The sequence below is a fragment of the Pseudomonas sp. MONT-RG-20F-20-E-7-02 genome (genome assembly GCF_022662395.1).
Classification (GTDB): Bacteria; Pseudomonadota; Gammaproteobacteria; order Pseudomonadales; family Pseudomonadaceae; genus Aquipseudomonas.
This window is the reverse complement of record NZ_JAKNQN010000007.1, coordinates 57,524-113,801: the sequence shown is the minus strand read 5'-3', so window position 1 is coordinate 113,801 and position 56,278 is coordinate 57,524. Positions and strand designations below refer to the sequence as shown.

General features: G+C 60.3%; 59 protein-coding genes and 1 tRNA gene (2 of these 60 cut by a window edge). 36 read left to right on the top strand and 24 right to left on the bottom strand.

Features of this window, described 5'->3' with window-relative positions:
* From thiO to pilV, 5 genes are all read right to left on the bottom strand, one after another.
* Window positions 1–795: the 5' portion of a glycine oxidase ThiO gene (gene thiO, locus L8I05_RS20610; RefSeq protein ID WP_242171297.1), read on the bottom strand. Its footprint begins 315 nt before the window's first position; the window shows 795 of its 1,110 coding nt (coding positions 1–795); the start codon lies at window positions 793–795; its stop codon lies beyond the left edge, outside the window.
* A 62-nt stretch (window positions 796–857) separates the two neighbouring features.
* Window positions 858–1,259: a type IV pilin protein gene (locus tag L8I05_RS20605; protein ID WP_177016560.1), complete on the bottom strand. Its 402-nt coding sequence runs from the start codon at window positions 1,257–1,259 to the stop codon at window positions 858–860.
* Between the two features lie 11 nt (window positions 1,260–1,270).
* A complete protein-coding gene (locus L8I05_RS20600) occupies window positions 1,271–1,801 on the bottom strand; it encodes a PilX N-terminal domain-containing pilus assembly protein (protein ID WP_242171296.1) in 531 nt (176 codons plus the stop codon).
* 7 nt (window positions 1,802–1,808) lie between these two features.
* The gene (locus L8I05_RS20595; RefSeq protein ID WP_242171295.1) at window positions 1,809–2,516 is read right to left on the bottom strand and encodes a prepilin-type N-terminal cleavage/methylation domain-containing protein; all 708 of its coding nucleotides are present in this window, start codon (window positions 2,514–2,516) and stop codon (window positions 1,809–1,811) included.
* Entirely contained in the window at window positions 2,513–3,013 is a 501-nt protein-coding gene (gene pilV, locus L8I05_RS20590; protein ID WP_242171294.1) for a type IV pilus modification protein PilV, read from the bottom strand. The genes L8I05_RS20595 and pilV overlap by 4 nt, the downstream gene beginning before the upstream one ends.
* 206 nt (window positions 3,014–3,219) lie before the next feature.
* Between pilV and L8I05_RS20585 the strand changes: the two genes are divergently transcribed.
* Window positions 3,220–3,750, top strand: coding sequence for a GspH/FimT family protein (locus tag L8I05_RS20585; protein WP_242171292.1), 531 nt, complete (start codon window positions 3,220–3,222; stop codon window positions 3,748–3,750).
* Between the two features lie 4 nt (window positions 3,751–3,754).
* Here the strand turns inward: L8I05_RS20585 and ispH are convergent, their stop codons facing one another.
* From ispH to murJ, 6 genes are all read right to left on the bottom strand, one after another.
* The gene (gene ispH / locus L8I05_RS20580) at window positions 3,755–4,702 is read right to left on the bottom strand and encodes a 4-hydroxy-3-methylbut-2-enyl diphosphate reductase (protein WP_083360219.1); all 948 of its coding nucleotides are present in this window, start codon (window positions 4,700–4,702) and stop codon (window positions 3,755–3,757) included.
* A 183-nt stretch (window positions 4,703–4,885) separates the two neighbouring features.
* Window positions 4,886–5,323 (bottom strand): FKBP-type peptidyl-prolyl cis-trans isomerase, encoded by a 438-nt coding sequence (fkpB, locus tag L8I05_RS20575; RefSeq protein WP_010213263.1) that lies wholly within the window; start codon window positions 5,321–5,323, stop codon window positions 4,886–4,888.
* A gap of 7 nt (window positions 5,324–5,330) precedes the next feature.
* Entirely contained in the window at window positions 5,331–5,840 is a 510-nt protein-coding gene (lspA, locus tag L8I05_RS20570) for a signal peptidase II (RefSeq protein ID WP_106578588.1), read from the bottom strand.
* The gene (gene ileS / locus L8I05_RS20565; protein WP_242171289.1) at window positions 5,833–8,664 is read right to left on the bottom strand and encodes an isoleucine--tRNA ligase; all 2,832 of its coding nucleotides are present in this window, start codon (window positions 8,662–8,664) and stop codon (window positions 5,833–5,835) included. Before ileS ends, lspA begins: the two co-directional genes overlap by 8 nt.
* A gap of 14 nt (window positions 8,665–8,678) precedes the next feature.
* Window positions 8,679–9,617, bottom strand: a complete 939-nt coding sequence (ribF, locus tag L8I05_RS20560) for a bifunctional riboflavin kinase/FAD synthetase (protein WP_064450635.1) — start codon at window positions 9,615–9,617, stop codon at window positions 8,679–8,681.
* Window positions 9,618–9,736: 119 nt separating this feature from the next.
* Window positions 9,737–11,275: a murein biosynthesis integral membrane protein MurJ gene (murJ, locus tag L8I05_RS20555; protein ID WP_242171287.1), complete on the bottom strand. Its 1,539-nt coding sequence runs from the start codon at window positions 11,273–11,275 to the stop codon at window positions 9,737–9,739.
* Between the two features lie 253 nt (window positions 11,276–11,528).
* Here murJ and rpsT point away from each other — a divergent pair, with 253 nt between their 5' ends.
* Window positions 11,529–11,807 carry a 30S ribosomal protein S20 gene (gene rpsT, locus L8I05_RS20550; protein ID WP_003171647.1) on the top strand — a complete coding sequence of 93 codons (279 nt, stop codon included), beginning with the start codon at window positions 11,529–11,531 and terminating at the stop codon, window positions 11,805–11,807.
* Between the two features lie 278 nt (window positions 11,808–12,085).
* Here the strand turns inward: rpsT and L8I05_RS20545 are convergent, their stop codons facing one another.
* Window positions 12,086–12,571, bottom strand: coding sequence for a peptidylprolyl isomerase (locus tag L8I05_RS20545; protein ID WP_003188398.1), 486 nt, complete (start codon window positions 12,569–12,571; stop codon window positions 12,086–12,088).
* Here L8I05_RS20545 and L8I05_RS20540 point away from each other — a divergent pair.
* From L8I05_RS20540 to L8I05_RS20530, 3 genes are all read left to right on the top strand, one after another.
* Window positions 12,570–12,860, top strand: coding sequence for a DUF3565 domain-containing protein (locus L8I05_RS20540; protein ID WP_347341233.1), 291 nt, complete (start codon window positions 12,570–12,572; stop codon window positions 12,858–12,860). The genes L8I05_RS20545 and L8I05_RS20540 overlap by 2 nt on opposite strands.
* A gap of 79 nt (window positions 12,861–12,939) precedes the next feature.
* Window positions 12,940–15,039: a phosphate acetyltransferase gene (pta, locus tag L8I05_RS20535; RefSeq protein ID WP_197625309.1), complete on the top strand. Its 2,100-nt coding sequence runs from the start codon at window positions 12,940–12,942 to the stop codon at window positions 15,037–15,039.
* Window positions 15,040–15,936 (top strand): acyltransferase, encoded by an 897-nt coding sequence (locus L8I05_RS20530; RefSeq protein WP_242171282.1) that lies wholly within the window; start codon window positions 15,040–15,042, stop codon window positions 15,934–15,936. It begins immediately after the preceding gene.
* A 160-nt stretch (window positions 15,937–16,096) separates the two neighbouring features.
* On the opposite strand, the gene cysN is transcribed toward L8I05_RS20530, so the two are convergent.
* From cysN to L8I05_RS20515, 3 genes are all read right to left on the bottom strand, one after another.
* Window positions 16,097–17,995 (bottom strand): sulfate adenylyltransferase subunit CysN, encoded by a 1,899-nt coding sequence (cysN, locus tag L8I05_RS20525; RefSeq protein WP_242171279.1) that lies wholly within the window; start codon window positions 17,993–17,995, stop codon window positions 16,097–16,099.
* Window positions 17,996–18,004: 9 nt separating this feature from the next.
* On the bottom strand, window positions 18,005–18,922 hold the full coding sequence (gene cysD / locus L8I05_RS20520) for a sulfate adenylyltransferase subunit CysD (RefSeq protein ID WP_017137614.1): 918 nt from the start codon (window positions 18,920–18,922) through the stop codon (window positions 18,005–18,007).
* Between the two features lie 271 nt (window positions 18,923–19,193).
* Window positions 19,194–19,952, bottom strand: a complete 759-nt coding sequence (locus L8I05_RS20515; RefSeq protein ID WP_242171277.1) for a Nif3-like dinuclear metal center hexameric protein — start codon at window positions 19,950–19,952, stop codon at window positions 19,194–19,196.
* 102 nt (window positions 19,953–20,054) lie between these two features.
* Here L8I05_RS20515 and algW point away from each other — a divergent pair, with 102 nt between their 5' ends.
* The 3 genes from algW to L8I05_RS20500 all read left to right on the top strand — a co-directional run bounded on the left by algW (window position 20,055) and on the right by L8I05_RS20500 (window position 24,146).
* Complete coding sequence (algW, locus tag L8I05_RS20510; RefSeq protein ID WP_177016570.1) at window positions 20,055–21,209, top strand: Do family serine endopeptidase AlgW; 1,155 nt, start codon at window positions 20,055–20,057, stop codon at window positions 21,207–21,209.
* Between the two features lie 108 nt (window positions 21,210–21,317).
* Complete coding sequence (locus L8I05_RS20505) at window positions 21,318–23,414, top strand: TonB-dependent siderophore receptor (RefSeq protein WP_277931847.1); 2,097 nt, start codon at window positions 21,318–21,320, stop codon at window positions 23,412–23,414.
* Window positions 23,415–23,426: 12 nt separating this feature from the next.
* Entirely contained in the window at window positions 23,427–24,146 is a 720-nt protein-coding gene (locus L8I05_RS20500) for a DUF4198 domain-containing protein (protein WP_242171272.1), read from the top strand.
* Between the two features lie 123 nt (window positions 24,147–24,269).
* On the opposite strand, the gene hemH is transcribed toward L8I05_RS20500, so the two are convergent.
* Window positions 24,270–25,295 (bottom strand): ferrochelatase, encoded by a 1,026-nt coding sequence (hemH, locus tag L8I05_RS20495; protein WP_242171270.1) that lies wholly within the window; start codon window positions 25,293–25,295, stop codon window positions 24,270–24,272.
* Window positions 25,296–25,309: 14 nt separating this feature from the next.
* Complete coding sequence (locus tag L8I05_RS20490; protein WP_159954087.1) at window positions 25,310–26,209, bottom strand: TIGR01777 family oxidoreductase; 900 nt, start codon at window positions 26,207–26,209, stop codon at window positions 25,310–25,312.
* Between the two features lie 212 nt (window positions 26,210–26,421).
* Between L8I05_RS20490 and L8I05_RS20485 the strand changes: the two genes are divergently transcribed.
* The 12 genes from L8I05_RS20485 to L8I05_RS20430 all read left to right on the top strand — a co-directional run bounded on the left by L8I05_RS20485 (window position 26,422) and on the right by L8I05_RS20430 (window position 36,415).
* The gene (locus tag L8I05_RS20485) at window positions 26,422–27,408 is read left to right on the top strand and encodes an NAD(P)/FAD-dependent oxidoreductase (protein WP_159954086.1); all 987 of its coding nucleotides are present in this window, start codon (window positions 26,422–26,424) and stop codon (window positions 27,406–27,408) included.
* Window positions 27,405–27,620, top strand: a complete 216-nt coding sequence (locus tag L8I05_RS20480) for a TIGR02450 family Trp-rich protein (RefSeq protein ID WP_159954085.1) — start codon at window positions 27,405–27,407, stop codon at window positions 27,618–27,620. The genes L8I05_RS20485 and L8I05_RS20480 overlap by 4 nt, the downstream gene beginning before the upstream one ends.
* Before the next feature lie 113 nt (window positions 27,621–27,733).
* On the top strand, window positions 27,734–28,693 hold the full coding sequence (locus L8I05_RS20475; RefSeq protein WP_242171268.1) for a DUF523 and DUF1722 domain-containing protein: 960 nt from the start codon (window positions 27,734–27,736) through the stop codon (window positions 28,691–28,693).
* Between the two features lie 3 nt (window positions 28,694–28,696).
* Window positions 28,697–29,626, top strand: coding sequence for a MerR family transcriptional regulator (locus tag L8I05_RS20470; protein WP_242171267.1), 930 nt, complete (start codon window positions 28,697–28,699; stop codon window positions 29,624–29,626).
* Window positions 29,627–31,069 (top strand): deoxyribodipyrimidine photo-lyase, encoded by a 1,443-nt coding sequence (gene phrB / locus L8I05_RS20465; protein ID WP_242171266.1) that lies wholly within the window; start codon window positions 29,627–29,629, stop codon window positions 31,067–31,069.
* On the top strand, window positions 31,062–31,484 hold the full coding sequence (locus L8I05_RS20460; RefSeq protein WP_242171265.1) for a nuclear transport factor 2 family protein: 423 nt from the start codon (window positions 31,062–31,064) through the stop codon (window positions 31,482–31,484). Before phrB ends, L8I05_RS20460 begins: the two co-directional genes overlap by 8 nt.
* A complete protein-coding gene (locus L8I05_RS20455) occupies window positions 31,481–32,263 on the top strand; it encodes an SDR family NAD(P)-dependent oxidoreductase (protein WP_242171264.1) in 783 nt (260 codons plus the stop codon). Before L8I05_RS20460 ends, L8I05_RS20455 begins: the two co-directional genes overlap by 4 nt.
* The gene (locus L8I05_RS20450; protein WP_242171263.1) at window positions 32,260–33,507 is read left to right on the top strand and encodes an FAD-dependent oxidoreductase; all 1,248 of its coding nucleotides are present in this window, start codon (window positions 32,260–32,262) and stop codon (window positions 33,505–33,507) included. Before L8I05_RS20455 ends, L8I05_RS20450 begins: the two co-directional genes overlap by 4 nt.
* Window positions 33,504–34,313: a DUF1365 domain-containing protein gene (locus L8I05_RS20445; RefSeq protein WP_242171262.1), complete on the top strand. Its 810-nt coding sequence runs from the start codon at window positions 33,504–33,506 to the stop codon at window positions 34,311–34,313. The genes L8I05_RS20450 and L8I05_RS20445 overlap by 4 nt, the downstream gene beginning before the upstream one ends.
* Window positions 34,300–35,571, top strand: coding sequence for a cyclopropane-fatty-acyl-phospholipid synthase family protein (locus L8I05_RS20440; protein WP_177016579.1), 1,272 nt, complete (start codon window positions 34,300–34,302; stop codon window positions 35,569–35,571). The genes L8I05_RS20445 and L8I05_RS20440 overlap by 14 nt, the downstream gene beginning before the upstream one ends.
* On the top strand, window positions 35,564–36,055 hold the full coding sequence (locus tag L8I05_RS20435; protein ID WP_242171261.1) for a DUF2878 domain-containing protein: 492 nt from the start codon (window positions 35,564–35,566) through the stop codon (window positions 36,053–36,055). The genes L8I05_RS20440 and L8I05_RS20435 overlap by 8 nt, the downstream gene beginning before the upstream one ends.
* Window positions 36,056–36,109: 54 nt before the next feature.
* Complete coding sequence (locus L8I05_RS20430) at window positions 36,110–36,415, top strand: YkgJ family cysteine cluster protein (RefSeq protein WP_016977069.1); 306 nt, start codon at window positions 36,110–36,112, stop codon at window positions 36,413–36,415.
* A gap of 134 nt (window positions 36,416–36,549) precedes the next feature.
* Here the strand turns inward: L8I05_RS20430 and L8I05_RS20425 are convergent, their stop codons facing one another.
* From L8I05_RS20425 to hemA, 6 genes are all read right to left on the bottom strand, one after another.
* Window positions 36,550–37,068 (bottom strand): acyloxyacyl hydrolase, encoded by a 519-nt coding sequence (locus L8I05_RS20425; RefSeq protein ID WP_159954075.1) that lies wholly within the window; start codon window positions 37,066–37,068, stop codon window positions 36,550–36,552.
* 111 nt (window positions 37,069–37,179) lie between these two features.
* Window positions 37,180–37,974 (bottom strand): glutamate racemase, encoded by a 795-nt coding sequence (gene murI / locus L8I05_RS20420; protein WP_242171260.1) that lies wholly within the window; start codon window positions 37,972–37,974, stop codon window positions 37,180–37,182.
* Window positions 37,967–38,722, bottom strand: a complete 756-nt coding sequence (gene moeB / locus L8I05_RS20415; RefSeq protein WP_242171258.1) for a molybdopterin-synthase adenylyltransferase MoeB — start codon at window positions 38,720–38,722, stop codon at window positions 37,967–37,969. The genes murI and moeB overlap by 8 nt, the downstream gene beginning before the upstream one ends.
* Window positions 38,716–39,546: a peptide chain release factor N(5)-glutamine methyltransferase gene (gene prmC / locus L8I05_RS20410; RefSeq protein ID WP_242171256.1), complete on the bottom strand. Its 831-nt coding sequence runs from the start codon at window positions 39,544–39,546 to the stop codon at window positions 38,716–38,718. Before prmC ends, moeB begins: the two co-directional genes overlap by 7 nt.
* Window positions 39,547–40,629, bottom strand: a complete 1,083-nt coding sequence (gene prfA, locus L8I05_RS20405; RefSeq protein ID WP_159954071.1) for a peptide chain release factor 1 — start codon at window positions 40,627–40,629, stop codon at window positions 39,547–39,549. It lies immediately after the preceding gene.
* The gene (gene hemA, locus L8I05_RS20400) at window positions 40,626–41,915 is read right to left on the bottom strand and encodes a glutamyl-tRNA reductase (RefSeq protein WP_177016584.1); all 1,290 of its coding nucleotides are present in this window, start codon (window positions 41,913–41,915) and stop codon (window positions 40,626–40,628) included. Before hemA ends, prfA begins: the two co-directional genes overlap by 4 nt.
* A gap of 182 nt (window positions 41,916–42,097) precedes the next feature.
* On the opposite strand from hemA, the gene L8I05_RS20395 reads away from it, so the two are divergent.
* From L8I05_RS20395 to hrpT, 16 genes are all read left to right on the top strand, one after another.
* Window positions 42,098–43,822, top strand: a complete 1,725-nt coding sequence (locus L8I05_RS20395) for a tetratricopeptide repeat protein (protein ID WP_159954069.1) — start codon at window positions 42,098–42,100, stop codon at window positions 43,820–43,822.
* A 4-nt stretch (window positions 43,823–43,826) separates the two neighbouring features.
* The gene (gene lolB / locus L8I05_RS20390) at window positions 43,827–44,444 is read left to right on the top strand and encodes a lipoprotein insertase outer membrane protein LolB (protein WP_177016585.1); all 618 of its coding nucleotides are present in this window, start codon (window positions 43,827–43,829) and stop codon (window positions 44,442–44,444) included.
* A gap of 2 nt (window positions 44,445–44,446) precedes the next feature.
* Window positions 44,447–45,295 (top strand): 4-(cytidine 5'-diphospho)-2-C-methyl-D-erythritol kinase, encoded by an 849-nt coding sequence (ispE, locus tag L8I05_RS20385; RefSeq protein ID WP_242171253.1) that lies wholly within the window; start codon window positions 44,447–44,449, stop codon window positions 45,293–45,295.
* A gap of 37 nt (window positions 45,296–45,332) precedes the next feature.
* Window positions 45,333–45,407 (top strand) — tRNA-Gln (locus L8I05_RS20380).
* A gap of 46 nt (window positions 45,408–45,453) precedes the next feature.
* Entirely contained in the window at window positions 45,454–46,395 is a 942-nt protein-coding gene (locus L8I05_RS20375) for a ribose-phosphate pyrophosphokinase (RefSeq protein ID WP_003208392.1), read from the top strand.
* Between the two features lie 139 nt (window positions 46,396–46,534).
* A complete protein-coding gene (locus L8I05_RS20370; RefSeq protein WP_177016587.1) occupies window positions 46,535–47,134 on the top strand; it encodes a 50S ribosomal protein L25/general stress protein Ctc in 600 nt (199 codons plus the stop codon).
* 168 nt (window positions 47,135–47,302) lie between these two features.
* A complete protein-coding gene (gene pth, locus L8I05_RS20365) occupies window positions 47,303–47,887 on the top strand; it encodes an aminoacyl-tRNA hydrolase (protein ID WP_242171250.1) in 585 nt (194 codons plus the stop codon).
* Window positions 47,888–47,908: 21 nt separating this feature from the next.
* Window positions 47,909–49,009, top strand: a complete 1,101-nt coding sequence (gene ychF / locus L8I05_RS20360; protein ID WP_101266309.1) for a redox-regulated ATPase YchF — start codon at window positions 47,909–47,911, stop codon at window positions 49,007–49,009.
* Between the two features lie 302 nt (window positions 49,010–49,311).
* Complete coding sequence (locus L8I05_RS20355) at window positions 49,312–50,226, top strand: sigma 54-interacting transcriptional regulator (protein ID WP_242171248.1); 915 nt, start codon at window positions 49,312–49,314, stop codon at window positions 50,224–50,226.
* A 563-nt stretch (window positions 50,227–50,789) separates the two neighbouring features.
* Entirely contained in the window at window positions 50,790–51,155 is a 366-nt protein-coding gene (locus L8I05_RS20350; RefSeq protein WP_242171246.1) for a hypothetical protein, read from the top strand.
* A 4-nt stretch (window positions 51,156–51,159) separates the two neighbouring features.
* Window positions 51,160–51,945, top strand: a complete 786-nt coding sequence (sctJ, locus tag L8I05_RS20345) for a type III secretion inner membrane ring lipoprotein SctJ (RefSeq protein WP_242171244.1) — start codon at window positions 51,160–51,162, stop codon at window positions 51,943–51,945.
* Complete coding sequence (locus tag L8I05_RS20340) at window positions 51,938–52,519, top strand: type III secretion protein (protein WP_242171242.1); 582 nt, start codon at window positions 51,938–51,940, stop codon at window positions 52,517–52,519. The genes sctJ and L8I05_RS20340 overlap by 8 nt, the downstream gene beginning before the upstream one ends.
* Entirely contained in the window at window positions 52,497–53,081 is a 585-nt protein-coding gene (gene sctL / locus L8I05_RS20335) for a type III secretion system stator protein SctL (protein ID WP_242171239.1), read from the top strand. The genes L8I05_RS20340 and sctL overlap by 23 nt, the downstream gene beginning before the upstream one ends.
* A 107-nt stretch (window positions 53,082–53,188) precedes the next feature.
* Window positions 53,189–53,425: a hypothetical protein gene (locus L8I05_RS20330; protein ID WP_242171237.1), complete on the top strand. Its 237-nt coding sequence runs from the start codon at window positions 53,189–53,191 to the stop codon at window positions 53,423–53,425.
* A gap of 203 nt (window positions 53,426–53,628) precedes the next feature.
* Window positions 53,629–55,764, top strand: coding sequence for a type III secretion system outer membrane ring subunit SctC (gene sctC, locus L8I05_RS20325; RefSeq protein ID WP_242171236.1), 2,136 nt, complete (start codon window positions 53,629–53,631; stop codon window positions 55,762–55,764).
* Window positions 55,761–55,964, top strand: coding sequence for an HrpT family type III secretion system protein (gene hrpT, locus L8I05_RS20320; RefSeq protein WP_242171235.1), 204 nt, complete (start codon window positions 55,761–55,763; stop codon window positions 55,962–55,964). Before sctC ends, hrpT begins: the two co-directional genes overlap by 4 nt.
* A gap of 71 nt (window positions 55,965–56,035) precedes the next feature.
* On the opposite strand, the gene sctU is transcribed toward hrpT, so the two are convergent.
* Window positions 56,036–56,278, bottom strand: partial view of a type III secretion system export apparatus subunit SctU gene (gene sctU, locus L8I05_RS20315; protein ID WP_242171234.1) — the final stretch only. The gene runs 855 nt beyond the window's last position; only the last 243 of its 1,098 coding nucleotides appear in the window; the start codon falls outside the window, past its right edge; its stop codon occupies window positions 56,036–56,038.

Here is a 56,278-nt window from a genome sequence, read left to right as displayed (position 1 = left end):
ATGTTCAAGCGTGCTGCCGATCAGAATGTGCCCATCACGCCGCGGGATCGCATAGCGCCCCTTGGCCAGGACCATGCTCGACAAGAAATCTGACGCGCACTTGTACAAAATCATCTGGCCTTTGACCGGCTCTACGGGAAGTGCCAAGCCCAGTTTGCCCAGTAGTTCTCCGCTCCAGGCACCGGCCGCCAGCACGACCTGACCCCCAAGGATCGGCCCCGCAGCCGTGTTCACGCCCACGACGTTTTCGCCCTCGAGGACAAAACCGTTCACCTCACACTGCTCATGGATAGTCACGCCGGGTAACGCCGACAGCGCCGCCTTGAGGGATTTGACCAGGCGCGGGTTGCGCACATTGGCCACGTCCGCCATGTAGACCGCCTGGGAATACCCACCGCCCAACACCGGCACCGCGTCGTGGGCAGCCGACACATCCACTTTGCTCAACGGCCGGCCTTCACGGGCAGCCCAGGCCAGTGCTTCGGCCTCGTCGTCCAGGTCCAGCCAGTACAGACCCGTGGTATGCACCTCTGGATCAACGCCCGTGGCGGCGAACAACCGCTGCGCCAGTTGCGGATAAAAATCCTGGGACCAATGCGCCAGAGCCGTAACCGCCGGGCTGTAGCGCCACGGGTACAGCGGCGACACAATGCCGCCGCCCGCCCAGGAAGACTCCTGCCCAAGCCCCGCGCGCTCCAACAGCGTGACTGCCTGCCCCTGGGTGGCCAGGTTGTACGCCGTCAACAACCCGATTACTCCGCCACCGACAATCACCACTTGCTGTTGCTTAGCCATCATTTGATCCAGCCGATAAAAAGGGAAAAGCGCACTCGGCGCCCACTCATCCAGCACTCTCATCATTGCCCCCAGCACGCCTTGCGCGACATGTCAGGCGCCGCGCCCGGATTGCTGCGCACGCCGGAACTGCTCAAGCTGAACTCACCGCAAGGGTCGCCTGCCATGACTGAGCCGACTGCGGGCGCGGCCACCAGGTGAAATTCCTGAGGGTTTAATACTGCGCTGATTCTATAGCGTTCATTGCCCACACTGACGCCGCTTGCATCAATAAAAGTGCCGTTGCGCGTGTAAAAGCGCTCCAGGTAGTGGACTTGCTCAGACAACAACGCAACGATCTCTGCGCGGTAGGCTTTTTTTACATAGCCGGTATAGCCGGGGTAGGCGACTGCGGCCAGTAACGCGACGATCGCAACAGCGATCAGTAACTCGATCAGGGTAAAACCTTGGCAATCCTTGCCCATTGATACGCTCCTTATTGAAGTTGACGCCATAAAACTCGACGAAATCTCGGACCTTGCGCTTCGTTGACCTGCGCATATACCGTCTCCAGCACCGTGCGCGATTGACCACTGAGCCCGACAGCCGTCACGCGGAACAACGCGGCAGGCGTTTGCGCGGGCAGACCAACCACGCCCTCTCCCTGCCCCAGCGATTGAACGCCATACAGCCCGCCCTTCAGGGCAGCCCAATTAACGGCTGAAACAGGGTTCGCCCCGGCACCCACCACCGAAAACGCCTCCTGCGGGGGCGCGCAGGCCCTGATCGACTGGCAGAGCGGCAGCACCGACCCTGTGCGTTGCACGATCAATTCACCCAGCCTCAGCCCACTTTCAGCAGTCTGAAATGATTGATTACGATGCCAGATGCCACCGGCAATCTTTTGCTGGGATACAGCCCCTTGCATCGATGCCAGGCCGATCAGTGATAACACCAGCAGAAACACCAGGCTGATCACCAGGACCATGCCGGTCTGACGCAGGTAAAAACCGTGATAGCTGAGCATAATCACCCTACCCCAGCCGATTGCGCAGCGCGGCCACGACGCTGTAGACCTGGTCCTGAACACGCCCGGCCGGGTCTCGCAGCGTCATGTGGATGCGCACGCTGCGTATCAACGATTCGTCCGCCGGGCTGGCGTCATAGCGCACCACCCGCGTTGCGCCGGGCTTGGCCGCTAGACCAAAACTGATGTCGAACGCCTGAACGTTATCCACCAGCACCGTCCTGGCCGGCGCTGCGGGTGTACTGACCTTCAACTGCCCGGCTTCAAAGGTGTACGTGAGCTGGCGTAGCGCAAACCGGATCTGCCCAGGCGCCGGTGGTGGCGAGCTGCCCGCATACGCCTGGGCTGTACCGGTGCAATCGGAGAGCACCGTCCAGTCGGGCTTGCCGCCCTCGCCTCCCGAATCGGCGGTGACCAGCGTCAGTGACCTGGCGCTCCCTGCGGTACTCCATCTGACCGGCCACTCAAACGCGGCCGGTGCGTTATCGATATAGGCCGTCGCCAGGCAGCCAAACATGCCCGCCTGGCGCACATCCTGAATGATCTTGCCCAGCACAAACCGCGCATCATCCTGCAGCAACATGGCGGCCTGCTGGCTGGCATGGGTGGCCCGTGCGCTGATGACGACCTGGCTGACCCCGAGTATCAGCACCAACCCGATAGCCAGCGCCAGCAACAACTCCACCAGGCTGAAACCCCGCGCACAGCGACTCATTGCGCCACCTCCCGCGCGCCGGCAATGCGGCTGGTGAGGGTGAAGGTTTCCCGCGCGCCGCGGCTTTTCGCTGCCCTGGCATCATCCCAACTGATACTCACGGTGACCTCGCTGCCGCTGACCACCACAGAGCCTTTGGCGCTCGCACCGGCAAAGCCGATGATATTGGCTTCGAAATCATGCAGGTCCAGGTCACGGACGCTGGCGGTAGCCGTACTGGGCGGCCCACCTTCGTTTCGGCCCCCTTCGTTTCGGCCCCCTGAGTAATCGGCACCCGAGTTGGCCCGAACGCGGTCGAGCATGTCGTAGGCAATGAAGCTGGCCTGGCTGATCATCCTTGAGCTGTCGGTGTAGGTGAGTGCATTGAGCTGGATAACCGCCGCGCCCAGCAGGCCAACGGCAAGAATCAGCACAGCCACCAGTACCTCGATCAGTGTCATGCCGGATTGGCGCCGGGGCAAAGCACGGGCAGCGTTTGTGTTGGGGCAAACAAGCATTACCGTCGTCATCCGTGTCGAAGGCCGAAAAAAAGCAGGAGAAACCTGCTGTGCGGCCCAAGACTAGCGTCGGTTTTGGGCTGGCGCTGCTCTCGGAACAAAGGGAAATACTTTGGACATAAAGGCCATCACTGCACACCCGGAGAGAGGCGCTATACCTAGGCCTATCACCTGAAACACTGACTACGTCCACGGAGGGACGGCACATGAGACAATGCGGCTTCACCCTGATTGAACTGCTGCTGAGCCTGCTTCTGAGTGGCATCCTGGCGAACCTGGCAGTGCCGGGTTTCAGGGGTTTGCTTGAGTCGCAGCAACGACAAACCGCTGCGCAGTCGCTGGCCAGCGGGCTGCGCTACGCCCGCACCGAGGCGATTGCGCGCAATCGTGCGGTGGTCATTCATGCACGGCAGGAGGACTGGAGCCTGGGCTGGCGAGTGATCGTGGACGAAAGCGGACGCGGCCACTCGGACGACAACAACCCCGTGCTGTTGGAACGACAGGACAGCGGAAAAATACCGATTGTCGGGAATGGGCCGGTCAAGAGCCAGGTGCGCTTCAGCGGCTTGGGCGAACCGATATTTTCAGCCGGAGGTTTCCGCGCAGGCACCGTGCATGTGTGCGACACGGGCCAGGCGCAAAGCCTGTTTCAGGTAGTACTTGCCCCCAGCGGGCGCATCAGCCTGCGCAGCGACACCACCGAGCAGGCGCTGTGCCGGAAGGACTCCGGCACCTAGGCACTCAGAGCAGCGAGCGAACCCGCAGCTCCTTGGGCATCGAGAACGTGATGTTCTCTTCACGACCGGCCAACTCATCGGCGCCCGTGGCACCCCAGGCCTGCAGTTGCTGGATCACGCCGCGCACCAGCACTTCAGGAGCCGAAGCGCCCGCGGTGATGCCGATACGCTCGACGCCGTCGAACCAGCTGCGCTGCATATCTTCAGCGCCGTCGATCAGGTACGCGGGCGTGGCCATGCGTTCAGCCAGCTCGCGCAGGCGGTTGGAGTTGGAGCTGTTGGGGCTGCCGACGACCAGTACCACATCGCATTCGTCCGCCAGTTGCTTGACCGCGTCCTGGCGGTTTTGCGTGGCGTAGCAGATGTCGTCTTTGCGCGGGCCACCGATGGCCGGGAATCGCGTGCGCAGGGCATCGATTACGCGGCTGGTGTCGTCCATCGACAAGGTGGTCTGCGTGACAAAGGCCAGGCGCTCTGGGTTTTGCACTTGCAGGTTGGCGACGTCTTTTTCGTCTTCCACCAGGTAGATCGCGCCACCATTACTGGCGTCGTACTGGCCCATGGTGCCTTCGACTTCCGGGTGACCGGCGTGGCCGATCAGGATGCATTCACGGCCGTCGCGGCTGTAACGCGCGACTTCGATGTGCACCTTGGTGACCAGCGGGCAGGTGGCATCGAATACTTTCAGGCCACGGCCGGCAGCTTCGGTGCGCACGGCCTGGGAAACCCCGTGGGCGCTGAAGATGACGATGACGTCGTCCGGCACCTGATCGAGTTCTTCGACAAAGATGGCACCGCGCGCGCGCAGGTCTTCAACCACAAATTTGTTATGGACGACTTCATGGCGCACGTAAATCGGCGGCCCGAAGACTTCCAGGGCGCGGTTGACGATTTCGATCGCCCGGTCCACACCAGCGCAGAAGCCACGGGGGTTGGCGAGTTTGATTTGCATGCTGTGCCTCGTGTCTTGCAGGGCAAGAAATTGGATCGACTCAACTCTACAGGAGTGAGCCTCTGTGGGAGCCGGGCTTGCCCGCGATGCAGACGACTGGGTGTATCAGGTACACCGAGGTGATGCTATCGCAGGCAAGCCAGCGCCCACATAAACCAGCCCCACAGGAGCCAGCGTCGTTGATCAGAGCGCTTTAACGTCGATGATTTCGACGTCAAACGTCAAGGTTTTACCGGCCAACGGGTGGTTGAAGTCGATGGTCACTTGCGCGTCATCGAAGGTTTTCACCACGCCGGGCAGCTCGGTATTCGCCGCATCGTTGAAAATCACCAACAGGCCTTCCGACAGGTCCATGTCCTGGAACTGCGAACGCGGGATGATCTGTACGTTTTGCGGGTTGGGCTGGCCAAAAGCATTTTCCGGCAAAATCTGCAGGGTGCGCTTGTCACCGGCCTTGAAACCGAACAGTGCCGCTTCGAAACCCGGCAGCAGGTTGCCATCGCCGACCTTGAAGGTCGCCGGGGCTTTGTCGAAGGTGCTGTCGACCGTGTCGCCGTTCTCCAGGCGCAGTGCGAAGTGCAAAGTGACTTCCGTGTTCTGGCCGATGCGTTGCTCAGCCAATACCTGATCAGTCATTGACGGTCTCTCCGGTTTTCTTGCTTTTGAACATGTCCAACGCCAGCATGATTGCACCGACGGTGATGGCGCTGTCGGCAAAGTTGAACGCCGGGAAGTACCAGCGGTTCTGCCAATGCACCAGGATAAAGTCGATCACATGGCCCAAGGCAATGCGGTCGTAAAGGTTACCCAGGGCGCCGCCCAGCACCAAGGCCAGGGCGATGGCGAGCCAGGTGTCATCGCGGCCCAGGCGTTTGAGCCAGACCACCAGCACGGCACTGACCACCACGGCGATCAGCGCGAACAGCCAGCGCTGCCAGCCGGAGCTGTCGGCGAGGAAGCTGAAGGCCGCGCCGGTGTTGTAAGCCAAGGTCCAGCTGAAGTAGTCAGGAATGACCACAATCTGCTGGTACATCTGTAAGGCGCCTTCGAAATGAGCCTTGCTGAGCTGGTCAATGACCAGCACCAGCACGCTCAGCACGAGCCAGCCCAGACGTCCGAAACGGCTGGTGTTAGGCATAGTGGCGAACCTCGCCGGCACCGCTGATGTTGTCCACGCAACGACCGCAGATTTCCGGATGCTCAGGGTTCACGCCAACGTCTTCACGGCAGTGCCAGCAACGGGCGCACTTAGGGAAGGCCGACTTGACCACTTGCAGCTTGAGGCCCGGTACTTCGGTGGCCACGGCGTCCGCAGGCGCCTGGGCAAACGGTGCCAGGCTGGCGGTCGAGGTGATCAGCACGAAGCGCAATTCGTTGCTCAGCTTGGCCAGGTCGGCGCTCAGGCCTTCCTCGGCAAACAGGGTGACTTCGGCTTGCAGGTTGCCACCGACGGCCTTGGCCGCACGCTGAACTTCCAGCTCCTTGTTCACCGCCACTTTGACGGCCATCACGCCTTCCCAGTACTCGCGGCCCAGTTCGAAGTCGGCCGGCAGTTCGGTCAGGCCTTCGTACCAGGTGTTGAGCATGACCGATTCGTTACGCTCGCCCGGCAGGTATTCCCACAGTTCATCGGCGGTGAAGGCCAGGATCGGCGCGATCCAGCGCACCAGCGCTTCAGAGATGTGGTACAGCGCGGTCTGCGCCGAACGGCGTGCCTTGCTGTTGGCGCCGGTGGTGTACTGGCGATCCTTGATGATGTCGAGGTAGAAACCACCCAGCTCCTGCACGCAGAAGTTGTGGATCTTCGAGTAGACGTTCCAGAAACGGTATTCACCGTAGTGTTCCTGCAACTCACGCTGCAGCAACAGGGTACGGTCCACGGCCCAGCGGTCCAGGGCGAGCATGTCCTCGGCCGGCAGGATGTCGGTGGCCGGGTTGAAACCGGTCAGGTTCGACAGCAGGAAGCGTGCGGTATTACGGATACGGCGGTAGGCATCGGCGCTACGGGCCAGGATCTGGTCCGACACGGCGATTTCGCCCGAGTAATCGGTCGACGCTACCCACAGACGCATGATGTCGGCGCCCAAGGTGTCGTTGATCTTTTTCGGCTCGATCACGTTTTTCAGCGACTTGGACATCTTGCGGCCCGTCTCGTCGACGGTGAAGCCGTGGGTCAGCAGTTCGCGGTACGGCGCGTGGTTGTCGATGGCGCAGCCGGTGAGCAAGGAGGAGTGGAACCAGCCACGGTGTTGGTCCGAGCCTTCCAGGTACAGGTCGGCACGCGGGCCGGTTTCGTGACCCATCGGGTGCGAACCGCGCAGCACGTGCCAGTGGGTGGTGCCGGAGTCGAACCACACGTCGAGGGTGTCGCTGATCTTGTCGTACAGCGGCGCTTCGTCGCCCAGCAGCTCGGCGGCGTCCAGCTTGAACCAGGCTTCGATGCCTTCCTGCTCAACACGCTGGGCCACGACTTCCATCAGTTCGACGGTGCGTGGGTGCAGCTCACCGCTTTCCTTGTTCAGGAAGAACGGGATTGGCACGCCCCAGTTACGCTGACGGGAGATGCACCAGTCCGGGCGGTTGGCGATCATCGAGTGCAGGCGCGCCTGGCCCCAGGCCGGGACGAACTTGGTGTCTTCGATGGCTTTGAGCGAGCGCACACGCAGGGTGTCGCCGCTGGTCGGCTCTTTGTCCATGCCGATAAACCACTGCGCAGTGGCGCGGTAGATCAACGGGGTCTTGTGGCGCCAGCAGTGCATGTAGCTGTGCTTGATGGTTTCGGTGTGCAGCAGCGAACCGACTTCTCGCAGCTTATCGATGATTGGCTCGTTAGCCTTGAAGATGAACTGGCCGCCGAAGAACTCCAGCGACGGCGCGTACACGCCATTGCTCTGCACCGGGTTGAGGATGTCGTCGTTGACCATGCCGTAGGCTTTGCAGGTCACAAAGTCGTCAACGCCGTAGGCCGGTGCGGAGTGAACCACACCAGTACCCGAACCCAGTTCGACGTAGTCGGCCAGGTACACCGGCGACAGACGGTCATAGAACGGGTGACGGAAGTTGATCAGCTCCAGCGCGGTGCCGGTGGTGGTGGCGATCACCGAACCTTGCAGTTCGTAGCGTGCCAGGCAGGCTTCGACCATTTCCTCGGCCAGCACCAGCAGGCGGTCACCGACGTCCACCAGGGCATAGGTGAATTCCGGGTGCACGTTCAGCGCCTGGTTGGCCGGGATGGTCCACGGTGTGGTGGTCCAGATCACGATGGCGGCCGGCTTGGCCAGCGATGCCAGGCCAAAGGCTTCGGCCAGCTTGGCGTCGTCGGCAGCCGGGAAGGCCACGTCGATGGTCGAGGACTTTTTGTCTTCGTACTCGACTTCCGCTTCGGCCAGGGCCGAACCGCAGTCGAAGCACCAGTTCACAGGCTTGAGGCCCTTGAACACGAAGCCACCCTTGACGATTTCGGCCAAGGCGCGGATCTCTCCGGCCTCGTTCTTGAAGTTCATGGTCTTGTACGGGTTGTCCCACTCGCCCAACACGCCCAGGCGGATGAATTCGGACTTCTGCCCTTCGATCTGCTCGGTGGCGTAGGCACGGCACAGTTCGCGGGTTTTATCCGCGCCAAGGTTCTTGCCGTAAGTCACTTCGACTTTGTGTTCGATCGGCAGGCCGTGGCAGTCCCAACCCGGAACATAAGGCGCGTCGAAACCCGCCAGGGTTTTCGAGCGCAGGATCATGTCCTTGAGAATTTTGTTCAGCGCATGACCGATGTGAATCGTGCCGTTGGCATAAGGAGGGCCGTCGTGCAGGACGAATTTCGGACGATCCTTGCCAATTTCGCGCAACTTTCCGTACAGGCCAATACTGTCCCAGCGCTGCAGGATCTGCGGTTCGCGCTGTGGCAGGCCGGCCTTCATTGGGAAGGCGGTGTCCGGAAGGTTTAGCGTGGCTTTATAGTCGGTCATTTAAGGCTCTTCGGTTAGCGATGGGCGCTAGGTGCGGCTAGTGCACGGGCGGCGGCGACATCCGCATTGATCGCCGTTTTCAACGCCTCAAGGGAGGCGAAACGCTGCTCTTCACGCAGCTTCTGGTGGAAAACCACCGTCAAACGCCGGTCATACAAATCACCGGCAAAATCCAAAAGGTGAACTTCCAGGTGGGCCTTGCCATCACCTGCAACCGTGGGCCTGACGCCTATGTTGGCGACTCCCGGCCACGATTGGCCGTCGATGTCGACGCTCACCAGGTAAACCCCGGTCAGTGGCACACGACGGCGCTTGAGTTGCACGTTGGCGGTTGGCGTACCGAGTTGGCGCGCCAGCTTCTGACCGTGCAATACCCGCCCGGCAATGCGGAACGGGCGACCGAGCAAGCGCTCGGCCAAGGCGAAGTCGGCAGCGGCCAGGGCGTTACGCACCTGGGTACTGCTCACGCGCAGGCCGTCCAGTTCGACGGTTTGCGCGGCTTCGACGGTAAAACCTTGATTCACGCCGGCGTGCTGCAGAAAGTCAAAATCCCCGACGCGGTCGCAACCGAAACGGAAGTCGTCGCCGACCTCCAGGTGCTGTACGCCCAGGCCATCCACCAGAATACGGTCGACGAACTCGGCGGCGCTGAGGCTTTGCAAACGCTGGTTGAAGGCCAGGCAAAGCACACGGTCTACGCCCTCTTCCGCCAGCAACTGCAGCTTGTCGCGCAAACGCGCCAAACGTGCCGGCGCCGTTTCAGGGGTAAAGAATTCCCGTGGCTGCGGCTCAAAAATCACCACGCAGCTGGGCACGCCCAACTCGACCGCGCGTTCACGCAGCCGGCCCAGGATAGCCTGGTGGCCACGGTGAACACCGTCAAAGTTGCCAATAGTGGCGACGCAGCCCCGATGCTCGGGGCGCAGGTTGTGGAGACCTCGAACCAGCTGCATAACGCGCTTCTTGCTCATAAAGTGGTCGATTATAACCACACCCAGCCCCGGACGACAGGCAACAGCGCAGGCCAAATGGATCGAATCGATAAAACAACCGTTTTATCGCGGCAAACTCTCTATCCCAACGACTTGCGATTGAAATCCCGCAGTCGGAAACCCTGCAGCAGCAACATCCCGAAGTACACCACCACGCCTGCGACCACCAACACACCCAGGCGCATGAAGCGCTCCAGCATATGGCCCTGGTCCCAGGCCGGCATAAAGTGCATCAAGCCGAGCAGGACCGCCGACATGGCCGCAACCGCCACCAGCAACTTGAGGGCAAACATGCCCCAGCCCGGCTGCGGTTGGTACATCTGCTGCTTGCGCAGCTGATAAAACAGTAGGCCGGCATTGATGCAGGCGCCGGCGCTGATCGCCAACGCCAGGCCAGCGTGGGCGAGCGGGCCGATAAACACCAGGTTGAGCAGTTGCGTGACGATCAGCGTGAAAATCGCGATTTTGACCGGCGTGCGGATGTTCTGCTGGGCGTAAAAGCCTGGGGCCAGCACTTTGATTACGATAATACCGAGCAGCCCGACGGAATAAGCGACCAGCGCGTGCTGGGTCATCAGTGCGTCATGCGCGTCAAACTGGCCGTATTGGAACAGCGAGACGGTCAACGGCTCGGCCAGAATCCCCAAGGCCAGGGAGCACGGCAGCACCAGCATGAAGCACAGGCGCAGGCCCCAGTCGAGAATGCGCGAGTATTCCTGACGGTCTTTGCTGGCGTAGGTGCGCGCCAGGGTCGGCAGCAGAATCGTGCCCAACGCTACGCCAAGTACGCCGGACGGCAGCTCCATCAGACGGTCGGCGTAATACATCCACGATACCGAGCCTGAAACCAGCAGCGAGGCGAAGGCGGTGTTGATGATCAGCGAAATCTGGCTGACCGAAACGCCAAGGATCGCCGGCAGCATATTGCGCATCACGCGCCAGACGCCGGTGTCCTTGAGGTTCAGGCGCGGCAGCACGAGCATGCCGATCTTTTTCAGGTGTGGCAGCTGGTACAGCAATTGCGCCAGGCCACCGGCCAGCACGGCCCAGCCCAGGGCCATCACCGGCGGATCGAAGTACGGCGTGAGGAACAGCGCGAAAATAATCATGCTGACGTTCAGCAATGTCGGCACGAAGGCCGGCACCGAGAAGCGGTTCCAAGTGTTGAGGATCGCACCGGCCAGGGACGACAGGGAAATCAGCAATATATAAGGAAAGGTCACCCGCAGCAGGTCAGTGGTCAGCGCGAATTTTTCCGGGGTATTGGCGAAACCGGGAGCCGTGGCCCAGATCACCCAGGGCGCAGCGAGCATGCCGGCGATGGTCACCAGCATCAGTACCAGGGTCAGCAGGCCGGAAACATAGGCAATAAAGGTGCGGGTGGCTTCTTCGCCCTGCTGGGTCTTGTATTCGGCCAGGATCGGCACGAACGCTTGGGAAAATGCGCCTTCGGCAAAGATTCGCCGCAGCAGATTGGGCAATTTAAAGGCAATAAAGAACGCATCAGTGGCCATGCTGGCGCCAAAAATGCGCGCCAGCAGGGTGTCACGCACGAACCCCAAAACCCGGGAGATCATCGTGATAGAGCTGACGGCAGCCAACGATTTGAGCAGATTCATTGAAAGAGTTTGCGCCTATAGATAAAGAGCAGGCGAACAAAGCGCCCACTTATGCGATACTGCGCGCCTGCAACAGCACAGAGCCAAAGCTCGCGAGTTTACAGGTCAAGCGCCGGAAATAAATCACCCGCCTCTTCAGATCGACCACTCAGCAGTTCGCATCAGCCGCCCTTGACAACCCATCAAGTCATCGGCATGATTCGCGGCCTATTTTGTTTGCTATTTCCTAAAAAGTCTTTCGAGGAGCTCGACGGTGGCCAACACACCTTCCGCCAAAAAACGTGCAAAACAGGCTGAGAAGCGTCGCAGCCACAACGCCAGCCTGCGTTCCATGGTTCGTACCTACATCAAGAATGTAGTTAAAGCCATCGACACCAAAGACGCTGAAAAAGCCCAAGCTGCTTACGTTCTGGCCGTGCCAGTTATCGACCGTATGGCCGATAAAGGCATCATCCACAAGAACAAGGCCGCTCGTCATAAGAGCCGCCTGAATGGCCACATCAAGGCTCTGAACGTCGCTGCAGCAGCCTAAGTGGTAACAACTGCCGCGTAACCCAGGTTGCGTAACAGTTAAGAAATGCCCCGTACCGAAAGGTGCGGGGCATTTTTGTTTGCCTACAGAATCACCACAGCTCTCCTTGTGGGAGCGGGCTTGCCCGCGATGACAGTGTGTCAGTCACCGAATACCTGGCTGATACACCGCTATCGCGGGCAAGCCCGCTCCCACATTTGGGCTGCGGTGCATTTTCAAGGCAAAAAAAACGCCCCGAACCAGTCGGGGCGTTTTGCTACCTATTGATCAAACCACAATCAATGGTGATGACCGCCTTCACCGTGGACGTGGCCGTGGGCCACTTCTTCCTGGGAAGCATCGCGGATGGCAACGATCTTCACTTGGAAGTTCAAGCGCTGGCCAGCCAGGGGGTGGTTACCGTCGACAGTCACGTCGTCGCCGTCCAGGTCGCGGATGGTGACGATCTGCATTTGGCCGTCCGGCGCGGAAGCGTGGAACTGCATGCCCACTTCCAGCTCGTCAACGCCTTCGAACATGCTGCGGCTCAAGGTGCTGACCAGTTCGGCGGAGTATTCGCCGTAAGCATCTTCAGGTTCTACGGCGACGGTCAGTTCGTCACCGACGTTCTTGCCTTCCAGAGCCTTCTCCAGGCCCGGGATGATGTTACCTGCGCCTTGCAGGTAGACCAGCGGCGCGCCGCCGGCGGAGCTGTCGATGACCTCACCAGCGTCGTTGGTCAGGGTATAGTCGATGGAGACAGCCTTGTTAGCGGCGATCGTCATGGGGCGAGACCTTTTGCATAAGAATGAAGAACGGACAAGTCTAAACAAGGATTTGCCCGAAAGCGAACACAACCCGGACAGACGGGGCCGATCAACGGCATCCTTCATCATCGGCTTTCGGCAGGACGACGACCTTCACTGGGTTGCCGAACTGTCCTGCGGCCACACCCAACACCTGCGCCACCAGCCGCCCTGGCAGTCCCGCGGCTGGGTACTCGACCCCGCGCAACGCCTTGAAAAAATAGGCCAACCCTTTGCGTGCGGCTGGTGTGCGCAACAGCGCGAATAACGATAACCTTGGCGTCTGATTCCCGGTAGGTGCTCAGCCATAGAGCGCCACCGAAGCCATGCACCTCCAGAGAATTCGCATGCAGACTTTTTTTATCGCGCCCACCGATTTTGGTGTGGGTCTGACCTCCATCAGCCTTGGGCTGGTGCGTACTCTTGAACGGGCCGGGCTGAAAGTCGGCTTCTTCAAACCGATTGCCCAGCCGCACCCGGGCGACACCGGCCCCGAACGCTCCACCGAACTGGTGGCGCGCACCCACGGCCTGAAACCGCCACAACCGCTGGGCCTGGCCCATGTTGAGCGCATGCTCGGCGACGGCCAGCTCGACGAGCTGCTCGAAGAAATCATCACCCTGTACCAGCAAGCCGCTGTGGGCAAGGACGTGCTGATCGTCGAAGGCATGGTGCCGACCCGCAGCGCCAGCTATGCGGCGCGGGTCAACCTGCACCTTGCCAAGAGCCTCGATGCCGAAGTGATCCTGGTGTCGGCGCCGGAAAACGAAGTGCTGACCGAGCTCTCCGGCCGCGTGGAATTGCAGGCCCAACTGTTCGGCGGCCCCAAAGACCCGAAAGTGCTGGGCGTAATCCTCAATAAAGTGCGCACCGACGAAAGCATGGAAGCCTTCTCGGCGCGCCTCAAAGAGCATTCGCCCCTGTTGCGCAGCGGTGACTTCCGCCTGCTCGGCTGCATCCCCTACCAGCCCGAACTCAACGCGCCGCGCACCCGCGACGTGGCTGACCTGATGGGCGCACAGATCCTCAACGCCGGCGATTATGAAAGCCGACGCATGACCAAGATCATTATCTGTGCCCGCACCATGCGTAACACCGTGGAGCTGCTCAAACCCGGCGTGCTGGTGGTTACCCCAGGCGACCGCGACGACATCATCCTCGCGGTCAGCCTGGCCGCAATCAACGGTGTACCGCTGGCCGGGCTGTTGCTGACCAGCGACACGCTGCCCGACCCACGCATCATGGATCTGTGCCGCGGCGCGTTCCAGGCCGGGCTGCCAGTACTGTCGGTGAGCACCGGCTCCTACGACACCGCCAATCAGCTCAACAGCCTGAACAAAGAGATCCCGATTGATGACCGCGAACGCGCGGAAATCATCACTGACTTTGTCGCCAGCCACCTCGATGCGCGCTGGCTGCACCAACGCTGCGGCACGCCACGGGAGATGCGCCTGTCGCCCGCCGTATTCCGTTATCAACTGATCCAGCGCGCCCAAGCCGCCAACAAACGCATTGTGTTGCCCGAAGGCAGCGAGCCATTGACCGTGCAAGCGGCCGCCATCTGCCAGGCACGCGGCATTGCCCGTTGCGTGCTGCTGGCCAAACCGGCGGACGTGGAAGCCGTCGCCCGCGCCCAGGGCATCGAGTTGCCCGAAGGCCTGGAAATTCTCGACCCGGACCTGATTCGCCAGCGTTATGTCGAACCGATGGTCGCCCTGCGCAAGAGCAAGAGCCTCAACGCGCCGATGGCCGAGCAGCAACTGGAAGACACCGTGGTGATCGCCACCATGATGCTCGCGCTGGACGAAGTGGACGGCCTGGTCTCCGGCGTCATTCACTCCACTGCCAACACCATCCGCCCTGCCCTGCAACTGATCAAAACGGCGCCGGGCTGCACCCTGGTGTCGTCGGTGTTCTTCATGTTGTTCCCCGAGCAGGTGCTGGTATACGGCGACTGCGTGATGAACCCGCACCCGAGCGCGGCCGAACTCGCGGAAATCGCCCTGCAAAGCGCCGACTCGGCTGCCGCGTTCGGCATTACCCCGCGCGTGGCGATGATCAGCTATTCCAGCGGTGACTCGGCCAGTGGCGAAGAAGTGGAAAAAGTTCGTGAAGCCACCCTGCTCGCCCACGAACAGCAAAGCTCGCTGCTGATCGACGGGCCGTTGCAGTACGACGCCGCCGCCAACGAAACCGTCGCACGGCAGCTGGCGCCCAACAGCCTGGTCGCCGGCAAAGCCACGGTGTTTGTGTTCCCGGACCTGAACACCGGCAACACTACGCACAAAGCCGTGCAACGCAGCGCCGATTGCGTAAGCCTGGGCCCGATGCTGCAAGGCCTGCGCAAACCGGTGAACGACCTGCCGCGCGGCGCCCAGGTCGACGACATCGTTTACACCATCGCACTGACTGCGATTCAAGCCGCCAACCGACCTATGGATATCTAAATGCTGGATTTTCTACCTGCCGCCGTGCGCGGGGTGATCGCGTCCTTGTTGTTGGCGCTGAACACGATCCTGCTGTGCTCGTTTCTGTTTATCGTCGCGCTGTTCAAGGCGCTGCCGTTTGCCAAGCGCTTCAGTGAATGGCTGATGAACCACACCCATGAAGCCTGGGTCACCAACAACAAGGGCTGGATGAACCTGGTACGCCGCACGCGCTGGCACCTGACTGGTCTTGAGGGGTTGGACTATCAGCACTCATACCTGGTGACCAGTAACCACCAGAGTTGGGTGGACATCATGGTGCTGCAGTACGTGCTCAATCGACGCATTCGCCCGCTGAAGTTCTTTCTCAAGCAGGAGTTGATCTGGGTGCCGGTGATCGGCCTGGCGTGGTGGGCGTTGGGCTTCCCTTTCATGAAGCGCTACACCAAGGCCTACTTGGAGAAGCACCCGGAGAAGAAAGGCAAAGACCTGGAAACCACGCGCAAGACCTGTGCGAAGTTTCGCGACAACCCGGTGGGCATATTCAATTTTGCCGAAGGCACACGGTTTACGCCGGGCAAGCATGCCCAGCAGAAATCCCCATTTCGCTATTTGCTCAAGCCCAAGGCCGGCGGGATCGCGTTTGTACTGGATGCCATGGGTGAGCAGTTGAAATCACTGGTGAACGTGACGATTCACTACCCTGCCGGGCGCCCGGGGTATTGGGATTTGCTCTGTGGGAATGTGAAGGACGTGGTGGTGCACTTTGAAGAGGTGCAGATTCCGGCCGGGTTTATCGGCAAGAATTATGAACAGGATGGGGAGTATCGGTTGGCGTTTCAGGGCTGGATCAACCAGCTGTGGGAAGACAAGGATGCGTTGCTGGACAAGCTGCACACAGATTTCCCTGCCAGATGATCGTTCCCACGCTCCGCGTGGGGAATGCTTCCGGTGACGCTCCGCGTCACGACTTCAGGAGCGGACGCAGAGCGTCCAGAGCGGCATTCCCACGCAGAGCATGGGAACGATCAGCCCGCCACCGAGTAATCGGTGGCGGGCTTTTTTATGGCGGCGAGGTTTAGATCGCGCCGCGCTGGCGCAACAGTTCCAGCACTTGCTTGACGCTGTCTTCCAGCGACAGGGCCTGGGTGTCGATCACCAGATCGGCATTCAACGGCACGTCGTACGGGAAGGATTCGCCCGGGATGTTATCCCCGCCGGCAGCGTACAAGCCTTGCGGGTCACGCTCGGCGCACACCAGCGGCGAGGCTTGCACGTAAACGGTGAGCAGGCGGTCGGCACCGATCAGCGCCTTGGCCTGTTCGCGGCCTTCGGCATCCGGGGCGACGAACGCAGCCAGGGTCAGCAGGCCGGCTTCGTTGAACTGGCGCGCCACGTGAGCGGCACGACGCCAGTTCTCGGTACGCCCGGCGCGGTCCTGCGGCAAGCCCTTGTTCAGGTCGTGACGCAGGTTCTGGCCATCCAGCACAAATACCGCACGGCCCATGTCGAACAGCTTGCGTTCAACCGCGTAGGCCAAGGTGCTTTTGCCCGCCCCCGACAGGCCGCTGAACAACACGGTGGCCGGCTGCTGGCCAAAGCGCAGAGCACGCTCTTCGGTGGCGACATGAGCAAGGCTGCCGTGCTGCGCTGAACCGCCATGATTGACCGGCGGCGCAATGATCATGCCCGCAGCCACGGTGCCGTTGGTCAACCGGTCGATGACGATAAACGCACCGGTGGTGCGGTTGCTGTCGTAGCCGTCCAGCGCGATGGCGGCGTCGAGGCTGACCTTGACCCTGCCGATCTCGTTCAATTGCAGCGAACTCGCCGGGCCTTCGGCCAGGGTGTTCACGTCCACGCGGTGCACGATGCTGGTGATGGAACCCGGTACGTAGCTGGTGGCGCGCTTGATGTCGTATTTCTTGCCCGGCAGCATCGGTTCTTCGGCCATCCACACCAGCATGGCGTCGAAGGCGTCGGTCACTTGCGGCACGTTGTCGGCATGCACCAGCAGGTCGCCACGGGAGATGTCGATCTCGTCTTCCATGGTCAGGGTCACAGCCTGGCCTGGGCCGGCGTGTTCCAGCTCACCTTCAAAGGTGACGATGGATTTGACGCGGCTGCTCTTGCCCGACGGCAGCACCACGACTTCGTCGCCCTTGTGCACGATGCCGCTGGCCAGGGTGCCGGCGAAACCACGGAAGTTCAGGTTCGGACGGTTGACGTACTGCACCGGGAAACGCAGGTCGGTGTAGTTGCGGTCGTTGGCGATCTCGACGCTTTCGAGAATTTCCATCAGCGACTGGCCGGTGTACCAAGGCGAACGCTCGCTCTTGTTCACCACGTTGTCGCCCTTGAGCGCCGACATCGGTACGAACGCCATGGTGCTCGGCTTGAACGCGATGCCCTCGGCGAACTTCAGGTAATCGGCCTTGATCTGCTCGAACACGCTTTGGTCAAAACCATTGATGTCCATCTTGTTGACGGCCACCACGATGTGCTTGATACCCAGCAGCGAAGCAATAAAGCTGTGGCGACGGGTCTGGGTCTGCACGCCGTAGCGGGCGTCGATCAGGATAATCGCCAGGTCACAGGTAGAGGCACCGGTGGCCATGTTGCGGGTGTACTGCTCATGGCCGGGGGTGTCGGCGATGATGAATTTGCGCTTGGCGGTGGAGAAGTAGCGGTAGGCAACATCGATGGTGATGCCCTGCTCGCGCTCAGCCTGCAGGCCGTCGACCAGCAAGGCCAGGTCGATGTCGTCACCAGTGGTGCCGGACTTCTTCGAATCGCGGGTGATGGCTTCCAGGTGATCTTCGTAGATCATCTTGGAGTCGTGCAGCAGGCGCCCGATCAGGGTGCTCTTGCCGTCGTCGACGTTGCCGCAGGTCAGGAAGCGCAACATTTCCTTGCGCTCGTGCTGGCCCAGGTAGGCGAGGATGTCCTCGCTGATCAAATCAGATACGTGCGACATGACAGCCCCTTAGAAATAGCCTTGACGTTTTTTATCTTCCATCGAGCCTGCACCATCGTGGTCGATGACGCGGCCCTGGCGCTCGGAAGTTCGCGTCAGGAGCATTTCCTGAATGATGTCCGTCAGCGTCTCGGCTTCGGACTCCACCGCGCCCGTCAACGGGTAGCAGCCAAGGGTACGGAAACGTACTTTCTTTTTGACGATTCGGGCTTTGTCTTCGTCGGACAAGTGCTCGAGGATGCGGTCGTCGTCGATCATGATCAACGTGCCGTTCTTTTCGATCACATCGCGCTCGGCGGCAAAATACAGCGGCACAATAGGGATGCCTTCGAGGTAGATGTACTGCCAGATGTCCAGCTCGGTCCAGTTGGACAGAGGGAACACACGGATCGACTCACCCTTGTTGACGTTGCCGTTGTAGACGTTCCACAGCTCCGGGCGCTGGTTTTTCGGGTCCCAGCGGTGCTTGCTGTCGCGGAACGAGTACACACGCTCTTTGGCGCGGGATTTCTCTTCATCGCGACGGGCACCGCCAAAGGCTGCGTCGAAACCATGCTTGTCCAGGGCCTGCTTGAGGCCTTCGGTTTTCATGATGTCGGTGTGCTTGGCACTGCCGTGGGTGAACGGGTTGATGCCCTGCGCCACGCCATCCGGGTTGACGTGGGTGATCAGGTCCAGGCCCAGCTCTTCGACCATTTTGTCGCGGAACTTGTACATCTCCTGGAATTTCCAGCGGGTGTCGACGTGCATCACCGGGAACGGCAGCTTGCCCGGGAAGAAAGCCTTGCGCGCCAGATGCAGCATCACGGCGGAGTCTTTACCGATCGAGTAGAGCATCACCGGGTTGTCGAACTCGGCGGCGACCTCGCGGATGATGTGGATGCTTTCCGCCTCCAGCTGTTTCAGATGCGTCAGTTTGTCGACCATGGCTACTCACGGAAAAACGATCTTATGGACGGCCAGCGGGCCGTGTTCGAGCGAGGCATGCTAGCACAGCACCTGCTTCTATTCAGGGAGCTGGCTAGATCGAAACGGTATATGAATATGCCACTGGGTTTGGCGTGAAACTCGCCCAGCGGTGGGAGCTGGCTTGTGTGGGAGCTGGCTTGCCTGCGATGGCATCCACCCGGTGTGCCAGATGTACCGAGTTGCTCGCATCGCAGGCAAGCCAGCTCCCACATTGGGCCTGCGGCGAGGCCTAGATCGGGTTCGGGCAATCGATGAAAAGGTGTTCCAGGGCAAACCGTCGGGCCAGGTAATCGCCCAACGCCTGGACACCGTAGCGCTCAGTGGCGTGGTGCCCGGCGGCGATGAAACTGATGTCGTTTTCCCGCGCGCTGTGGAAGCTTTGCTCGGAGGCTTCGCCGCTCAAGTACAGGTCGACGCCGGCCGCAATCGCGTCGTCGATGTAGCCCTGGCCACCGCCGGTGCACCAGCCGACACGGCGGATCATTTCGCTGCCTTCGATCAGCAGTGGCTCGCGGCCCATTACGTCCTGCACACGGCGGGCAAAGTCGCGAGGCGACAACGGCTCGGCGAGGGAGCCGACCAGGCCGACGATTTTCGGGTTGCTCGGGTCCAGCGGGCCTTCGACGGTGATGTCCAGTTGGCGGGCCAGTTGCACGTTATTGCCCACCTCGGCGTGCAGGTCCAGCGGCAGGTGATAGGCGAGCAAACTGATGTCGTGTTTAAGCAGGGTTTTCAGGCGGCGCTGCTTCATGCCGGTTATGCACGGGTTTTCGCCTTTCCAGAAATAACCGTGGTGCACCAGCACCAAGTCGGCCTGGGCCTCGACGGCGGCGTCCAGCAGGGCTTGGCTGGCGGTCACGCCGCTGACGATGCGCATCACCTGCGGGCGACCCTCGACCTGCAGGCCATTGGGGCAATAATCGGCAATTTTTGCACTGCCGAGGTAGCGGTCCGCTTCCTCGACGAGGGTGGTAAGGGGGACGGCCATAAAAGACTCCTAAATATCCCGTTCCGAGGCGCTCGCAGCCTCGTATAATGCGCGACATTATGGGCGCTCTCCCGCCCCCTGCAACCTGTCAGGACTTACTTGATGCTCAAGGCACTGCGTTTTTTTGGATGGCCATTGTTGGCTGGCGTGCTGATCGCGATGCTGATTATTCAGCGTTATCCCCAGTGGGTGGGCTTACCCAGCCTGGATGTGAACCTGCAACAAGCCCCGCAAAGCAGCTCGGTGGTGCAAGGTCCGGTGACCTACGCCGACGCCGTGGTCATCGCCGCGCCCGCGGTGGTCAACCTGTACACCACCAAAGTCATCAACAAACCGGCGCACCCGTTGTTTGAAGACCCGCAATTTCGCCGCTATTTCGGCGACAACGGGCCCAAGCAGCGCCGCATGGAATCAAGCCTTGGTTCCGGGGTGATCATGAGCCCGGAAGGCTACATCCTCACCAACAACCACGTGACCACCGGCGCCGACCAGATTGTGGTGGCCTTGCGCGACGGCCGCGAAACCCTGGCCCGGGTGGTCGGCAGCGATCCGGAAACCGACCTCGCGGTGCTGAAAATCGATTTGAAGAGCCTGCCGTCGATCACCATCGGCCGCTCCGAAGGGCTGCGCGTCGGTGATGTGGCGCTGGCCATCGGCAACCCGTTCGGCGTCGGCCAGACGGTGACCATGGGCATCATCAGCGCCACCGGGCGTAACCAGTTGGGGCTCAACAGCTACGAAGACTTTATCCAGACCGACGCGGCGATCAACCCGGGCAACTCCGGCGGCGCGTTGGTGGATGCCAATGGCAACCTGACCGGCATCAACACCGCGATTTTCTCCAAGTCCGGCGGCTCCCAGGGCATCGGTTTTGCGATCCCGGTGAAGCTGGCGATGGAAGTGATGAAGTCGATCATCGAGCACGGCCAGGTGATTCGCGGCTGGCTGGGCATTGAAGTACAGCCGCTGACTAAAGAGTTGGCTGAGTCGTTCGGCCTGACCGGACGCCCAGGCATCGTGGTCGCCGGTATCTTCCGCGACGGTCCGGCGCAGAAAGCCGGCCTGCAGTTGGGCGATGTGATCCTCAGCATCGATGGCGAACCGGCCGGTGATGGCCGCAAGTCGATGAACCAGGTGGCGCGGATCAAGCCGACCGACAAGGTGGCGATCCAGGTGATGCGCAACGGTAAAGAGATCAAGCTGCTGGCGGAAATCGGCTTGCGCCCACCACCGGCGCCGGTGAAAGAAGAGGAATAACAGTGTTGGGAGCCCGTTCGCGGGCTCCTGTAACCTAATATTTCAAAAGAAATCCATTCTCATTAGTCATGTTATATTGTTTCAATATAGACATTGGAACGCTCTATCATGCCGTCTCGAAGAATTGCCCCCATGGCTGGCCTGGCCCTGGGTTTGCTGCTCGACCCCGCCTACGCTGAAGACAACACCGTAGAACTGGACACCATCAGCGTCACCTCCGACGCTTATGAATCCGCCACCGGCCCGGTCACAGGCTACCGCGCCACCCGCTCGGCCAGCGCGACCAAGACTGACACCGCTCTGCGCGACATCCCGCAATCCATCAGCGTAATTCCCGCCACAGTACTCAAGGACCTGGGCAGCACCAGCGTGGAGCGCGCGCTCGAATTTGCTGGCGGCGTGTCCAAGCAAAACAATTTCGGCGGCCTGACGCTTTACGAATACAGCGTGCGCGGCTTCACCACCTCTGAGTTCTACCAGGACGGTTTCAGCGCCAACCGTGGCTACCCGAGCACGCCGGACGCCGCCAACATCGAGCGCATTGAAGTGCTCAAAGGCCCCGCTGCCAGCCTGTACGGGCGCGGCGATCCGGGCGGCACAGTGAATATCGTCACCAAGAAACCCCAACCGCAAGCCTTCACCACCGTGCAAACCAGCGCCGGCAGTTGGGACCGCTATCGCACCGCGCTGGACGTAAACACCCCGCTGGACAGCGAAGGCCGCGTGCTGTCGCGGGTCAACCTGGCAGTGGAAGACAACCACAGCTTTCGCGATCACGTGGATGCCCAGCGCGTCTTCGTCGCGCCATCGTTCAGTTGGCAGTTGAGCCCGGACACGCGCCTGTTAGTGGAAAGCGAATTCGTACGCCACAGCTCAACCTTCGACCGCGGCATTGTCGCGCCGCGCGGTATGTCGCGCTCCACCTTCCTCGGCGAGCCCAACGACGGCAACATCCGCAACCACAACAACCGCCTCCAGGCGGCCCTTGAACATCACCTCAACGACGCCTGGCAACTGCGCCTCGCCAGCCACTACAAACAGGGCAGCCTGTGGGGCGACGCCTCGGAAAGCCGCGCGCTGAACGTCGACGGCCATACCGTCAACCGCCGCTACCGCGAACGCTCCAGCGGTTGGCACGACAGCATTACCCAGCTGGAACTGCGCGGGTTGTTCGACATCGGCAGTTGGCAGCACGAACTGTTGATCGGCACCGAGTACGAGGACTACCGCAAAAAGGAACGCGTGACGGCCATCGGCGGCAGCCTCTACCCCATCGACATCTATAAGCCGGTCTATGGCCAGGCCAAACCCAACGGCGCACGCACCGGCACCGACTTCTTCGAACAGACGAAAAGCCAGGCGCTGAACCTGCAGGACCAGATCGTCTTCACCGACCGCCTGCGCGGTATGCTTGGCGCGCGCTTTGAACACGTCGAACAAAGCACCGATGACTTCGCCCGCAACCACGCCAAAAGCCGGCAAACCCACGACGCCCTTACCCAGCGCGCCGGTTTGCTCTACCAGCTCACCCCGCAAGTCGGGGTGTTCGCCAACGCCTCAACCTCGTTCAAGCCCAACAACGGCCTGGACGCCGGCGGCAAATCCTTCAAGCCGGAAGAAGGCGTGGGCTATGAAGTGGGGATCAAGAGCGAGCTGTTCGACGACCGCTTGAGCACCACCCTCGCCGCCTTCCATATCGACAAGCAAAACGTCCTGGCCCTGGACCCGGCCACCGACACCAACCGCGCCATGGGCAAGGCACGCAGCCAGGGTTTCGACCTGCAACTGACCGGGCAATTGACTGACGCCGTAAGGGTCATCGGCGCCTTCGCCTACATCGATGCCGAAGTGACCAAGGGTGACAAAGCCATCCCCACCGGCAGCCGCATTCTTGGCGTGGCCAAGCGCAGCGGCAGTCTGTTGGGTGTGTATGAGTTTCAGGATGGCCTGTTTCGCGGTTCGGACCTGGGTGCGGCGTTCACCTACGTTGGCGATCGCTCCGGCGAAGCCGGCAGTCGGTTTGAGTTGCCCGCTTACCACACCGTCGACCTGCTGGCGCATTACAAGGCCAGCGACAACGTCACCGTGGGCCTGAACCTCAACAACGTATTTGACGAAAAGTACTACGAGCGCTCCTACAGCAATTACTGGGTCACACCCGGCGAGCCGCGCAACGTCACCGTCAGCCTGACCCTCAATCTATAAAAGGATGCCCCCATGCAAGCCCTGAAATCCCTGGCCGTGCTCGGCCTGCTGTTTGCCAGCCACGTCTCTGCCCACGGCCTGTGGACCGAACAACGGCGCGGCAATATCGAAGTGATCTACGGCCACGGTGCCGAGGACAACGCCTTCAAGGCGCAAAAAATCAGCGGCGCCTGGGCGTATGACGCCAGCGCCAGGATGATTCCGGTCACCGTGGAGCGCCTGGCCGACCACGCACGCCTCAAGCCGCTCAAAGCGCCCGCCGTGTTAGCCGTGGCCCTGGACAACGGCATGTGGTCGCAAACGCCGGACAAGCAGTGGATTAACCAGGGCCGCAGCCACGTACCGGGAGCCATTCAATCAACGCAGACGTTCAAGTACAGCCTGGCGATTTACCAGCCGGGGGCGAAGTTGCCGAAGCTGGATCAAATCAAGCTGCTGATCCTGCCGGAAGTCGACCCGCTGACCGTAGGGCCGGGCCATTCACTGCCGGTGCGGGTGCTGCTGGATGGCAAGCCGGCGGCGGGGATCAAGTTGGTGGGCGATTATCGCAATGCGCCAAACACCTTGAGCACCGAGACCGACAAGGATGGCCGCGCCCAGGTGCTGGTGAGGAATGAAGGGTTGAATGTGATTGCGGCGCAGGTGGAGATCCCGCTCAAAGACAATGCCGATGTAGCGACGCGGGGGTTGTTCAGCTCGCTGACATTCCTGGGTGAGCCACACCACGAATAAACACTACAAAACACCGTGGGAGTCGGGCTTGCCCGCGATGCAGGCACCCTGGTGTATCAGGCACACCAAGGTGATGCTATCGCAGGCAAGCCAGCTCCCACCTTTAGTCCTCGTTTGGCTTGGTCAGAGTGACAACGGCGCGCGCTCGCACAGTGTATTCAGCGCCGCCGCCCACTGCGGATCATCATTAAGACACGGCACCAGCACCAACTCCTCGCCGCCCGCTTCACGGAACTGCTCCAGCCCGCGATCACCAATCTCTTCCAGCGTCTCGATGCAGTCCGCCACAAATGCCGGGCACATCACCAGCAGCTTTTTCACGCCTTGCTGGGCCAAGGCCTCAAGGCGCGCCTCGGTGTAGGGTTCGATCCACTTGGCGCGGCCCAGACGGGATTGAAACGCCACCGACCATTTACCCTCCGGCAAGCCCATGCGCGCGGCAAAATCCCGGGCGACGCTGAAGCATTGCGCGCGATAACAGGTAGCAAGCACCTCCGGCGAGGCGTTCTTGCAGCAGTCCGCATCTTTGAAACAATGCTGGCCGGTAGGGTCGAGCTTTGTCAGATGACGCTCCGGAAGGCCGTGAAAACTCAGCAGTAAATGATCGTATTCCTGCTCTACATACGGCCGGGCGCTCGCCACCAGCGCATCCAGGTACTCCGGCTGATCGTAGAACGGTTGCAGGATCGAGAACTGCACCTTGAGCTTTTTCTCGCGCACCACGCGCCGGGCTTCTTCAATCACGGTGGTCACGGTGCTGTCGGCAAATTGCGGATACAACGGCGCCAGGGTGACTTTCTCAATGCCCTGGGCGGCGAGGCGCGTCAACGTCGTTTCAAGGGACGGTTCGCCGTAACGCATCGCCAATTCCACCGGGCCCTGCGTCCACTGCGCCGTCATTTGCTGTTGCAGGCGACGGCTCAGCACCACCAGCGGCGAGCCTTCGTCCCACCAGATGGACGCATAGGCATGTGCCGACTGCTCGGGGCGCTTGATCAGGATCAGCGACACCAGCAACCGTCGCACCGGCCACGGCAGGTCGATCACGTAAGGGTCCATCAGGAACTGATTGAGGTAACTGCGCACATCGGCCACCGAAGTGGACGCCGGTGAACCCAGGTTGACCAGTAACAACGCGTGATCCGTCATGCAACATCCTATGGCTAGAGGCGGCTGGACAAGTCTTCCAGGGCCGCATGCAACTCAGTGAACTGAAAAGTGAAACCGGCCGCCAGCAGCCGTTCGGGAACCGCCTTCTGACCGCCCAGCAACAACCCGGACAACTCGCCCAGCCCGACCTTCAAGGCAAACGCCGGCATCGGCATAAACGCAGGGCGGTGCAGCACCTGGCCCAAGGTCTTGGCAAAGTCGCGGTTACGCACCGGGTGTGGCGCGCAGGCATTATAAGGACCGCGGGCGTCTTCCTTGTGCAGAAGAAAATCAATCAGGGCGATTTGATCTTTTATATGCACCCACGGCATCCACTGGCGACCATTGCCGATAGGCCCGCCCAGCCCCAGTTTGAACGGCAGCAACAGCCGCGACAAAAAGCCGCCCTTGGCCGCCAGCACCAGCCCCGTGCGCACCTGCACCACACGAATGCCCATGGCTTCGGCGCGCAGGGCGGTTTCTTCCCAGGCGATACACAGCTGGCTGGGGAAGTCGTCCTGCACCGGGCCGCTGGCTTCGGTCAATTCACGCTCGCCGCCGTCGCCGTACCAGCCCACTGCGGAACCGGAAATCAACACCGCCGGTTTCTGCGACAGGCCTTCCATCCACGCAAGCAAGGTTTCGGTGAGGCTGATGCGGCTGCTCCACAGCAATGCCTTGCGTTTTTTGGTCCACGGGCGATCGGCGATGGGCGCGCCGGCCAGGTTGACCACCGCGTCCACGTGGCCGATCACGTCCTGCAAGCGGCCGACCCCCAACACCTCAGGGCCGCACCATTGGGCGACGGTGTCCGGCTCGCGGCTCCACACGGTCAGGCGATGCCCTTGGGCAAGCCAGCGCAGGCAAAGCTGACGCCCGATCAAGCCTGTACCGCCGGTCAGCAAAATGTGCATGGGACACTCCTCATGTAACGTTCGCCGCCGATCACTGGTCTATTTTATAGAGAGGGATCATTTGTAATCCGGCGCAGTTTTTGGTTGAAGCCCAGTGTTTAACCATAGGCCACGCCGTAAGAACAGGTACGCCAAAACTTATACCAAAAAACAATATTGTACAGCTATGGGCGTCGGCGTAGTCTGTACCCAACGGTAAAACGAGGCCTCCCATGACTGTTCCCATCGCGATCATCGGCACCGGCATCGCCGGTCTCTCCGCCGCCCGAGCGTTACAAGACGCGGGGCACGTTGTACAACTCTTCGATAAAAGCCGCGGCAGTGGCGGCCGCATGTCCAGCAAGCGCAGTGATGCCGGCGCGTTGGATATGGGCGCCCAGTACTTCACCGCCCGCGACCGGCGCTTCGTCAACGAAGTGCAACGCTGGCAAAGCAACGGCTGGGTCGAGCAGTGGAAGCCTCAGCTCTACAACTTCAAGTCCGGGCAACTCACGCCCTCCCCCGATGAGCAGATCCGCTGGGTCGGCACGCCGCGCATGAGTGCGATCACCCGTGCGTTGCTGGATGATTTGCCGGTGGAGTTCGGTTGCCGTATCACCGAAGTGTTCCAGGGCAAACAGCACTGGAACCTGCTCGACGCAGACGGCGGCAATCACGGCCCGTTCAGCCATGTGGTGATCGCCACGCCGGCACCACAGGCCACGGCGCTGCTGGCCGCCGCACCCAAACTGGCCAGTGCCGCCGCCGGGGTGAAAATGGACCCGACCTGGGCCATCGCCCTGGCCTTCGACAAACCCCTGGATACGCCCATGGAAGGCTGCTTCGTACAAGACAGCCCTCTGGATTGGCTGGCGCGCAACCGCAGCAAACCGGGGCGCGACACCACCCTCGACACCTGGGTGCTGCACGCCACCAGCACCTGGAGCAAGGCGCACCTCGACCTGCCCAAGGAAGCCGTGATCGAACACCTGCACGGTGCCTTCGCCGAACTGCTGCACAGCGCCATGCCCGCACCGTCCTTCAGCCTGGCGCATCGCTGGCTCTACGCACGACCGTCCAGCGCGCATGAATTCGGGGTGCTGGCCGACGCCGACCTGGGCCTGTACGTGTGTGGCGACTGGTGCCTGTCCGGGCGGGTCGAAGGCGCCTGGCTCAGCGGCCAGGAAGCCGCGCGACGCCTGATCGAGCACCTGCAATGAACCGCATCAATCCCGCCAAGTTGCTGCTGTCAAAGTGGACAGCAGCCGCGCCTCGCAACAAGGAAAAACACTTCCTGGTCACCGAACTGTTTCGTGACGAAGAAGGCACCGTGCTCGAAATCGAGCTGCAAGCCGTCATGACGCGTCGCGCTGAACGCCTGGCCTGGCAAACGCTGCAAAACGCCGAGGCCTGGAAAATCGGCTGGAAGTAGTGCCGCTGAAAATACTTGTACAAAATATTTGACTTGTACAGCATCAAATCTATGATGAGATTTAGTTGTACAAGCCTTCTAGCTTGTATAGGAATTTTTGCAGAGGTTCGGCCATGTCCAGCACCGTCAAACCGAAGATTGCCATCAGCGCCTGCCTGTTGGGCGAAAACGTGCGCTTCAACGGCGGACACAAACAATCCCTGCTGTGCAGCCAGACCCTCGCCGACTACTTCGACTTCGTGCCGCTGTGCCCCGAAGTCGCCATCGGCCTGGGCATTCCCCGCGAACCGATTCGCTTGGTCGGCGACCCTGCCCACCCGCAAGCCGTCGGCACCGTGCACCGCGAGCTGAACGTCACGCAACCACTGGACGACTACGGCCAGCAAATGGCTCAGGAACACACCGATTTGTGCGGCTACATCTTCATGCAGAAATCGCCGTCGTGCGGCCTGGAGCGGGTCAAGGTCTACCGCGACAATGGCACGCCCGTCGACGGTGGCGGGCGTGGCATTTACGCCCAGGCGTTTTGCGCACGTCACCCCAACTTGCCGGTGGAAGAAGACGGTCGGCTGAATGACCCGGTGCTGCGGGAAAACTTCCTGACCCGCGTTTTCGTGTATGCCAGCTGGCAACAATTGCTCGCCGAAGGCCTCACCCGTCACCGCCTGCTGGCCTTCCATTCACGCTACAAATACTTGTTGATGGCCCACAGCCCGGCGCACTACAAAAGCCTCGGCCAGCTGCTCGGCAGCATGGGCAAGGGCATTGATCTCGACGAACTGGCCGCCGGCTATTTCAGCGAGTTGATGATCGGGCTGAAAAAGTGCGCCACCCGTGGCACCCACACCAACGTGCTGCAACACATCAGCGGCTACCTCAAGCAGGCCATCAGCGCCGATGACAAACAGGAAATGCAAACCGTCATTGGCCAGTATCGCCACGGCATCGTGCCGCTGGTGGTGCCGTTGACGCTGCTCAAACATCACTTTCGCCAACACCCGGATCGCTACATCGCGCAGCAGGCCTACCTGCAGCCGCACCCGGAAAACCTCAGCCTGCGTAATGCGATCTAGACCATGAAAGCTGCCCTGCAAGACGAACCCGGCGAAGACATCGCCCAAGCCCTCGAAGACGGTTGGCTGCCGATTCGCGAAGTGGCGCGTCAGACCGGCGTCAACGCCGTGACCCTGCGCGCGTGGGAGCGTCGCTACGGTCTGATCGTGCCCCAGCGCACGCCCAAGGGGCACCGGCTGTTCAGCGCCGACCATGTCCAGCGCATCCACACCATCCTGACCTGGCTCAACCGCGGCGTACCGGTCAGCCAGGTAAAAGGCTTGATTGACTCCGCCCAGGCCAGCCCCGACACCGTCGAAAACGAATGGCACGCCCTGCGCCAGAACCTGCTGAACGCGATCAGCGAACTGGCCGAACGCCGGGTCGACGACGCCTTCAACCAGGCCATGGCGCTGTACCCGCCACGGACTTTGTGTGAGCAATTGTTACTGCCGCTGCTCAAGGAGCTTGAGCAAAGATGGCAGGGCCAATTCGGCGCGCAGATGGAGCGGGTGTTTTTCCTGTCCTGGCTGCGCAGCAAGTTTGGCGCGCGGATTTACCACAACAACCGCCAGCTCCAAGGCCCGCCGCTGTTGCTGGTCAACCATTCCGACCTGCCGCTGGAACCCCACCTGTGGCTCAGCGCCTGGCTGGCCAGCAGCGCCGACTGCCCGGTAGAAGTCTTCGATTGGCCACTGCCGGCCGGCGAACTGGCATTGGCGGTGGAACACCTGCAACCGCGCGCCGTGCTGCTGTACTCGAGCAAGGCCCTCCACTTGTCGGCACTCGGAAAACTTTTGAGCGGCATCAGTTGCCCAATTTTGATTGCCGGACCAACGGTATGCATCCATCAGACCGAGTTGGCCGTATTTACCCGTGACATCCCTGAACTGTTCTTGGCCGAAGACCCGTTGTCGGCCCACCAGCTACTGATCCAGCGTGGAATTGTTTAAATGCATTTGATCTGGCTGCGCACCGACCTGCGCCTACACGACAACACCGCCCTGGCCGCCGCACGCCAGCGAGGCCCGATGGCGGCCGTGTACCTGATCAGCCCCGAGCAATGGCTGGCCCACGATGACGCACCGTGCAAAGTCGACTTCTGGCTGCGCAACCTGCAGCACTTGAGCCACAAGCTCGGCGAGCTGAACATTCCCCTGCTGATCCGCAGCGCCGCCACCTGGGACCAGGCGCCGGGCGTGCTGAGCGCACTGTGCCGGGAGCTGTCGGTTGAGTCGGTGCACGTCAACGAGGAATACGGCATCCACGAGAGCCGCCGCGATGCTGCTGTGGCCAAGGCCCTGGAAGCGGGAGGCGTGACGTTCCACAGCTACCTGGACCAACTGTTTTTCCAACCCGGCAGTGTGCTGACCAAAACCGGCACCTACTTCCAGGTCTTCAGCCAGTTCCGCAAAGTCTGCTACACGAGCCTGCACAGTGCCTTGCCGCGCGTGGTGGCAACCCCCAAAGCCCAGGCCAGGCTGGACCTGAAAAGCGACCCCATTCCAACGCAGGTTGAAGGCTTCGAGCCGCCCAGCGAAACCCTGCGCGCCCTCTGGCCGGCCGGTGAAGACGAAGCCCGGCGCCGCCTCGACGCCTTCGCCGACCAGCAGATCAGCTACTACAAAGACGAGCGTGATTTCCCGGCCAAGCCCGGCACCAGCCAGCTTTCCGCTTACCTCGCCGCCGGTGTGGTTTCACCGCGCCAATGCCTGCATGCCGCCTTGCAAAGCAACCAGGGTGAGTTCGAAAGCGGCGACATCGGCGCAATTACCTGGATCAACGAACTGCTGTGGCGCGAGTTCTACAAGCACATTCTGGTGGGTTACCCACGGGTTTCTCGCCACCGTGCGTTTCGCCCCGAGACCGAAGCCGTGGCCTGGCGCAATGCGCCCAAGGACCTCGCCGCGTGGCAAGAGGCGCGCACAGGCCTGCCGATCATCGACGCCGCCATGCGCCAATTGCTGGAAACCGGTTGGATGCACAACCGCCTGCGCATGGTGGTGGCAATGTTCCTGACCAAGAACCTGCTGATCGACTGGCGTGAAGGCGAGCGTTTCTTTATGCGTCACCTGATCGACGGCGACCTGGCTGCCAACAACGGCGGCTGGCAGTGGAGCTCATCCACCGGCACCGATTCGGCGCCGTATTTCCGGATTTTCAGCCCGTTGAGCCAGTCGGAGAAATTCGACAGCGAAGGCGTATTCATCAAGCACTGGCTGCCGGAGCTGGCCGCGCTGAATAAAAAGGAAGTGCACAACCCCGAAGCGGTCGGCGGCCTGTTTGGCGTAGCGGACTACCCGCGCGCGATTGTCGACCTGAAAAAATCCCGCGAGCGCGCATTCGCCGCCTTCCGCAGCCTGCCTTCACGCCAGGAGGTCGCCGAGCATGAGTGACTTCCTGCGCAGGTTCGCCCAGGCCTTTGCCACGCTGGACAAGCACAACCTGCACCTGCTCGACAGCCTGTACAGCAAAGACATCGCCTTCGCCGACCCACTGCACGAAGTGCATGGGCTACCTGCGATGCACCGCTACTTCACTGAGCTGTACAGCAATGTCAGCCAACTGCGCTTCGACTTCCACGGCTTCGACCAAGTGGCCGACGGCGAAGGCTACCTGCGCTGGAAGATGAGTTTTTGCCACCCGCGGCTGAACAGCGGCCAAGTGATCCGGGTGGAAGGCTGCTCGCACCTGCTGTGGCGCGACAAGGTCTACCGGCATCGCGATTATTTCGACGCTGGCGCTTTGCTCTATGAACACCTGCCGGTACTCGGCCGTGTTGTCAGTTGGCTGAAAAGGAGAGTCGGATGAGCCACTCATTGCCCCGTCGTTATTGGCTGACCGGCGCCAGCAGTGGCATCGGCGCCTCACTGGCCGTTGAGTTACTCAACAGCGGCGCTCATGTTGCGCTCAGTTCACGCACCAAAGGCCCGCTGCAAGCCCTCGCCCAACGCTACCCAGGCCAAGTGCTGGTGGTGGCCGGCGACCTCACCAACAGCCAGACCGTGCGCGAAATCGGCGAACAAATCGAAGCAGCCTGGGGCTCACTGGACACGGTGATCCTCAACGCCGGCACCTGTGAATACGTAGACGCGCGGCAGTTTGACGCGTCTATCGTCGAGCACGTGGTACGCACCAACCTGCTCGCAAGTAGCTATTGCATCGAAGCGGCGCTACCGCTGTTGCGCAAAGGGCAAACGCCACACCTGGTCGGCGTGGCCAGCGCCGTGACCTACCTGCCGATGCCACGCGCCGAAGCCTATGGCGCGTCCAAGGCCGGGCTGCGCTACCTGTTCGAGTCGCTGCGCATCAGCTTGTCGCCCGAGAACATTGACGTCACGGTGATCAGCCCGGGCTTTGTCGACACGCCGTTGACCGAACGCAATGACTTCCCGATGCCCTTGAGCTGGTCCGCCGACAAGGCCGCGCGGCATATTTTCGCCAAGCTGGATAAACGCCCGCTGGAAATCGCCTTTCCCGCGCTGTTTATCGCCACCCTGTGGCCGCTGTCGAAGCTGCCCAACCGTGCGCAACTGATCATCGGCAAACGCATGTTGCGCAGCCCGCCGCCGCGGAAGGACGACCTGTGAAGATCGCCATTATCGGCAGCGGCATCGCCGGGCTCACCAGCGCCTACCTGCTCAGCCGCCGCCACGACATCACCCTGTTCGAAGCCGGCGAGCGCATCGGTGGGCACACCCACACGGTCAACGTGACGGTCGAGGGTGAACGCTACGCGGTGGACACCGGTTTTATCGTGTTCAACGACTGGACCTACCCCAACTTCATTCGCCTGCTGGGGCAGATTGGTGTCAGCTTCAAACCCACAGAGATGAGCTTTTCGGTGTGCGATCAAAACGCAGGCTTCGAATACAACGGCAATAACCTCAACAGCCTGTTTGCCCAGCGCCGCAATATTTTGTCGCCGGGATTCTGGGGCATGTTGCGCGACATCTTGCGCTTCAACCGCCAGGCGCCGCTGGACCTGCAAGAGCAACGCATCAGCGCCGACATGACGCTGGGCGATTACCTCGAAGCCGGCGGTTACGGCGAGCGTTTTATCCGGCACTACATCGTGCCGATGGGTGCGGCGATCTGGTCGATGTCCCTGACCGACATGCTCGGCTTTCCGCTGCAGTTCTTTGTACGCTTCTTCAAGAACCACGGCTTGCTCTCGGTGAACAACCGGCCGCAATGGTGCGTGATCGAAGGCGGCTCCAGCAGTTACATCGAACCGCTGACACGCAGCTTTCGTGAGCGGGTGCGCCTCAATTGCCCTGTGCATAAAGTCGAACGCACAGAGGCCGGCGTAGTTATCCACAGCGTCGCCGGCAGCGAGGCATTTGATCGGGTGGTATTCGCCTGCCACAGCGACCAGGCACTGGCACTGCTGGCCGACCCAAGCCAGGCAGAACAGGAGATTCTCGGTGCCCTGCCCTACGCCGACAACGACGTGGTGCTGCACACCGACACGCGCCTGCTGCCCGACCGCAAACTCGCCTGGGCCAGCTGGAACTACCGGCTCACCGGCGATGCGCAAACCCAGGCTGCCGTGACCTACGACATGAACATCCTGCAAGGCATCGACAGCGCCACCACCTTTTGCGTCAGCCTTAACCAGACGCCGATGATCAACCCGCTGAAGATCCTCGCGCGCTACACCTATGCGCATCCGCAATACAGCCTGGCGGCGGTCGCCGCGCAAGCACGCTGGGAAGAATTGGCGGGTGCGCGCAACACCTTTTATTGCGGCGCCTACTGGGCCAACGGCTTCCATGAAGACGGCGTGGTCAGCGCTTTGCGCGTGGCCCAGGCCTTTGGCGAAACCCTATGAACAGCGCCCTGTACAGCGGCTGGATCGCCCATCGCCGGTTTGCGCCCAAGGCCCACGCCTTTCGCTACCGCATCGGCTTGCTTTACCTGGATTTAAGCGAAGAAGACCAAGTGCTCGGGCTGTCGCCCTTGGCTGGCGCGGGTCGCCTGGCACCCTTCGGTTTTCGCCAGCAGGATTACCTGCGTGAATTCACGCGCCACGGCATGAGCTTGAGCGATGCCGTGCGCCAGGAAGTCGGCAAGGCGCTGGGGCGTGAGCCTCAGGGCGTTATCTGCCTACTGACCCAGGCCCGCAGTTGGGGCCTGGCTTTTAACCCGGTGAGTTTCTTCTACTGCTTCGAGGCCGATGGGCAACTGGCCGCGATCCTGTGTGAAGTGACCAACACCCCGTGGCGCGAGCGTTATCACTACGTGCTGCCGGCCCAGGCCCTCGGCGCGAATGAACACCAGCACTTTGCCGTGGCCAAGGCTTTCCATGTGTCGCCGTTTTTACCGCGTGACCTGGAATACCGCATGAGCTTCAGCCCGCCCGCCGCCAAGCTCGGCGTGCACATGGCCGACTGGCAGGGCGACCTGAAAGTCTTCGACGCCACCTTGAGCCTGCACAAAGAAGCGCTGAGCCGCGCCAGCCTGCATCGCTACCTGTGGCGCTTCCCGTGGATGACCGCCAAGACCTGCCTGGCGATTTACTGGCAGGCCATGCGCCTGCTGCTCAAACGCACACCGATTTTTTCCCATCAGGCCGCCGATGGCGCCTCTCGCACCGCAGTCGGGTATACCAAGGATCGCCGCCATGAAATCCCCTAGCTTATCGGTCAAGACCAACCGCCTGAACGTCAACGGCCTGACCAGCGCACTGCTGCGCAAGGCCGTGCTGCGCCAACTCAGCCAACTGCGCCACGGCCAGTTGGTGGTGATCGAAGACGGTGAGCGCCAGGTGTTCGGCGCACGCGAAGCGCACCTGCTGGGGGAAATCCAGATTGTTGATTCGGCCGTCTGGGGGCTGGTGGCCGCCAACGGTTCGATCGGCGCCGGCGAGGCCTTTATTCACGGTTACTGGACCACCCCGGACTTGACCGCCGTGGTGCGCGTGATGGTCAGCAACCTGGACGTGCTCGACGCCATGGAAGGTGGCCTGGCGCGCCTGGCCCGCCCGTTCACCCAAGGCCTGCACTGGCTCAACCGCAATACGCGCAAGGGCTCGCAGAAAAACATCGCCGCCCACTACGACCTGGGCAATGACCTGTTCGAAGAATTCCTCGACCCGACCATGATGTACTCGGCGGCGCAATTCCTGACGCCCGAGGACACCCTGGAACAGGCGCAGTTGAACAAGCTGGAACGCATCTGCCAGAAACTCGCGCTCAAGCCCACTGATCACTTGCTGGAAATCGGCACCGGCTGGGGCAGCATGGCGCTGTATGCGGCGCAGCATTACGGCTGCAAAGTCACCACCACGACCTTGTCCAAAGAGCAGTTTGCCTACACCGAGAAACGCATCGAGGCCTTGGGTTTGCAGGGCCAGGTAACCCTGCTGCTGCAGGACTATCGCGACCTGACCGGCCAGTACGACAAGCTGGTGTCCATCGAGATGATCGAAGCGGTGGGCCATCGCTTCCTGCCGACCTACTTCAAGCAGTGCGCGCACCTGCTCAAAAGTGACGGGCTGATGCTGCTGCAAGCCATCACCATTCGTGAGCAGCGTTTTGAACAGGCCAAGAACAGCGTCGACTTCATTCAGCGCTACATTTTCCCCGGTGGCGCCCTGCCCTGCGTGCAGAACATGCTGCACATCGTCAGCCGCGACACCGACATGAACCTGCTGCACATGGAAGACTTCGGCCTGCACTACGCGAAAACCCTGCGCCTGTGGCATGAGAACTTTCGCCGCGCCCATGGCCGTCTCACCGAGTTGGGCTACGATGAGTACTTCCTGCGCTTGTGGGAATTCTACTTGTGCTACTGCGAAGGCGGCTTTATGGAACGTACGATTGGTACTGCGCAACTGCTGCTGGCCAAGCCGGCGGCGATCAACCCGCCGTTGCTCGGGCGTTTCAGTGCTTAAACGGCTGGCGAATGCCGTGCTGTTTCAGTGCGGCTGGTTTGCCTGCGTGCTGGGCGGTGACGGCCGCTGGCTGTGGGTGGTCGCCGCCGTGCTGGCCATCCACCTGCTGTGGATAAGTTCATGGTCTGCAGAGGGGCAAATTATCCTCGCCGTGACCTTGCTGGGCACCGTTATCGACACCTCGTTGCGCACCTTTGGCGTGTTTCATTTCAGTTTTCCGGGGCCGCTGATTCCGTTCTGGCTGGTGCTGCTGTGGGCGCTGCTCGCCACCACGCTGCGCCATTGCCTGGCCTGGAGCGCACAGCCCTGGTGGCGCGCCAGTTTATTGGGCGCCGTCGGTGGGCCGCTGTCGTATTACGCCGGTAGCCAATTGGCCGGTGTGAGTTTCGGCTATGGCACGGCGCCTACCCTGATCGGCCTGGCGCTGCTGTGGGGGCTGCTGTTTCCCGTGCTGCACTGGATTGCACGGCAATTGGGGCACTGACGCCCGTCAGAGCATTCACACCTACCTGACCCGCTTGGCTTACACTGCGCGTCTATGACCAACATTCCCCACACTCAAATCACCGAACCCGCCGTGACCTGCTCAACGTGCGCGGCCTGCTGCTGCCAGCTGGAAGTGATGCTGATCACCGACACCGGCGTGCCGGAACGCTACATCGATACGGATGATTGGGGCGGCGAAGTGATGCTGCGCCTGGATGACGGCTGGTGTGCGGCGCTGGACCGGGACACGATGATGTGCACGATCTACGAGCGTCGGCCGCTGATTTGCCGGGAGTTCGAGATGGGTGCGCCGGAGTGTCTGACCGAGCGAGAAGGGATTGCGACGGCGTATCGCTGATCCTGAGGTAGATGAAAATCAAAATGTGGGAGCTGGCTTGCCTGCGATAGCATCACTTCGGTGTAACTGATAGACCGAGGTGTCTGCATCGCAGGCAAGCCAGCTCCCACATTAGTCAGCAGGTGCCAGATGATTTACAACGGCAAGGTGTAGTGCAACGAGTAGCTCTCTACCCCATCGTTGTTGCTGCTGATGCCGGCGTTGGAATAGTGCGTGGCGCGAATGCCCACTTCATGCCCACCGGCAAAGCGCAAACCAAAGCCCAGACGGTCTTCGAACTGGAAGGCCTGGCCAATGTTGTTGTCTTCCAGACGCGTGCGCGAGAACACGGCCACGCCGATCCCGGCTTCGATGTAGGGCTTGACCTTTTCCCCGGCAAACTCATACACAAACACCGGCGAAAACGACAGGCTGCTTGCGCCCGCGCGCTTGTCGCCATCCCAATAGGTGTAAGCGCCACTCCAATAGCCGGTCAGTCGACCGGTATCGCTCTGCCACCAGCTTTTATCCCAATCCGACGTCAACCCGAGCCGATAGGTCATGGTCGAATCGCTGGTGCTCCCCACACCGAACTCCAAACCGGCAGCTTGAGCCGAAACAGAGTGCCCTACTACGACGGCCGCAAACGCAGCCAAACAGAACAAGCGCTTCATAAGAAACAGTCCTTTGAGACGAGGTTGTATATTTTTGTACAGGCTAACTCGCTATAGAAGCCAACGCAGAGCCAGAAGTTCAGCGTCTGATCGCGTTATTTCACAAAATTTTCACGCGTCGAAGCTTCGCACAACTCCGGGATACTTCCATAGAGTCGGTAGGATATTTCTTAGGTGATCGACATCACCACTGGTCCAGAACTGCGTAGGTTCAGGGTTGCCGGCGGCCAACAGGTCACGCTCGCTCAACAAACGCTTGAGCTGACGCGCCACGGCGGCGCCGGTGTCGATCAGGATGATGCTGGGGGGAAGCATCTGTGCCAGGAGTGGCTTGAGGAAGGGGTAGTGGGTGCAGCCGAGAATAATCGTGTCGCAACCCGCGCTGAGCAGCGGGTCGACATAACCTTGCAACATCTGGCGCAACGCGGCGCTGCCAAGGTCGCCGGTCTCAATCAACTCAACCAAGCCCGGGCAGGGCTGAGTGATGACGCGCACATCGGTGGCAAAACGGTCGAGCAACGCCGCGAACTTGGCGCTTTGCAGGGTGCCTGTGGTGGCAAGTACACCGACCACGCCACTGCGAGTGGCGGCCGCCGCCGGTTTGACGGCGGGCTCCATGCCCACCAATGGCCAGTCAGGGTAGTCCTGTCGCAAATCGGCGACAGCGGCGACAGTCGCCGTGTTACAGGCAATCACAAACGCCTTGGCGCCTTGCTTGCGGAAAAACTCGGCGACGCGCCGGGAGCGCTCGAGAATGAACGCCGGGGTTTTCTCGCCGTAGGGAATGTTACCGCCGTCAGCCACGTACAGCAGTGACTCATGGGGCAGTAACTGTTGGATTTCATCCAGTACCGATAGGCCGCCGACGCCGGAATCGAACACACCGATGGGCGCGTCCTTAACCACGCTCAGCTCCACACACGCTGCAACCCGGGTCGCGCTTGACGCGTAATTCGCGAAAGCGTGTGGTCAAGGCATCGATCAGCAACAAGCGACCCACCAGCGGCTCACCGAAACCGGCCAGCAGTTTCAAGGCTTCCAGCGCTTGCAGGCTGCCGACCACGCCCACCAACGGGCCGACGACGCCGGCTTCGCTGCAGGTCAGTTCGGTGTCGCTGCCGTGCCCGTATAAACAGTGGTAGCACGGGCTGTCGGCGCGGCGCGGGTCAAACACCGACAATTGCCCTTCAAGGCGAATCGCAGCGCCACTGATCAGTGGCTTGGCGGCAGCGACACAGGCGGCGTTGACGGCTTCGCGGGTGGAGAAGTTGTCGCTGCAATCGAGCACTACGTCCACCGCTGCCACCGCCGCTGCCAGGGAGTCCGCGTCCAGCGCGGTGCGATGGGCGAGCAGAGTGACTTCGGGGTTGATGGCGCTCAGGCGGCGCATGGCCGAATCGACCTTGGTCTGCCCGACGCTGTCAGTGTCGTGGATGATCTGGCGTTGCAGGTTGGTCAGGTCGACGGTGTCGAAATCGGCCAAATGCAACTCGCCCACACCGGCGGCGGCCAGGTAAAGCGCGACAGGCGCGCCCAGGCCACCGAGGCCAACGATCAATGCACGCGCGTTTTTCAGGCGCAACTGGCCTTCGATGTCGACATGCTGCAACAGAATCTGTCGGCTATAGCGCAACAGCTCCTGATCGGTCAGCACGGCCGGCGCCCCAGGGTGATGCGTTCGTGGCCACCGAGGTCGACGCGGCTGTGTACGTCTTCAAAGCCCTCGCCCAGCAACAGGTCACGCACGGCCGCAGCCTGATCGTAGCCATGCTCAAGCAATAGCCAACCGCTGGCGTTCAAGTGGGCCGGGGACTGGGCGATGATCAAGCGCAAATCGTCCAGGCCATCATGGCCGGCCACCAAGGCGCTGGCCGGTTCAAAGCGTACGTCGCCTGCGACCAGATGCGGGTCGTTGTCGGCAATGTAAGGTGGGTTGCTGATGATCAGGTCGAACGTCTGGCCTTGCAGCGCGCTGAACCAATGGCTGTTCAGCACCGTGGCGTTCTTCAGGTGCAGGCGCTGGCGGTTGCGCTCCGCCAGGGCCACGGCTTCCAGCACGCGGTCAACCGCGGTGACCTGCCAAACCGAGCGCTCGCTGGCCAGGGCCAGGGCGATGGCACCGCTGCCGGTGCCCAGGTCGAGAACCTTGGCAGGCGTGGCAGGCAGCAGTTCCAATGCGGCCTCCACCAGCAATTCGGTTTCGGGACGCGGGATCAGCGTGTGCGGCGCGACCTCCAGGTCCAGTTTCCAGAAGCCTTGCTGGCCGAGGATATATGCCACCGGCTCACCACCACGGCGGCGTTGCAGGTAGTTGGCAAAGGTCAGCGCGGCTTCGCTGCTGACGATTTTTTCCGGCCAGGTGTGCAGGTAGCTGCGCGATTTGCCCAAGGCAGCGGCCAGCAACAGTTCCACATCCAGGCGCGCGGTAGGCGAGTCGGGCAGGTCGGCGGCGCGCAGCAAGCTGGCAATGATGGTCATTTATTCACCTATCGCCGCCAATTGATCGGCCTGGTACTCGGCGAGCAAGGGCTCGATCACCGCATCCACGCCACCGGCGAGAATCTCGTCGAGGGAATACAGCGTGAGGTTGACCCGGTGGTCGGTCACCCGGCCCTGGGCAAAATTGTAAGTACGAATGCGTTCGGAGCGGTCGCCGGAACCCACCAGCAGCTTGCGCTCGCTGGCAATCGCGTTGGCGGCGGCGCTGGTCTGCTGGTCGTTGAGTTTGGCCGACAGCCAGGACATGGCCCGCGCACGGTTCTTGTGCTGGGAACGTTCTTCCTGGCACTCCACCACAATGCCCGACGGCAAGTGCGTGATGCGGATGGCCGAGTCGGTCTTGTTGACGTGCTGGCCACCGGCGCCCGACGAACGATAGGTGTCGACACGCAAGTCCGCCGGGTTGATCTCGATGGCTTCCTGCTCGTCCGGCTCAGGCAACACGGCCACGGTGCACGCCGAGGTGTGGATACGGCCCTGGGATTCCGTCGCTGGCACCCGCTGCACGCGGTGGGCGCCGGATTCGAATTTGAGTTTGCCGTAGACGTTGTCGCCTTCAACCCGGGCGATGACTTCTTTATAGCCGCCGTGTTCGCCTTCGTTCTCGGACAGAATCTCGACACGCCAGCCGCGACGCTCGGCGTAGCGCGAATACATGCGGAACAGGTCACCGGAGAAAATCGCCGCCTCGTCGCCACCGGTGCCGGCGCGGATTTCGAGGAACACGTTGCGCCCGTCGTTAGGGTCTTTGGGCAGCAACATGCGCTGCAGATCGCCTTCCAGCTCGGCGAGTTTTTCCTTGGCTTCGCGAACTTCTTCCACGGCCATTTCGCGCATGTCCGGGTCGCTGTCCTTGAGCAGCGCCTGGGCGCCTTCGAGGTCGGCTTGCACTTTGGTCAGGTGCTTGTAGGTGGCCACAATCGGCTCAACTTCGGCGTATTCCTTGGAATAGGCACGGAATTTGGTTTGATCGGAGATGACCTCGCCATCGCCGAGCAAGGCGGTCAGTTCTTCGAAACGGTCCTGGAGCACGTCCAGTTTATTGAGCAGTGACGCTTTCATTGCGGTTTTTTATCCGAAGAGCTATCTGACGCGCCCTCACCGAGGGCAAAGAGTTCCTGGGCCATGGCCAGCGCATCGAGGCGGCCTTCGGCGGTAAGCTTTTTTAACTGAACGCTGGGGGCGTGGAGCAATTTGTTGGTCAGGCCACGCGCCAGTTGCATCAGCACCTCTTCGGCGCCGCTGCCGTTGGCCAGCATCCGCTGGGCCTTGATCAACTCTTCGTCGCGCAGGCGTTCGCCCTGCTGACGATAGGCCTTGAGCACGTCGACGGCCGCCAGTTCACGCAGGCGCACCATAAAGTCTTCGGCGCCGGTGCTGACCATTTCCTCGGCGGCCTGGGCAGCGCCCTGGCGACTCTTGAGGTTTTCGGCAACCACTTCGTGCAGATCGTCGACGCTATAGAGGTAAACGTCGTCCAACTCGCCGACTTCCGGCTCGATATCGCGGGGAACGGCGATATCCACCATAAAGATCGGTTTGTGCTTGCGCAGCTTCAGCGCGCTCTCTACCGCGCCTTTGCCGAGGATCGGCAGTTGGCTGGCGGTGGAGCTGATCACAATATCGCTGCGCACCAGTTCGGCCGGAATGTCCGACAGCAACACCGCGTGGGCGCCGAACTGCTCGGCCAGGATGCTGGCGCGTTCCAGCGTACGATTGGCGACCACAATACGCTTCACACCCAGTTCGTGCAGATGACGGGCGACCAGGGTGATGGTTTCACCGGCGCCGATCAGCAGGGCCTGGCTGCGCTGCAAGTCGCTGAAAATCTGTTTGGCCAGGCTGACGGCGGCAAATGCCACGGACACCGGGTTTTCACCGATGGCCGTGTCGGTGCGCACTTGCTTGGCGGAATTGAAGGTGGCCTGGAACAAGCGACCCAGCAACGGACCGACAGTGCCGGCCTCGCGGGCCACGGCGTAGGCGGACTTCATCTGGCCGAGGATCTGCGGCTCGCCCAGCACCAGCGAGTCGAGCCCTGCGGCGACGCGCATCATGTGACGAACTGCCGCATCCTCTTCGTGCACATAGGCACTGGCGCGCAGGTCATCGAGGCTCAAATGGTGATAATCGGCCAGCCAGCGCAGCACCACATCCGCTGAAAGATGTTCCTGCTCTATATAAAGCTCACTGCGATTGCAGGTCGAAAGGATCGCAGCTTCGCGGCTGTCGGTGATCCGGCAGAGCTGCTGCAAGGCCTCAACCAACTGCTCTGGCGTGAACGCCACGCGCTCGCGCACGTCTACGGAAGCAGTCTTGTGGTTAATACCGAGTGCGAGGAAGGCCATTCAATATCGCTGATGATGTCGGGAAGCCGACAATTGTCCTACTTCGAATGATTCAGAACAACCACCGTAGGCTATTGTCCTAATGCCTTGTGTCTATAAAGGCACCAACTGAGACTCGGTTATGTTTGGCCGAAGGCTTGTGTCATGATGATCCGACCGCAGGTTAGTCGTCCTCTTCCTATATGAATAGATCTTCCGCGTTGCTCCTTGCTTTTGTCTTCCTCAGCGGCTGCCAGGCCTTGGCCCCCGTGTCGCCGGACGGTACGCCGCCGGTAGAAGACAGCACCCCCGCCCCTGAAAAGCCCAAGGTTTATTCCTCGTTCAATGAAGAAACGATCTACAGCCTGCTGACCGCGGAACTCGCCGGCCAGCGCAATCGCTTCGATATTGCCCTGGATAACTACGTGACCCAGGCCATCAATACCCAGGACCCGGGCATTTCCGAGCGTGCGTTTCGCATCGCCGAATACCTGGGTGCCGATCAGGCCGCGCTGGACACCTCGCTGATCTGGGCGAAAAACGCGCCGGACGACCTGGAAGCGCAGCGTGCAGCGGCCATCCAACTGGCGCGCGCGGGGCGCTATGACGACTCCATGGTTTATATGGAGAAAGTCCTGCAGGGCAAGGGCGACACCCATTTCGACTTCCTCGCGCTGTCGGCTGCCGACACCGACCAGGACACGCGCAATGGCCTGATGAAGAGTTTCGACCGCCTGCTGCAAAAGCATCCAAAGAACAGCCAGCTGATTTTCGGCAAGGCGTTGCTGCTGCAACAGGATGATGAAGCCGACGCGGCCCTGAAGTTGCTGGAGCAGAACCCGCCGGACGACGGCGAGATCGCGCCGATTCTGCTGCGCGCACGCCTGCTGCAGAACCTTAATCGCGGCAAGGAAGCGATTCCGCTGCTGGAAAAAAGCATCAAGAAGTATCCGGACGACAAGCGCCTGCGCCTGACCTATGCGCGCACGCTGGTTGAGCAGGACCGCATGGAGGACGCCAAAGTGCAGTTCGCCAACCTGGTCCAGCAATACCCGGACGATGACGAATTGCGCTATTCCCTGGCATTGGTGTGCCTGGAAGCCAAGGCGTGGGATGAGGCCAAGGGTTACCTGGAAGAGCTGATCCAGCGCGAAAGCCACGTGGACTCGGCACACCTGAACCTGGGCCGTATCGCTGAAGAGCGCAACGACCCGCAGGCGGCATTGCTTGAGTACGCTCAGGTCGGCCCCGGCAATGACTATCTGCCGGCCCAGTTGCGCCAGGCCGATATCCTGATGAGCAATGGCCGCACCGACGAGGCGGAAAAACGCCTGGCCGCGGCGCGCGATGCCGAGCCGGATTACGCGATCCAGCTGTACCTGATCCAGGCCGAGACCTTGTCCGCCAACAAGCAGGGCGAGCGCGCCTGGAAGTTGCTGCAACAAGCGTTGCTGCAATACCCCGACGACTTGAACCTGCTGTACACCCGCGCCATGCAGGCGGAAAAACGCAATGACCTGGCGCAGATGGAAAAAGACCTGCGCCTGATCATCAAGCGCGACCCGGACAACGCCATGGCGCTGAACGCCTTGGGCTACACCCTGTCCGACCGTACGACGCGCTACGCCGAAGCCAAGGTGTTGATCGAGCAAGCCCACAAGCTCAACCCGGAAGACCCGGCCGTACTCGATAGCCTGGGTTGGGTAAATTACCGCCTGGGCAATCTCGACGAAGCCGAGCGTTTGCTGCGCCAGGCACTGGAGCGCTTCCCCGATCAGGAAGTGGCCGCTCACCTGGGCGAAGTGCTCTGGGCCAATGGCAAACAGCGCGAAGCGCGACAAATCTGGGAAAAATTCCTCAAGGAACAACCCGAAAGCCCCATCCTGCGCGGCACCATCAAGCGCCTGACCGGATCCGAGACCCTTTAAGCTTATGTTCTTGCGCCACGTTATTGTTTTCAGCTTCATCGCCTTGCTCGCCGGTTGCGCGGGTTTCGGCGCCCGCGAATCCGTTGAAGGCCAGGGCAACCCGGCGCAATGGAAACAGCACAAGGACCAGCTCAGCAGCATCGATGGCTGGCAGATCGAAGGCAAGGTCGGGGTTCGCGCGCCAAAAGATTCCGGCAGCGGCACCTTGTTCTGGCTGCAACGCCAGGACTATTACGACATTCGCCTCTCCGGCCCGCTTGGCCGAGGCGCTGCACGCCTGACTGGTCGCCCAGGGCAAGTCAGCCTCGAAGTGGCCAACCAGGGCCGCTACGAAGCGGCCTCGCCGGAAGAATTGCTGGAACAGCAAATGGGCTGGAAGCTGCCCGTATCACACCTGGTGTGGTGGGTACGCGGTTTGCCCGCGCCAGACAGCAAAAGTCGCCTGAGCCTCAATGGCGATAGCCGCCTGGCCACGCTCGAGCAGGATGGCTGGCAGGTCGAGTACCTCAGCTACGTACAGCAAAGTGGTTATTGGTTGCCAGAGCGCATCAAGCTGCATGGCACCGACCTTGACGTCACGCTGGTGATCAAGGACTGGCAACCGCGCAAGCTGGGGCAATAAACGTGACTGCAAAGCTGACGTTGCCCTCCCCGGCCAAACTCAATTTGATGCTGCACATTCTGGGGCGCCGTGAAGACGGCTACCACGAGCTGCAGACGCTGTTTCAATTTCTCGACTACGGCGATGAACTGACCTTCGCTGTGCGCGACGATGGCGTGATCCAGCTGCATACCAAATTCGAAGGCGTGCCCCACGACAGCAATCTGATCGTGAAGGCCGCGAAAAAACTTCAAGCGCAATCCGGTTGCCCGCTCGGCATCGACATCTGGATCGATAAAATCTTGCCCATGGGCGGTGGCATCGGTGGCGGCAGCTCAAATGCTGCGACGACGCTGCTTGGCCTGAACCACTTGTGGCAACTGGGTTGGGACCACGATCGCCTGGCCACGCTGGGCCTGACGCTGGGCGCCGACGTCCCGGTTTTCGTGCGTGGGCACGCAGCTTTCGCCGAGGGCGTGGGGGAGAAACTCACCCCGGAATACCCCGAAGAGCCGTGGTATGTCGTGCTTGTTCCGCAAGTATCTGTAAGTACAGCAGAAATTTTTTCAGATCCACTGTTGACACGTAACTCTCCTCCCATTAAAGTGCGCCCCGTTCCCAAGGGAAACAGTCGAAATGACTGCTTACCGGTTGTAGCAAGGCGTTATCCAGAGGTACGTAACGCTTTGAATTTGTTAGGTAAATTTACCGAAGCAAAATTAACCGGAACTGGAAGTTGTGTGTTTGGGGGCTTCCCAAGCAAAGCTGAAGCTGATAAAGTCTCGGCCCTTCTTACAGAGACCCTTACAGGGTTTGTAGCAAAGGGAAGCAACGTTTCGATGTTGCATCGCAAGCTGCAAAGTCTGCTCTAAAAGGAACCGAGTACTGGGTACTCGTTGCAACAGATACAGGGGCGTCGCCAAGCGGTAAGGCAGCAGGTTTTGATCCTGCCATGCGTTGGTTCGAATCCAGCCGCCCCTGCCATTTTCTAATACTCATCCAGGTTACCCTCAGCCTCTAGGTACTGCGCGTGTCCAAGATGATGGTCTTTACGGGGAACGCTAACCCCGATCTGGCTCGACGTGTCGTACGTCAGCTGCATATCCCTCTCGGTGACATCTCTGTCGGTAAATTCTCCGACGGCGAAATTACAGCCGAGATCAATGAAAACGTCCGCGGTAAAGATGTCTTCATTATTCAGCCGACTTGCGCTCCGACCAACGATAACCTGATGGAACTCGTCGTGATGGCTGATGCCTTCCGCCGCTCCTCAGCGACTCGAATCACAGCTGTAATCCCTTACTTTGGTTATGCCCGTCAGGATCGCCGTCCGCGTTCCGCACGTGTGGCTATCAGCGCGAAAGTCGTGGCTGACATGCTCACCGTGGTAGGCATCGACCGTGTTCTCACGGTTGACCTGCACGCTGACCAAATCCAGGGGTTCTTCGATATTCCAGTGGATAACATCTACGGCTCCCCCGTATTGGTGGATGACATCGAAGACCAGCGCTTTGAAAACCTGATGATCGTGTCCCCGGACATTGGTGGCGTCGTGCGTGCACGGGCTGTTGCCAAATCCCTGGGCGTGGACCTCGGGATCATCGACAAACGCCGTGAAAAAGCCAATCACTCTGAAGTGATGCATATCATCGGTGATGTCGAAGGGCGTACCTGTATTCTGGTTGATGACATGGTCGACACCGCCGGCACCCTGTGCCACGCGGCGAAAGCCTTGAAAGAGCACGGTGCAGCAAAAGTCTTCGCCTACTGCACACACCCTGTGCTGTCGGGCCGAGCGATCGAGAACATCGAGAATTCCATGCTGGACGAACTGGTGGTGACTAACACCATCCCATTGTCCGCTGCAGCTCAAGCCTGTTCGCGTATCCGTCAACTGGATATCGCACCGGTAGTTGCCGAAGCGGTTCGCCGCATCAGCAACGAAGAATCGATCAGCGCGATGTTCCGTTAAGGGTCAAACCTTACGAAGCACCCCACTGACGAAAAGCGCCCCGCCCCAACCTACTGTTGGGGCGGGGCTTTTTTGCCCATATCGCCTTTAGCGCTGGTCGCAAACGCTGGGGCGAATGTGGTTATTTTGGAGATACAACATGAACGATTTTACTTTGAATGCTGAACTGCGTTCCGACCTGGGGAAAGGTGCGAGCCGCCGCCTGCGTCGTCTCGCAAGCCTGGTTCCAGCTGTAGTTTACGGTGGCGAAAAAGCCCCTGAATCCATCAGCATGCTGGCTAAAGAAATCGCCAAACTGCTCGAAAACGATGCTGCTTACAGCCACGTTATCGAACTGAACGTTGGCGGCAAAAAGCAAAACGTAATCATCAAGGCACTGCAACGTCACCCGGCCAAAGGCCACGTGCTGCACGCTGACTTTGTACGCGTTGTTGCCGGTCAGAAACTGACCGCCATCGTTCCAGTACACTTCGTCGGCGAAGAAGCTCCGGTTAAGAAAGGCGGCGAAATCTCGCACGTCCTGAACGAAATCGAAGTGACCTGCCTGCCGAAAGACCTGCCTGAGTTCATCGAAGTCGACCTGTCGGCTCTGGAAATCGGCGCCATCATCCACCTGTCCGACCTCAAAGCCCCTAAAGGCGTTGAGTTTGTTGCACTGGCTCACGGTGATGACAAAGCTGTTGCAAACGTTCACGCTCCACGCGTTGCACCAGAAGCTGAAGAAGGCGCTGCAGAGTAATTCACTCTGTATTGCCGGAGCTTGAGGAAACATCGCGGACCGAAACGTAGCGAGAAAGCGGGCGATAACGCGGCGTTTACTCTTGAGTAAATGATCTTTTGTTGTCCACTTTCGCCGCACGCAGGTGTCGGTGATGTTATCCACAACTCCAAAGGAAGGGCCCCTGTCGTGACTGCCATTAAACTGATCGTTGGCCTGGGAAATCCAGGCGCCGAATACGAACAGACCCGGCATAACGCGGGGGCCCTTTTTGTTGAGCGTATCGCGCACGCCCAAGGTGTAAACCTTACGGCCGATCGCAAATATTTTGGCCTGACCGGGCGCTTCTCGCATCAGGGTCAGGATGTTCGTCTGCTGATTCCCACCACCTGCATGAACCGCAGCGGCCAGGCTGTCGCGGCGCTCGCGGGCTTCTTTCGGATCAAACCCGAAGAAATCCTGGTGGCCCATGACGAACTGGACCTGCCACCCGGCGTTGCCAAACTCAAGTTGGGCGGCGGGCATGGCGGGCACAATGGCCTGCGCGACATCATCGCGCAGTTGGGCAATCAGAATAATTTTTACCGTCTGCGGCTCGGCATTGGCCACCCAGGCGTTGCCAGTATGGTTTCAAATTTCGTCCTGGGTCGTGCGCCACGCGCAGAACAGGAAAAACTCGATGCCAGCATCGACTTCGCCCTCGGCGTGCTGCCGGATATCTTCGCCGGTGAATGGAACCGCGCGATGAAAAACCTGCACAGCCAGAAGGCCTGACTCTTACCGAGGGGAAACACCATGGGATTCAATTGCGGCATCGTCGGCCTGCCCAACGTCGGCAAATCCACCCTGTTCAACGCCTTGACCAAATCCGGTATTGCGGCGGAGAACTTCCCCTTCTGTACCATCGAACCCAACAGCGGCATCGTGGCCATGCCTGACCCGCGCCTGCAGGAATTGGCGGCGATCGTTAATCCCAAGCGCATCCTGCCGACCACCATGGAATTCGTCGACATCGCAGGCCTGGTGGCCGGCGCGTCGAAAGGTGAAGGCCTGGGCAACAAGTTTCTGGCCAACATCCGTGAGACCGATGCCATCGCTCACGTGGTCCGCTGCTTTGAAGACGAGAACGTGATTCACGTCTCCAACAGCGTCGACCCGAAACGCGACATCGAGATCATCGACCTGGAGCTGATCTTCGCCGACCTCGACAGCTGCGAAAAACAACTGCAGAAAGTCGCGCGTAACGCCAAAGGCGGCGACAAGGACGCAGTGGTCCAGAAAGGCCTGCTGGAGCAATTGATCGCTCACTTCACCTTGGGCAAGCCCGCGCGCAGCCTGATGAAGAGTATGAATGCCGATGAAAAAGCGGTAATCAAGGGCTTCCACCTACTGACCACCAAACCGGTCATGTACATCGCCAACGTCGCTGAAGACGGCTTCGAGAACAACCCGCTGCTCGACGTGGTCAAGGCCATCGCCGAGGAAGAAGGCGCGATCGTGGTGCCGGTGTGCAACAAGATCGAAGCAGAAATTGCCGAGCTGGATGACGGCGAAGAAAAAGACATGTTCCTCGAGGCCCTGGGCCTGGAAGAGCCTGGCTTGAACCGTGTGATCCGTGCCGGCTACGAAATGCTGCACCTGCAGACTTACTTCACCGCCGGTGTCGAAGAAGTCCGTGCCTGGACCGTCAAAGTCGGTGCCACAGCGCCACAGGCCGCCGGTGTGATCCATACCGACTTCGAAAAAGGCTTTATCCGCGCCGAAGTCATCGCCTACAACGACTTCATCCAGTACAAGGGTGAAGCCGGCACCAAGGAAGCCGGTAAATGGCGCCTGGAAGGCAAGGAATATATCGTCAAAGATGGCGACGTAATGCACTTCCGTTTCAACGTATAAATAATACCTGCGGCGCCCACCGCAAATAAAAAGCCGATGCCCTGCATCGGCTTTTTTGTGGGCAATGGTTTCACGTGCGAAGTAGTCTCATTACGTCAAACCACCAACCGCTTTAAGACTTCTCCTATTACCTTCAGGCACCTCCCCGGCTAAACGACTGAGTCAATTAGCGCCCTAATATCTCTAATTTCTCCTACACCCTCTGCGTAAGTTCCTACTTCAAGATAAGCACATAAAATTTATAATCCCCACACTGCCGACCGCCTTTGAATAACGCACAGTAATAATGGAGCACCTACTCGATGTCGGACTCCAACCTTGGGGAAGTTGAAACGGATCGTTCAATCATTGCAGGATCAGACATTGAAAACACACTTAACAGCACGGCATCACTGAACATTGACATCCTGTTACTCGGAGAGACGGGTACCGGGAAAGACACCTTGGCCCAACGGGTCCATCGGTTGTCGGGGCGAAAAGGCAACTTTGTTGCAGTGAACTGCGCGGCCATCCCGGAAAGTCTCGCAGAAAGCCAATTGTTCGGCGTTAACAGCGGCGCCTTTACCGGGGCGATACAATCGCGAGCCGGCTTTGTCGAAGCCGCTCATCTAGGCACTTTGTACCTCGATGAAATCGACAGTATGCCCCTGAACCTGCAAGCCAAATTGCTGCGGGTGCTGGAGTCGCGCGGCGTAGAGCGCCTGGGCTCGACCCGCTTCATTCCGGTCGATATGCGTGTTATCGCGTCAGCCCAGCAGTCGCTGCACCAAATGGTCGAGCAGGGCACCTTCAGGCGTGACCTGTACTTTCGCCTGAATGTCGTCAGCCTCGAACTTCCGGCCCTGCGGCACCAGCGAGAACGGATCATTCCGCTGTTCCTGAAGATGCTCCAGGAAGAAGCCGAACAGTTCAAATGCTCGGCCCCGACCCCGCCAGCGGAACTGCTGCAACAATTGCTGTGCCACACCTGGCTGGGCAATATTCGCGAATTGCGCTCGGCGGCCAAGCGGTTTGTGCTAGGTCTGCCAGCGCTCTCGATGCCCATGGGCAAACCGCAGGACAGTGAAATGAGCTTGAAGGCCCGCCTGCAACAAATTGAGAAAGCGCTGATAGAAGAGTCGCTGCACCGCAACGACCACTGTGTCGATAACGTGTCGGTTGAGCTAGGGCTCGCCAAGCGCACACTTTACTATCGAATGAAACAACTTGAGATATAACGGGCGCAGGACAAGCGGAGTTTTCCGATAGTGAGCCCGACATACTCTCGAGTATTAAGTTAACAAACAAAACAGAAAACAGTACGCCGCTCGCATCATCCCAGCATCATTACAAAATTTGAGAAGGCGCAGACAGCCGTATAAAAGCCCATTAACGAAACATTTTTAAATAAATAGCCATTCTAAAATTGGAACACTTTACCTGCTACCCACCACGTAAAACATGAGTGATGTCCAAATCATTCAACACGCAACGATAGCTGACATTCGCTATCCATCTTTGGTCAGAAAACAGAAGGTGATCTATGTCTGGAATCCAAAACTCTTCCCCTCCTTTGAGCGCTGCCCACCAACAACAACTGGATGCAATCAGCGACAGAAAGGGAGAGGAGGTAGTCAAAGAGGCTGAGAGGACTTCTCAGCAAGAACTGACTACAGCCAAAGCCGGCCGTATCAAATCTTTGCGCTTCGCCTAAGACACACCGACCTCCCCAGCCCTTCAGGCCGGGGAGGTTTCACCGCTACGACGGGCACAACAATAGATACGTTCGATGGAGATTCAGATGAATATCATCACCCCAGGGTTCCCGGAAAACGGTAATTTCACGACTCAGGCCGATGCGCCCGGCACGCTCAACCGAGCCTCCGACGTCAATTTTTTCAACGCTCAACTCAACGCCATCGAACCGTCCGGCAAAGCAGTTGGCCCTGTGATGGCATCGCCCGTTCCTTCCTGGGGCTCGGAAGAGTCGGATTCGTTATCGAGGCGTGTATCCAAGGGGTTCCGGGATGCCAGCCAGAACAAGAAGTCCAAGGATGCGAATGAATTTCCCCAATCGCTCGCCGAAGCGCATATCGACGTGATGTCACGGGTCAAAGTGATCAGCGCCATCACAAAAGGCGTCGATAAAATTTCAAGCATGGGCTAGATGCATGTTCCGTCGCCTGACCACCCTCGTGCTTTTGTCAACGGTGTTGATACTCTCCGGCTGCGGTGAAAGCGTAGAGCTTCATCGCAATATTTCTGAACAGGAAGCCAACGAAGTCATTGCGGAACTGGCAGACAAGCAGATCCGGGCGCAGAAGATTCCAGGGAAAGACGGCGTCGCTGTTCGCGTCAAGGCAAATGACATCAGTCGAGCTGTTCGTACGCTGGACGCCGCCGGGCTGCCCCGGACGGCGCGCTCGACGCTGGGGGATATCTTTCGCAAAGAAGGCGTCATCTCCACCCCGCTGGAAGAGCGCGCACGCTACATCTATGCGCTGTCGCAGGAACTGGAGTCGACCTTGTCGAACATAGACGGCGTGATCGTCGCGCGAGTCCATGTGGTACTGCCTGAACGGGTAGCGCCAGGCGAGCCGGTACAGCCGGCTTCTGCCTCGGTATTCATCAAGCACAATCCGCGACTGGACCCCGACAATATCAATCCGCGTGTCCGCAGGATGGTTGCCAGCAGCATTCCGGGCATGGCCTCAGCCATCGACAACACCACAAAACTGACCGTCATTTTTGTACCGGCCACGGCCTATACAGAGCAGCAGCAACTCACTCATTTCGGGCCCTTTCTGGTGCCGGTACAAGAGCTTGGATTTTGGCGCACCAGCCTTGTGGCGCCTCTGATCGCTATTCCGCTGGGCGGCATTGGCTGGCTGGTCTGGCGTCGTCGCAAAGGGCTCATTCCGGCGGTGGCGCCTGCCGTGGCACCCGCTCATGAGTGAAGCGCTCAGTTGGGTTAGATGGTGGGCCTTCCCCTGGGAGGATGCTCACATCGACTGGCTCACAAAAACCGGCTTTGTGGAAACGCCAGCGCTTTCACGCAGCCACCATGGTCGGGTGCGCAGCCTGTTCGGCATCGAACCTGCGCTTCCCCCGCCTACGTCTGCGCCCTTGTTACAGCTGGTGCTGAGCAATGCGCAACAACGGGACCTTGCACTGGCACTCGTCAATGAGGTGTACAACGCGCCCCGCGACAGCCGGTTAAATCAGGATCAGATTCTTTGGTGCCAGCGCTTGAGCAAGGCACTGCCACCCGACCCGATCCCGGTAAGCATCGACGACCCACTGCACTATCTGCGCGCGTGGGTCGGCCCCATTCTCTGGCAGCGGCTGCGCTTGCGCTTTGCTCGCCAAAGGGTACTTGAGTTGGAGCAGCATCCCGGGCTGGCCGATACTCACAGCCGGCTGGATACGCTGTGGAAAGCCACTATTTGGCGCGCAACCGCAACCCCCATCGATGAGGCTCAGCGCGCCCCCCGCGAGAAATCCGAGCATGTTTTGCGCCCACAAGATTGAGCTGAATACCGACGAACCGTCGACCCTGCTGATCCCTCGGGAACGGCTTGCCGACTACACCCAGGCCCATCAAATCCTGGAACAGGCCGAGGCGAAAGCGCAGGCGCTCATACTTGAGGCCCACGCTCAGTGCGAGAAAATCCTCGAAAGTGCCAGTGATGAATTCTGGGAGCGCGCCAATACCCAGCTGTACCGTTGGGACTCAGAGCGCCAAGCGATGCTCGACCATCTGGAACAGGCCGCCACCTCCGTCATCAACGCGGCCATCCTCAGCATTCTGGACGAGACCGTGCCCGCTCAGCGCCTCACTGCCCTGCTTAATAAACTGCTGACGGCTCAGTTACCGACGGTCCAGGCGGAACTGGTGTGCAACCCGCAGGACCGCGAACCCGTCGAGCAATGGCTCAATCTGCACTGTGGCGTGCCATGGACGCTTCGAGTCGAAGACAGGCTCGCCGCCCAGTCGCTGCTGCTCGAAACGGAGGATGGCGGGTTTCACATCAATTGGACCGATGCCCTCGATAACCTGGTGGTTACCCCACCGCAGGCCAAAACCAAGTGACAACTTTTCCAGCTAGAAACGCCTTTCTTTTTAAACAAATTAAGTCGGTTGATGGAACTGGCCATCAATCCGGTGCCACACAGGGATAGAACCCCATCGGAGATAAAATGATGAACGGTGACTTACGCATACTCAACAGTCTCTACAGGGAGCAAACCCGCTCCGAAAAAAGCCTCGAACAAATCGGCGTCGACGCTGAAAACATGCAAGGGATGGGCGACGCCTCGCGCCTCTTCGAACAGCTCATTGAGGAAAAGTCCAAGCTAGTTAACAACTTTGCCGTGAGCACGACCTACCTCAGTTACAAGCACGAAACGATTAAGTCAGCGATCAATGTCGTCTAGTGACAGGGCTACAGCCACGGGCGATCTCTGGTGGGTGCAATGCCGACCCAGGGATTGCCCAGAAACACCGGTTCGAAACCCTTGAAGTACCTCTCAAGCAACGTGACACCTGGCGCAGCGTTACTGCACGCCTGACAAAGGCTGGGCGCACCTTCCGGCCCACTTCACTACGTAAGCGACCGCACTGAAACAGAGAACCTGTCATGTATAGCAAAATCAACAAGCACACCGGCTTGCGTTTAAACTCGCCCGCTGTTCTGGTAAAACGCGCTCACTGGCGTTGTCTGCTCGCCCTGCCCTTGTTGTTGGCGCCGCTGCACAGCCCCCTTGCCGCTATTCCCTCCGACTGGAAAAACACCGCCTACGCCTACGAGGCCGAGCATAAGCCCCTGCGCGAGGTACTGGAGGACTTCGCTCAGACGTTTGGCACACAACTGCAAGTTGACGGCCTGCTGGACGGCACCGTCAATGGCAAGATACGCGCCAATACCCCGCAGTCGATGCTGGACAGGTTGGCGGTAGAACACCGCTTCCAGTGGTACTTGTACAACAACACCCTTTATATCAGCACCCTGGACCTGCAAGAGTCCGCGCGCCTGGAAGTCGCCTCCGAGACCGTCGCCGACCTCAAGCGGGCGCTGACGGATATCGGCCTGCTCGACAGCCGTTTCGGCTGGGGTGAACTGCCTGATGATGGGGTCGTGCTGGTCTCCGGCCCCAAGCGCTACATCGAGCAAATCAAGCAATTCAGCAGCCAGCGTAAGTCTCCCGACGAAAAACAGAGCGTGCTCAGCTACCCACTGAAATTCGCCAACGCGGGTGATCGCCAGATAGATTATCGCAGCGAAAAAATCACCATCCCAGGCGTTGCCAGCATGCTGCGTGGGTTGTTGGAACCGCGGTCAACTTCCGATCTTGCCACCATGGGTTCACGTCCCTCCGCCTCACAGCCCTCGCCCATCACGCCGAACTTCCCCCGGTTGAGCAACCCAATGCTGGGGCAAATGTTCGGTCAGGCAGCGGACTCGGGACAGTTGGCCACTGGCGCGACGCTCACCCCGCGAGCACCCGTGTCTGCCGGCAGGATTCGCGTCGAAGCCGATGTGCGCAACAACGCCGTACTGATCTATGACCTCCCGGAGCGTCAGGCGATGTACCGCGAGCTGATCAGCCAGCTCGACGTGGCGCGTAAAATGGTGGAGATCGACGCAATCATCCTCGATATAGAGCGCACTCAATTGCGCGAATTCGGGGTCAGCTGGGGCAACAGTCACTTCAGCAGCGACGCGAGAATAGCGCCAGGCAGTTCCTCGCAGCTGTCGATCCGAAACCGTGACCATTTCTTTGCCAGGATTCGCGCACTGGAGCAACGTGGCCTGGCGACCATGGTGTCCAACCCGTCGGTCCTCACCCTGGAAAACCAGCCGTCGGTGATTGATTTCAACCGCACCCAATACCTGACGGCAGGCACAGAAGTCGCGACCGTCCTGCCCATCACTGTCGGCACCAGCCTGCAAGTGGTGCCGAGGGTGATTACCACCCGCGGCACTCATCAGGTTCACCTTTCGGTGAATATCGAAGACGGCAACTTCGACGAGTCCAACCCGAATCGCTTGGGTCCCGATGTGCGCCGGGGCAATGTCAGTACCCAGGCGGTCATGGCGGAACAGCGCTCGCTGGTGATCGGTGGCTTCCATGTCACCGAAAGCGCCGACAGGCGCAACAAGATTCCCCTGCTGGGCGATATTCCGCTGTTGGGCAAGGCGTTGTTTTCTTCCAGCGAACGCCAGAACAATCGCCGGGAACGCCTGTTTATCCTGACCCCGCGCGTCATCGGTGACCAGGCTGACCCTTCACGTTATCTGCCGCAGGACGATCAGGTGGAGCTGCAGGCCGCGCTCAAGCCACTGGCCAGGCGCTATGCCGCACACGACCCGGTCATCAAACGCAGTGACATCACCAGCGCCCTGGCGCATCTCGTCAGTGGGCAGGTGCCCGCGGCATTCAACGCGGCCCCCATGCCACTGGGCCTGGGCACCTTGTGCAACACCCGCGATCTGCTGGCAATGAACACCGAACGCAGCCAGTGGTATGCCGGCCCTCAGTTCAATGTGGCCGTGATAGTGCTGCGTAATCAGTTCAAGCGCACTGTGCGTATCGACGAAAACGAGTGCAGCAATTCACAAACCCTGGCTGTCACCGTGTGGCCGCGTGCCTGGCTCAAACCGGGTGAAGAAGCCGAGGTGTTTATCGCCATGCGCCCGGTGGTGAAGGATGAACACATCGGCGTGCCCCGCCCCTCCTTGCTCACTCCCGTTCAGAAGAAGGTCACCCCATGAAACACCGCTTGTTGTGCATCACCCTGATCAGCACAGTGCTGCTCATCGCCGGCTGCAGCCCCACGTGCAGAGGCGACTCCTGCTCACGCCCGCAAGCGACCAAGGACAAGATGGTGATCTGGTGGCCGCCGCAGATGCGCGTCGAGCCTGGGCCCTCAGGGGAACGCTCGGACTACCAGACGATATCGCTGGAGCGATAAGTTTTCGGTGACTTATGGTGAGCAGCGCTGCTGCTCACCAGACCCGGCTTGCGCCAGGCAACCGGTACTGATCAGCGCACCTCAAGCTCCGGTAATTCCAGGGTTTCGCGCTTGGCGTCATCGTCAAGCTCACGCAATGTGCGATAGATCAGCGCCACGGCCTGCAAGGTCTCGCGGGGGATGCTTGCTCCCACCTTGTTCGTGTAGAGCGTGCGGGCCAGCCATACACACTGAATCACTGGAACCTCGGCGGCCTTCGCCTGCCGAATCAATTCGCGTGCGTCGTCGTCCGTGCCCTTGTTGACCAACATCGG

Bases quoted from the DNA above. Each gene is read 5' to 3' on its own strand.
- L8I05_RS20605 (WP_177016560.1), bottom strand. From the start codon at position 1,259: ATGGGCAAGGATTGCCAAGGTTTTACCCTGATCGAGTTACTGATCGCT.
- L8I05_RS20600 (WP_242171296.1), bottom strand. From the start codon at position 1,801: ATGCTCAGCTATCACGGTTTTTACCTGCGTCAGACCGGCATGGTCCTG.
- L8I05_RS20595 (WP_242171295.1), bottom strand. From the start codon at position 2,516: ATGAGTCGCTGTGCGCGGGGTTTCAGCCTGGTGGAGTTGTTGCTGGCG.
- pilV (WP_242171294.1), bottom strand. From the start codon at position 3,013: ATGCTTGTTTGCCCCAACACAAACGCTGCCCGTGCTTTGCCCCGGCGC.
- L8I05_RS20585 (WP_242171292.1), top strand. From the start codon at position 3,220: ATGAGACAATGCGGCTTCACCCTGATTGAACTGCTGCTGAGCCTGCTT.
- ispH (WP_083360219.1), bottom strand. From the start codon at position 4,702: ATGCAAATCAAACTCGCCAACCCCCGTGGCTTCTGCGCTGGTGTGGAC.
- lspA (WP_106578588.1), bottom strand. From the start codon at position 5,840: ATGCCTAACACCAGCCGTTTCGGACGTCTGGGCTGGCTCGTGCTGAGC.
- ileS (WP_242171289.1), bottom strand. From the start codon at position 8,664: ATGACCGACTATAAAGCCACGCTAAACCTTCCGGACACCGCCTTCCCA.
- ribF (WP_064450635.1), bottom strand. From the start codon at position 9,617: ATGCAGCTGGTTCGAGGTCTCCACAACCTGCGCCCCGAGCATCGGGGC.
- murJ (WP_242171287.1), bottom strand. From the start codon at position 11,275: ATGAATCTGCTCAAATCGTTGGCTGCCGTCAGCTCTATCACGATGATC.
- L8I05_RS20540 (WP_347341233.1), top strand. From the start codon at position 12,570: ATGGGGCGAGACCTTTTGCATAAGAATGAAGAACGGACAAGTCTAAAC.
- L8I05_RS20545 (WP_003188398.1), bottom strand. From the start codon at position 12,571: ATGACGATCGCCGCTAACAAGGCTGTCTCCATCGACTATACCCTGACC.
- pta (WP_197625309.1), top strand. From the start codon at position 12,940: ATGCAGACTTTTTTTATCGCGCCCACCGATTTTGGTGTGGGTCTGACC.
- L8I05_RS20530 (WP_242171282.1), top strand. From the start codon at position 15,040: ATGCTGGATTTTCTACCTGCCGCCGTGCGCGGGGTGATCGCGTCCTTG.
- cysN (WP_242171279.1), bottom strand. From the start codon at position 17,995: ATGTCGCACGTATCTGATTTGATCAGCGAGGACATCCTCGCCTACCTG.
- cysD (WP_017137614.1), bottom strand. From the start codon at position 18,922: ATGGTCGACAAACTGACGCATCTGAAACAGCTGGAGGCGGAAAGCATC.
- L8I05_RS20515 (WP_242171277.1), bottom strand. From the start codon at position 19,952: ATGGCCGTCCCCCTTACCACCCTCGTCGAGGAAGCGGACCGCTACCTC.
- algW (WP_177016570.1), top strand. From the start codon at position 20,055: ATGCTCAAGGCACTGCGTTTTTTTGGATGGCCATTGTTGGCTGGCGTG.
- L8I05_RS20505 (WP_277931847.1), top strand. From the start codon at position 21,318: ATGCCGTCTCGAAGAATTGCCCCCATGGCTGGCCTGGCCCTGGGTTTG.
- L8I05_RS20500 (WP_242171272.1), top strand. From the start codon at position 23,427: ATGCAAGCCCTGAAATCCCTGGCCGTGCTCGGCCTGCTGTTTGCCAGC.
- hemH (WP_242171270.1), bottom strand. From the start codon at position 25,295: ATGACGGATCACGCGTTGTTACTGGTCAACCTGGGTTCACCGGCGTCC.
- L8I05_RS20490 (WP_159954087.1), bottom strand. From the start codon at position 26,209: ATGCACATTTTGCTGACCGGCGGTACAGGCTTGATCGGGCGTCAGCTT.
- L8I05_RS20485 (WP_159954086.1), top strand. From the start codon at position 26,422: ATGACTGTTCCCATCGCGATCATCGGCACCGGCATCGCCGGTCTCTCC.
- L8I05_RS20480 (WP_159954085.1), top strand. From the start codon at position 27,405: ATGAACCGCATCAATCCCGCCAAGTTGCTGCTGTCAAAGTGGACAGCA.
- L8I05_RS20475 (WP_242171268.1), top strand. From the start codon at position 27,734: ATGTCCAGCACCGTCAAACCGAAGATTGCCATCAGCGCCTGCCTGTTG.
- L8I05_RS20470 (WP_242171267.1), top strand. From the start codon at position 28,697: ATGAAAGCTGCCCTGCAAGACGAACCCGGCGAAGACATCGCCCAAGCC.
- phrB (WP_242171266.1), top strand. From the start codon at position 29,627: ATGCATTTGATCTGGCTGCGCACCGACCTGCGCCTACACGACAACACC.
- L8I05_RS20460 (WP_242171265.1), top strand. From the start codon at position 31,062: ATGAGTGACTTCCTGCGCAGGTTCGCCCAGGCCTTTGCCACGCTGGAC.
- L8I05_RS20455 (WP_242171264.1), top strand. From the start codon at position 31,481: ATGAGCCACTCATTGCCCCGTCGTTATTGGCTGACCGGCGCCAGCAGT.
- L8I05_RS20445 (WP_242171262.1), top strand. From the start codon at position 33,504: ATGAACAGCGCCCTGTACAGCGGCTGGATCGCCCATCGCCGGTTTGCG.
- L8I05_RS20440 (WP_177016579.1), top strand. From the start codon at position 34,300: ATGAAATCCCCTAGCTTATCGGTCAAGACCAACCGCCTGAACGTCAAC.
- L8I05_RS20430 (WP_016977069.1), top strand. From the start codon at position 36,110: ATGACCAACATTCCCCACACTCAAATCACCGAACCCGCCGTGACCTGC.
- L8I05_RS20425 (WP_159954075.1), bottom strand. From the start codon at position 37,068: ATGAAGCGCTTGTTCTGTTTGGCTGCGTTTGCGGCCGTCGTAGTAGGG.
- prmC (WP_242171256.1), bottom strand. From the start codon at position 39,546: ATGACCATCATTGCCAGCTTGCTGCGCGCCGCCGACCTGCCCGACTCG.
- prfA (WP_159954071.1), bottom strand. From the start codon at position 40,629: ATGAAAGCGTCACTGCTCAATAAACTGGACGTGCTCCAGGACCGTTTC.
- hemA (WP_177016584.1), bottom strand. From the start codon at position 41,915: ATGGCCTTCCTCGCACTCGGTATTAACCACAAGACTGCTTCCGTAGAC.
- L8I05_RS20395 (WP_159954069.1), top strand. From the start codon at position 42,098: ATGAATAGATCTTCCGCGTTGCTCCTTGCTTTTGTCTTCCTCAGCGGC.
- lolB (WP_177016585.1), top strand. From the start codon at position 43,827: ATGTTCTTGCGCCACGTTATTGTTTTCAGCTTCATCGCCTTGCTCGCC.
- L8I05_RS20370 (WP_177016587.1), top strand. From the start codon at position 46,535: ATGAACGATTTTACTTTGAATGCTGAACTGCGTTCCGACCTGGGGAAA.
- ychF (WP_101266309.1), top strand. From the start codon at position 47,909: ATGGGATTCAATTGCGGCATCGTCGGCCTGCCCAACGTCGGCAAATCC.
- L8I05_RS20355 (WP_242171248.1), top strand. From the start codon at position 49,312: ATGTCGGACTCCAACCTTGGGGAAGTTGAAACGGATCGTTCAATCATT.
- L8I05_RS20350 (WP_242171246.1), top strand. From the start codon at position 50,790: ATGAATATCATCACCCCAGGGTTCCCGGAAAACGGTAATTTCACGACT.
- sctJ (WP_242171244.1), top strand. From the start codon at position 51,160: ATGTTCCGTCGCCTGACCACCCTCGTGCTTTTGTCAACGGTGTTGATA.
- L8I05_RS20340 (WP_242171242.1), top strand. From the start codon at position 51,938: ATGAGTGAAGCGCTCAGTTGGGTTAGATGGTGGGCCTTCCCCTGGGAG.
- sctL (WP_242171239.1), top strand. From the start codon at position 52,497: ATGTTTTGCGCCCACAAGATTGAGCTGAATACCGACGAACCGTCGACC.
- L8I05_RS20330 (WP_242171237.1), top strand. From the start codon at position 53,189: ATGATGAACGGTGACTTACGCATACTCAACAGTCTCTACAGGGAGCAA.
- sctC (WP_242171236.1), top strand. From the start codon at position 53,629: ATGTATAGCAAAATCAACAAGCACACCGGCTTGCGTTTAAACTCGCCC.
- hrpT (WP_242171235.1), top strand. From the start codon at position 55,761: ATGAAACACCGCTTGTTGTGCATCACCCTGATCAGCACAGTGCTGCTC.